General features: G+C 70.5%; 50 protein-coding genes (1 of these 50 only partly in view). 35 read left to right on the forward strand and 15 right to left on the reverse strand.

Features of this window, described 5'->3' with window-relative positions; genetic code table 11:
- The first annotated feature begins 313 nt into the window (after positions 1-313).
- Together ACZ7L1_RS14505 and ACZ7L1_RS14510 are read left to right on the forward strand one after the other, a co-directional pair.
- Complete coding sequence (locus ACZ7L1_RS14505; protein ID WP_471437192.1) at positions 314-1,918, forward strand: ABC transporter substrate-binding protein; 1,605 nt, start codon at positions 314-316, stop codon at positions 1,916-1,918.
- Positions 1,919-2,086: 168 nt separating this feature from the next.
- Complete coding sequence (locus tag ACZ7L1_RS14510; RefSeq protein ID WP_471437407.1) at positions 2,087-3,670, forward strand: ABC transporter substrate-binding protein; 1,584 nt, start codon at positions 2,087-2,089, stop codon at positions 3,668-3,670.
- Between the two features lie 64 nt (positions 3,671-3,734).
- Here the strand turns inward: ACZ7L1_RS14510 and ACZ7L1_RS14515 are convergent, their stop codons facing one another.
- Both ACZ7L1_RS14515 and ACZ7L1_RS14520 read right to left on the reverse strand, forming a co-directional pair.
- On the reverse strand, positions 3,735-4,406 hold the full coding sequence (locus ACZ7L1_RS14515; protein WP_058926326.1) for a response regulator: 672 nt from the start codon (positions 4,404-4,406) through the stop codon (positions 3,735-3,737).
- Positions 4,407-4,420: 14 nt separating this feature from the next.
- Positions 4,421-5,407: a RecB family exonuclease gene (locus ACZ7L1_RS14520; RefSeq protein ID WP_471437194.1), complete on the reverse strand. Its 987-nt coding sequence runs from the start codon at positions 5,405-5,407 to the stop codon at positions 4,421-4,423.
- 206 nt (positions 5,408-5,613) lie between these two features.
- Here ACZ7L1_RS14520 and ACZ7L1_RS14525 point away from each other — a divergent pair, with 206 nt between their 5' ends.
- From ACZ7L1_RS14525 to ACZ7L1_RS14535, 3 genes are all read left to right on the forward strand, one after another.
- Complete coding sequence (locus ACZ7L1_RS14525) at positions 5,614-7,320, forward strand: site-2 protease family protein (protein ID WP_471437196.1); 1,707 nt, start codon at positions 5,614-5,616, stop codon at positions 7,318-7,320.
- Positions 7,321-7,358: 38 nt separating this feature from the next.
- Complete coding sequence (locus ACZ7L1_RS14530; protein ID WP_103839091.1) at positions 7,359-8,261, forward strand: tRNA (adenine-N1)-methyltransferase; 903 nt, start codon at positions 7,359-7,361, stop codon at positions 8,259-8,261.
- Between the two features lie 298 nt (positions 8,262-8,559).
- Positions 8,560-9,135, forward strand: coding sequence for a hypothetical protein (locus ACZ7L1_RS14535; protein ID WP_471437197.1), 576 nt, complete (start codon positions 8,560-8,562; stop codon positions 9,133-9,135).
- Positions 9,136-9,213: 78 nt separating this feature from the next.
- Here ACZ7L1_RS14535 and ACZ7L1_RS14540 read toward each other — a convergent pair whose 3' ends face one another.
- A complete protein-coding gene (locus tag ACZ7L1_RS14540) occupies positions 9,214-9,519 on the reverse strand; it encodes a ferredoxin (protein WP_103839089.1) in 306 nt (101 codons plus the stop codon).
- 243 nt (positions 9,520-9,762) lie between these two features.
- On the opposite strand from ACZ7L1_RS14540, the gene arc reads away from it, so the two are divergent.
- From arc to prcA, 6 genes are all read left to right on the forward strand, one after another.
- A complete protein-coding gene (gene arc, locus ACZ7L1_RS14545) occupies positions 9,763-11,529 on the forward strand; it encodes a proteasome ATPase (protein ID WP_471437199.1) in 1,767 nt (588 codons plus the stop codon).
- 234 nt (positions 11,530-11,763) lie between these two features.
- The gene (gene dop, locus ACZ7L1_RS14550) at positions 11,764-13,275 is read left to right on the forward strand and encodes a depupylase/deamidase Dop (RefSeq protein WP_471437202.1); all 1,512 of its coding nucleotides are present in this window, start codon (positions 11,764-11,766) and stop codon (positions 13,273-13,275) included.
- A 188-nt stretch (positions 13,276-13,463) separates the two neighbouring features.
- Positions 13,464-13,682, forward strand: coding sequence for a ubiquitin-like protein Pup (locus tag ACZ7L1_RS14555; RefSeq protein WP_263229040.1), 219 nt, complete (start codon positions 13,464-13,466; stop codon positions 13,680-13,682).
- A gap of 45 nt (positions 13,683-13,727) precedes the next feature.
- Positions 13,728-14,333: an endonuclease VII domain-containing protein gene (locus ACZ7L1_RS14560; RefSeq protein WP_471437204.1), complete on the forward strand. Its 606-nt coding sequence runs from the start codon at positions 13,728-13,730 to the stop codon at positions 14,331-14,333.
- Positions 14,285-15,130 carry a proteasome subunit beta gene (gene prcB / locus ACZ7L1_RS14565; RefSeq protein ID WP_471437206.1) on the forward strand — a complete coding sequence of 282 codons (846 nt, stop codon included), beginning with the start codon at positions 14,285-14,287 and terminating at the stop codon, positions 15,128-15,130. The genes ACZ7L1_RS14560 and prcB overlap by 49 nt, the downstream gene beginning before the upstream one ends.
- Positions 15,131-15,191: 61 nt before the next feature.
- Positions 15,192-15,953: a proteasome subunit alpha gene (prcA, locus tag ACZ7L1_RS14570; RefSeq protein ID WP_471437208.1), complete on the forward strand. Its 762-nt coding sequence runs from the start codon at positions 15,192-15,194 to the stop codon at positions 15,951-15,953.
- Between the two features lie 82 nt (positions 15,954-16,035).
- Here the strand turns inward: prcA and ACZ7L1_RS14575 are convergent, their stop codons facing one another.
- A complete protein-coding gene (locus tag ACZ7L1_RS14575) occupies positions 16,036-17,049 on the reverse strand; it encodes a LacI family DNA-binding transcriptional regulator (protein ID WP_471437210.1) in 1,014 nt (337 codons plus the stop codon).
- Positions 17,050-17,197: 148 nt separating this feature from the next.
- Here ACZ7L1_RS14575 and ACZ7L1_RS14580 point away from each other — a divergent pair, with 148 nt between their 5' ends.
- The 11 genes from ACZ7L1_RS14580 (at position 17,198) to ACZ7L1_RS14630 (ending at position 28,972) form a co-directional block, all read left to right on the forward strand.
- Entirely contained in the window at positions 17,198-18,457 is a 1,260-nt protein-coding gene (locus tag ACZ7L1_RS14580) for an MFS transporter (RefSeq protein WP_471437212.1), read from the forward strand.
- A 9-nt stretch (positions 18,458-18,466) separates the two neighbouring features.
- A complete protein-coding gene (gene pafA, locus ACZ7L1_RS14585) occupies positions 18,467-19,828 on the forward strand; it encodes a Pup--protein ligase (RefSeq protein ID WP_093722625.1) in 1,362 nt (453 codons plus the stop codon).
- A 140-nt stretch (positions 19,829-19,968) separates the two neighbouring features.
- Positions 19,969-20,973, forward strand: a complete 1,005-nt coding sequence (locus tag ACZ7L1_RS14590; protein WP_471437214.1) for an FKBP-type peptidyl-prolyl cis-trans isomerase — start codon at positions 19,969-19,971, stop codon at positions 20,971-20,973.
- A 70-nt stretch (positions 20,974-21,043) separates the two neighbouring features.
- Complete coding sequence (locus ACZ7L1_RS14595) at positions 21,044-21,415, forward strand: FKBP-type peptidyl-prolyl cis-trans isomerase (protein WP_103839080.1); 372 nt, start codon at positions 21,044-21,046, stop codon at positions 21,413-21,415.
- A gap of 358 nt (positions 21,416-21,773) precedes the next feature.
- The gene (locus ACZ7L1_RS14600) at positions 21,774-22,727 is read left to right on the forward strand and encodes a helix-turn-helix transcriptional regulator (RefSeq protein ID WP_471437216.1); all 954 of its coding nucleotides are present in this window, start codon (positions 21,774-21,776) and stop codon (positions 22,725-22,727) included.
- An 18-nt stretch (positions 22,728-22,745) separates the two neighbouring features.
- Positions 22,746-23,774, forward strand: a complete 1,029-nt coding sequence (locus tag ACZ7L1_RS14605) for a helix-turn-helix transcriptional regulator (RefSeq protein ID WP_103839078.1) — start codon at positions 22,746-22,748, stop codon at positions 23,772-23,774.
- A 77-nt stretch (positions 23,775-23,851) separates the two neighbouring features.
- Positions 23,852-24,112, forward strand: a complete 261-nt coding sequence (locus ACZ7L1_RS14610; RefSeq protein WP_236041782.1) for a CpXC domain-containing protein — start codon at positions 23,852-23,854, stop codon at positions 24,110-24,112.
- 11 nt (positions 24,113-24,123) lie between these two features.
- Positions 24,124-24,318: a hypothetical protein gene (locus tag ACZ7L1_RS14615; RefSeq protein WP_200421328.1), complete on the forward strand. Its 195-nt coding sequence runs from the start codon at positions 24,124-24,126 to the stop codon at positions 24,316-24,318.
- A gap of 410 nt (positions 24,319-24,728) precedes the next feature.
- On the forward strand, positions 24,729-25,010 hold the full coding sequence (tatA, locus tag ACZ7L1_RS14620) for a Sec-independent protein translocase subunit TatA (protein WP_103839075.1): 282 nt from the start codon (positions 24,729-24,731) through the stop codon (positions 25,008-25,010).
- A 47-nt stretch (positions 25,011-25,057) separates the two neighbouring features.
- Positions 25,058-26,008 (forward strand): twin-arginine translocase subunit TatC, encoded by a 951-nt coding sequence (gene tatC / locus ACZ7L1_RS14625; RefSeq protein ID WP_471437218.1) that lies wholly within the window; start codon positions 25,058-25,060, stop codon positions 26,006-26,008.
- Between the two features lie 111 nt (positions 26,009-26,119).
- Positions 26,120-28,972, forward strand: coding sequence for a DEAD/DEAH box helicase (locus ACZ7L1_RS14630; RefSeq protein ID WP_471437220.1), 2,853 nt, complete (start codon positions 26,120-26,122; stop codon positions 28,970-28,972).
- Between the two features lie 95 nt (positions 28,973-29,067).
- On the opposite strand, the gene atzF is transcribed toward ACZ7L1_RS14630, so the two are convergent.
- The 4 genes from atzF to ACZ7L1_RS14650 form a co-directional block, all read right to left on the reverse strand.
- Positions 29,068-30,720 (reverse strand): allophanate hydrolase, encoded by a 1,653-nt coding sequence (gene atzF, locus ACZ7L1_RS14635; protein WP_471437222.1) that lies wholly within the window; start codon positions 30,718-30,720, stop codon positions 29,068-29,070.
- Between the two features lie 70 nt (positions 30,721-30,790).
- Positions 30,791-34,312 (reverse strand): 5-oxoprolinase/urea amidolyase family protein, encoded by a 3,522-nt coding sequence (locus ACZ7L1_RS14640; RefSeq protein ID WP_471437224.1) that lies wholly within the window; start codon positions 34,310-34,312, stop codon positions 30,791-30,793.
- Positions 34,309-34,926 carry an urea amidolyase associated protein UAAP2 gene (locus tag ACZ7L1_RS14645; RefSeq protein WP_471437226.1) on the reverse strand — a complete coding sequence of 206 codons (618 nt, stop codon included), beginning with the start codon at positions 34,924-34,926 and terminating at the stop codon, positions 34,309-34,311. The genes ACZ7L1_RS14640 and ACZ7L1_RS14645 overlap by 4 nt, the downstream gene beginning before the upstream one ends.
- Positions 34,923-35,744 (reverse strand): urea amidolyase associated protein UAAP1, encoded by an 822-nt coding sequence (locus tag ACZ7L1_RS14650; protein WP_471437228.1) that lies wholly within the window; start codon positions 35,742-35,744, stop codon positions 34,923-34,925. Before ACZ7L1_RS14650 ends, ACZ7L1_RS14645 begins: the two co-directional genes overlap by 4 nt.
- Before the next feature lie 190 nt (positions 35,745-35,934).
- Between ACZ7L1_RS14650 and ACZ7L1_RS14655 the strand changes: the two genes are divergently transcribed.
- The 6 genes from ACZ7L1_RS14655 (at position 35,935) to ACZ7L1_RS14680 (ending at position 41,766) form a co-directional block, all read left to right on the forward strand.
- Positions 35,935-36,561, forward strand: a complete 627-nt coding sequence (locus ACZ7L1_RS14655) for a TetR/AcrR family transcriptional regulator (protein WP_103839068.1) — start codon at positions 35,935-35,937, stop codon at positions 36,559-36,561.
- A 398-nt stretch (positions 36,562-36,959) separates the two neighbouring features.
- Positions 36,960-38,585: a sensor histidine kinase gene (locus ACZ7L1_RS14660; RefSeq protein WP_471437230.1), complete on the forward strand. Its 1,626-nt coding sequence runs from the start codon at positions 36,960-36,962 to the stop codon at positions 38,583-38,585.
- Positions 38,582-38,989 (forward strand): roadblock/LC7 domain-containing protein, encoded by a 408-nt coding sequence (locus ACZ7L1_RS14665; protein WP_388999019.1) that lies wholly within the window; start codon positions 38,582-38,584, stop codon positions 38,987-38,989. Before ACZ7L1_RS14660 ends, ACZ7L1_RS14665 begins: the two co-directional genes overlap by 4 nt.
- Complete coding sequence (locus ACZ7L1_RS14670) at positions 38,986-39,402, forward strand: DUF742 domain-containing protein (protein ID WP_471437232.1); 417 nt, start codon at positions 38,986-38,988, stop codon at positions 39,400-39,402. Before ACZ7L1_RS14665 ends, ACZ7L1_RS14670 begins: the two co-directional genes overlap by 4 nt.
- On the forward strand, positions 39,383-40,003 hold the full coding sequence (locus ACZ7L1_RS14675; RefSeq protein WP_471437234.1) for a GTP-binding protein: 621 nt from the start codon (positions 39,383-39,385) through the stop codon (positions 40,001-40,003). Before ACZ7L1_RS14670 ends, ACZ7L1_RS14675 begins: the two co-directional genes overlap by 20 nt.
- Before the next feature lie 230 nt (positions 40,004-40,233).
- Positions 40,234-41,766, forward strand: a complete 1,533-nt coding sequence (locus ACZ7L1_RS14680; protein ID WP_471437236.1) for a cytochrome P450 — start codon at positions 40,234-40,236, stop codon at positions 41,764-41,766.
- A 4-nt stretch (positions 41,767-41,770) separates the two neighbouring features.
- Here ACZ7L1_RS14680 and ACZ7L1_RS14685 read toward each other — a convergent pair whose 3' ends face one another.
- The 4 genes from ACZ7L1_RS14685 to ACZ7L1_RS14700 all read right to left on the reverse strand — a co-directional run bounded on the left by ACZ7L1_RS14685 (position 41,771) and on the right by ACZ7L1_RS14700 (position 46,429).
- Entirely contained in the window at positions 41,771-42,712 is a 942-nt protein-coding gene (locus tag ACZ7L1_RS14685) for an RluA family pseudouridine synthase (protein ID WP_471437238.1), read from the reverse strand.
- 42 nt (positions 42,713-42,754) lie between these two features.
- Entirely contained in the window at positions 42,755-44,311 is a 1,557-nt protein-coding gene (locus ACZ7L1_RS14690; RefSeq protein ID WP_471437239.1) for an amino acid permease, read from the reverse strand.
- Between the two features lie 221 nt (positions 44,312-44,532).
- Positions 44,533-45,378 (reverse strand): siderophore-interacting protein, encoded by an 846-nt coding sequence (locus tag ACZ7L1_RS14695; protein WP_471437241.1) that lies wholly within the window; start codon positions 45,376-45,378, stop codon positions 44,533-44,535.
- A 112-nt stretch (positions 45,379-45,490) separates the two neighbouring features.
- Positions 45,491-46,429, reverse strand: a complete 939-nt coding sequence (locus ACZ7L1_RS14700; protein WP_471437408.1) for a 5'-3' exonuclease — start codon at positions 46,427-46,429, stop codon at positions 45,491-45,493.
- Between the two features lie 191 nt (positions 46,430-46,620).
- Between ACZ7L1_RS14700 and ACZ7L1_RS14705 the strand changes: the two genes are divergently transcribed.
- The 4 genes from ACZ7L1_RS14705 (at position 46,621) to ACZ7L1_RS14720 (ending at position 52,085) form a co-directional block, all read left to right on the forward strand.
- On the forward strand, positions 46,621-47,709 hold the full coding sequence (locus ACZ7L1_RS14705; protein WP_471437243.1) for a quaternary amine ABC transporter ATP-binding protein: 1,089 nt from the start codon (positions 46,621-46,623) through the stop codon (positions 47,707-47,709).
- A complete protein-coding gene (locus tag ACZ7L1_RS14710) occupies positions 47,702-50,317 on the forward strand; it encodes an ABC transporter permease/substrate binding protein (protein ID WP_471437244.1) in 2,616 nt (871 codons plus the stop codon). Before ACZ7L1_RS14705 ends, ACZ7L1_RS14710 begins: the two co-directional genes overlap by 8 nt.
- Before the next feature lie 435 nt (positions 50,318-50,752).
- Positions 50,753-51,328 (forward strand): helix-turn-helix domain-containing protein, encoded by a 576-nt coding sequence (locus ACZ7L1_RS14715; protein WP_471437245.1) that lies wholly within the window; start codon positions 50,753-50,755, stop codon positions 51,326-51,328.
- Between the two features lie 37 nt (positions 51,329-51,365).
- Positions 51,366-52,085, forward strand: coding sequence for a helical backbone metal receptor (locus tag ACZ7L1_RS14720; RefSeq protein ID WP_471437247.1), 720 nt, complete (start codon positions 51,366-51,368; stop codon positions 52,083-52,085).
- Here the strand turns inward: ACZ7L1_RS14720 and ACZ7L1_RS14725 are convergent.
- A complete protein-coding gene (locus ACZ7L1_RS14725; RefSeq protein ID WP_471437249.1) occupies positions 52,012-53,208 on the reverse strand; it encodes a TDT family transporter in 1,197 nt (398 codons plus the stop codon). The two genes, ACZ7L1_RS14720 and ACZ7L1_RS14725, sit on opposite strands and share 74 nt — an antisense overlap.
- 70 nt (positions 53,209-53,278) lie before the next feature.
- Here ACZ7L1_RS14725 and ACZ7L1_RS14730 point away from each other — a divergent pair, with 70 nt between their 5' ends.
- Positions 53,279-54,214 (forward strand): LysR family transcriptional regulator, encoded by a 936-nt coding sequence (locus ACZ7L1_RS14730; RefSeq protein WP_471437251.1) that lies wholly within the window; start codon positions 53,279-53,281, stop codon positions 54,212-54,214.
- Positions 54,215-54,359: 145 nt separating this feature from the next.
- Here ACZ7L1_RS14730 and ACZ7L1_RS14735 read toward each other — a convergent pair whose 3' ends face one another.
- Both ACZ7L1_RS14735 and ACZ7L1_RS14740 read right to left on the reverse strand, forming a co-directional pair.
- The gene (locus ACZ7L1_RS14735) at positions 54,360-55,052 is read right to left on the reverse strand and encodes a gamma-glutamyl-gamma-aminobutyrate hydrolase family protein (protein ID WP_471437253.1); all 693 of its coding nucleotides are present in this window, start codon (positions 55,050-55,052) and stop codon (positions 54,360-54,362) included.
- 54 nt (positions 55,053-55,106) lie between these two features.
- Complete coding sequence (locus ACZ7L1_RS14740; RefSeq protein ID WP_471437255.1) at positions 55,107-55,853, reverse strand: FadR/GntR family transcriptional regulator; 747 nt, start codon at positions 55,851-55,853, stop codon at positions 55,107-55,109.
- A gap of 76 nt (positions 55,854-55,929) precedes the next feature.
- Between ACZ7L1_RS14740 and ACZ7L1_RS14745 the strand changes: the two genes are divergently transcribed.
- Together ACZ7L1_RS14745 and ACZ7L1_RS14750 are read left to right on the forward strand one after the other, a co-directional pair.
- On the forward strand, positions 55,930-57,300 hold the full coding sequence (locus ACZ7L1_RS14745) for a glutamine synthetase family protein (protein WP_471437257.1): 1,371 nt from the start codon (positions 55,930-55,932) through the stop codon (positions 57,298-57,300).
- Between the two features lie 23 nt (positions 57,301-57,323).
- On the forward strand, positions 57,324-57,671 hold the 5' portion of the coding sequence (locus ACZ7L1_RS14750; protein WP_471437410.1) for an aldehyde dehydrogenase family protein. 1,032 nt of this gene lie beyond the right edge of the window; 348 of the gene's 1,380 nt are visible here — the first part of the coding sequence; it begins with the start codon at positions 57,324-57,326; its stop codon lies beyond the right edge, outside the window.

A 57,671-nucleotide genomic window follows, 5' to 3' on the forward strand; every position in this document is an offset into this window, starting at 1 on the left:
AGTATGTGACGTTCCCCACGCTCGCAGGGGTCGACAGCGGACCCGACGTGTGCTGTTCCACCCCATTCTGACGGGCCGAACGCACCCTTGTGTCCCGATTGGTGAGATGCTGCACGAATCCTTCCCCCGACCGGTTTTCCGGTCCGTTCACAGCCGGTTTCACAGCGTGATGGGAACTCAACTCCGGTGGCTGTCAGCCCTCGTGCAGGTGCGGACTAATCTCAGCGCGAGAACATCACCACTTCCCCGTGATCCGCCGCACCACCCATGCATGCCGGATACACGGACCCAACAGCTCTGGAGAAACTCGAGCATGAACCGCAAGACTTTGGTGCTGCCGGCCGTCGCCGGTCTGCTCACCCCCGTCCTCGCTGCCTGCGGCGGGTCCAGCAGCGGGGGCAAGAGCGGTGACGCCATCGTCGTCGGCACCACCGACCGGTTCACCGCCTCCAGCGACGCCCCCGCGCCCGTGGATCCCGCGTACGCCTACGACGTCGGCACCTGGAACATCCTCCGGCAGACCGTGCAGACGCTGATGGTGCAGCCCCGCGGCGACGGCGAGCCGCAGCCCGAGGCCGCCGAGAGCTGCGGCTTCACCGACACCGGCAACGAGCGCTACGCCTGCAAGCTGCGCAAGGACCTGAAGTTCGCGAACGGCGACCCGGTGACCGCGGCCGACGTGAAGTACTCCATCGACCGCGCCCGCGCCATCAAGGCCGACAGCGGCGTCTTCGCCCTGCTGTCCACCATCGACACCGTCGAGACGCAGGGTGACAACGAAGTCATCTTCCACCTCAAGACCGCGGACGCCACCTTCCCGTTCAAGCTGTCGACGCCGGTCGCCGGCATCGTCAACCCCAAGGACTACGAGAAGAACAAGCTCCGCGAAGGCTTCGACATCGACGGCTCCGGGCCGTACACGTTGCAGGCCGAGGTCAAGAACAACGAGCTGGTCAAGGCCACCTTCACCAAGAACCCCAACTACCGGGGCCTGCTGACGCCGAAGAACGACAAGGTCGTCCTCGAGTCGTTCACCGACGCCGCCGCGATGGGCACCGCCCTCGACAAGGGCGACATCGACGTCATGACCCGCACGATGGACCCGGACCAGATCCGCAAGCTCCAGAACGACACCAGCGGCAAGGTCAACCTCGTTGAGATGCCGGGCCTCGAGATCCGCTACCTGGCCTTCAACACCGACGCCCCCACGGTGAAGAGCAAGGCCGTCCGCCAGGCCATGGCACAGGTCATCAACCGCGGCGAACTGGTCTCCAAGCTGTACGGCACCGAGGCCGAGCCCCTGTTCTCGCTCGTCCCCGCCACCATCACCGGCCACTCCAACTCGTTCTTCAACAAGTACGGCAACCCCAGCGTGGACAAGGCCCGCAGCCTGCTGTCCCGGGCGGGCATCACCACCCCGGTGAAGCTGACGCTGCACTACACGACCGACCACTACGGCCCGGCCACCGCCAAGGAGTTCGAGGTGCTCAAGCAGCAGCTCAACGCCAGCGGTCTGTTCGACGTCACCATCCAGGGCACCCCCTGGGAGAAGTTCCGCCCGGCCGAGAAGAAGGGCGAGTACGACGTCTACGGCATGGGCTGGTTCCCGGACTTCCCGGACGCCGACAACTACCTGGCGCCGTTCCTCGACAAGGACAACACCCTCGGATCCCCGTACGCCAACCCCGAGATCATCAACACCCTGATCCCGCAGTCCCGCCGCGAGGCCGACCGCCTCACCGCGTCGAAGAGCCTCGCCGACATGCAGGACATCGTCGCCGACGACGTGCCGATCCTGCCGCTGTGGCAGGGCAAGCAGTACGTCGCCACCCGCGACGACATCACCGGCAGCGAGTACGCGATGAACTCCTCCTCCACGCTGCAGCTGTGGGAGCTCGGCCGCGGCGTCGGCGGCTGACCGGTCAGCCGGCCGGTTGCGCACCGGCCATGTGACCAGCGGTTCTTCAGGCCCCCGGGCATACGCCCCGGGGGCTTGCCGCGTTCGCGGTACGATCCGGGAGCTTCCGCACGGCCCGGAACGCGCGGAGTCCGGGGCCAACGACAACCGTAGACAAGGCACATGCACGTGAACATGCGCACCCAGTGGCCGGTTCTGTCCATAGCGACGGGGCTGGCCGCCGGCCTGCTCACCGGATGCGGCACCTCGACCGACGATTCCTCGGGCACCGGCTCCTCCGTGGTGGTGGGGATGTCCGACGACGTCCTGGCCACCGACCCGGCCTCCGGCTACGACCCGGGGTCCTGGCTGCTGTTCAACAACGTCTTCCAGTCCCTGCTGGGCTTCCCCAAGGGCGGCACGGAACCGGAGCCGGAAGCCGCCAGGGAGTGCACGTTCACGGACACGCAGACCAAGGTCTACTCCTGCACCCTCAGGGACGGCCTGAAGTTCAGCAACGGTGACCCGCTCACCTCGAAGGACGTCAAGTTCTCCTTCGACCGCATGCTGAAGATCAACGATTCGGCCGGCCCCGCCATCATGTTCCCCATGCTCGGCTCGGTCGAGACACCGGACACCAAGACCGTCGTCTTCAAACTGAAGTACGCCGACGCTACCTTCCCCAGCAAGATAGCCTCCGGCGCCGGCTCCATCGTCGACCACAACGCCTACCCCGCGGACAAACTGCGCACGGACGGCAAGGCAGTCGGCTCCGGCCCCTACAAGCTCGACTCCTTCGGCAAGGACAAGGCCGTCTTCTCCGTCAACCCGCAGTACCAGGGGACCGCCAAGGTGCACAACTCCGGCATCACCCTGAAGCTCTTCCACGGCGACCAGTCCGCCCTGAAGAACGCCCTCCTGGACCGGAAGATCGACCTCGCCTACCGAGGCCTGGCCGCCGCCGACATCGCGGGCATCGACAAGGACACCTCCACCGGCAAGGGCATCGAGGTCGTCGAGGGCTCCAGCGCCGAAGTCCAGCACCTCGTCTTCAACATGGACGACCCGGTCGCCGGCAAGCTCGGCGTCCGCAAGGCCATCGCCTACCTCCTCGACCGCGACGCCCTCGTCAACAAGGTGTACAACGACACCGCGACGCCCCTGTACTCGATCATCCCGGCCGGCATCACCGGCCACGACACGTCCTTCTTCGACACCTACGGCGCCCGCCCCTCAAGGACCAAAGCGGCCGCCGCGCTGCGCGCCGAGGGCATCACCGGCAAGGTCACGCTCACCCTCTGGTCGACGCCCTCCCGCTACGGGCCCGCCACCGACGAGGAACTGAAGACGATCGCCCGGCAGCTGAACGACAGCGGACTGTTCGACGCGAGCGTCAAGTCCGTGCCCTTCGACCAGTACGAGAAGGACATCGCGGCAGGCAAGTACGGGGTCTACGTCAAGGGCTGGGTGCCCGACTACCCCGACCCCGACAACTTCACCGCGCCCTTCTTCGGCAAGGGCAACGTACTGGACAACCGCTACGTCAACAGCACCATCACGAGCGAACTGATCCCCAAGACGGCCGCCCAGAGCGACCGCTCCGCCACCGACGACGAATACCGCACGCTTCAGCGCATCGTCGCCGAGGACGTCCCGGTCATCCCCGTCTGGCAGGCCAAGCAGTACGCCGTCACACGGGAGGACGTCTACGGACTGGAGTACTGCCTCGACGCCTCCACGGTGTTCCGGTTCTGGGAGATCAGCAAGGGCTGAGCCGGGCCCCCACGCGCGAAGGGCGCCCCCGCGCAAGGGGCGCCCTCAGCGTCACAGCCCCTGCCTACTGGGCGCCGGGACGCACCAGCCCGCTCTCGTACGCGTACACCGCCGCCTGCACCCGGTCCCGCAGCCCCAGCTTCGTCAGGACATGCCCGACGTGCGTCTTGACCGTGGTCTCACTGACGAACAGATCGGCGGCGATCTCCGCGTTGGACAGTCCGCGCGCCACCAGCTTCAGCACCTCCACCTCACGCTCGGTCAGGGTGTGCAGGGTGTCCGGCACCGGCTCGTCCCCGGACGGCAGATGGGTGGCGTACTTGTCGAGCAGCCGCCTTGTGATGCTCGGCGCGAGCATCGCCTCGCCCGCCGCGACGACCCGGATCGCCTGCACCAGCTCGTTAGCGGGCGCGTCCTTCAGCAGGAACCCGCTCGCACCGGCACGCAACGCCTCCACCACGTACTCGTCCAGATCGAAGGTCGTCAGCACCAGCACCTTCGCCGGTCCGTCCCGCCCCGGCCCGGTGATCTGCCGGGTCGCCTCCACGCCGTCCATACGAGGCATGCGGATGTCCATCAGAACCACATCGGGCTGCAGGGCACGCACCTGGTCGAGCGCCTGGAGGCCGTCTCCGGCCTCGCCGACGACCGCGAGATCCTGCTCGGCCTCCAGAATCATCCGAAAGCCCGTACGCAGCAGCGGCTGGTCGTCGACCAGTAGGACGCGGATGGCCACGTAAGTCTCCTTCGCTAGTCCGGCCCCATTCTGCCCTGCGCGCCACCGCCCGATTCGGGCACCCTGACCGACGCGGACACCTCCGGGCCCGCAGCGCCGTCCCCCCGCTGAGCCGGCAGCGACTGCGCCGCCGCCGGGACACCGGCGGCCGGGCGGACCGGCAGCGGATACGGCGGGGGAGTGCCACCGAACTCCGGGCACACCGCCTGGTGGTCGCACCAGCCGCACAACTTGCTGCGGCGCGGCCGCCAGTCCCCCGTCTCCGTCGCCACCCGGATCGCCTCCCACAGCGCGAGCAGCTTGCGCTCCACACGCTCCAGATCGGCGAGGACCGGGTCATACGTCAGCACGTCCCCACTGCCCAGATACACCAGCTGCAGCCGCCGCGGGACGGTCCTCTTCAGCCGCCACACCACCAGGGCGTAGAACTTCATCTGGAACAGCGCGCCCTCGGCGTACTCCGGCCGGGGCGCCTTGCCCGTCTTGTAGTCGACGATCCGCACCTCACCCGTCGGCGCCACGTCGACGCGGTCGATGATCCCGCGCAGCCTCAGCCCCGACTCCAGCTCCGCCTCCACGAACAGCTCACGCTCGGCGGGCTCCAGACGCGTCGGATCCTCCAGCGTGAACCAGCGCTCGATCAGCCGCTCCGCCTCACCCAGCCAGCGCGCCAGCCGCTCACCGTCCGGATCGTCCGCGAACAGCTCCACGACCTCCGGTCTGCTCTCCCGCAGCCGGTCCCACTGGTCGGGCAGCAGCGCCTTGGCGCGCGGCGCGGTCCGCTCGGCGGCAGGCGCGTCGAACAGCCGCTCCAGCACGGCGTGGACCAGCGTGCCCCTGGTGGCCGCCTCACTCGGCTTCTCGGGCAGCTTGTCGATCACCCGGAACCGGTACAGCAGCGGGCACTGCATGAAATCGCCGGCGCGCGACGGCGACAGCGAAACCGGGGGCGCGGCGGCCACGGCGGACGGCACGGCGGCGCCGTCGGTGCTGGATTCCATGACCACAGACCATACGGCCCACCACTGACAGTGACCCAGCCACGGCCCGGCCCAAGCACCCACCGAGCAGCCGGGGAAGACCCGACCACCGGCAGAACAGAGGGGTGCCGGGGCGGAACACGACACGACTGCCGCATACCATCGACACCGGACCCTCCCACCCGGCACGACCGGGGCCGGGGAGACGCATCGATCGAGGGGAAAGCGTGGACGAGAGCGGCGGGAGCGCACAGCCGCGCCCCGGCAACAACGGGGCGCACCACGACACGCCCCGCGAAGAATCACCCAGTCCCGCACAGCCCCCCACCGAGCCCGCGGCACCCCCCGCCGCGCCCCCTGGGCCCGAAGACGAGCACCCGCCGTCCCCCCACGGGCCCACCGCACCCACCGCGGCCACAGGCACGCCCGGCGACGAGCACCCCACCCCCGCCGGACCGCCGAGCCCGCCCCCACCCGGCGGCGAAGCCACGACACCGGCCCCCACCCGGCCGCCCGCCACAGACCACCGCGGCACCCCGCAGCCCCCTGCGAGCGGCGCCCCCGACACCCCGGCGGACGACCTCCCCGCACCCACTCACTCCGACGGCCCAACCACCCCTCAGCCGCACACCGGCCACGGCCAGGCACCCACCAACCACGGCCAGGCGCCCCCCGCGGACACCCATCCCACTTCCCAGAACCCGAACAGCCCCGCCCCCACCCGAACCAGCGCCCACTCCGGCACCCCCGGCCAAGGACGCCCCCCGCGGCGCCCCAAGGACCCCGGCGGCGGCATCCTCATGGGACGGCCCTTCGGCGTCCCCGTCTACGTCGCCCCCAGCTGGTTCCTGGTCGCCGCCCTGATCACCTGGGTCTTCGGCGGACAGCTCGACCGCGTGCTCCCCGAACTCGGCGCCGCACGCTACCTCGTCTCCCTCTTCTTCGCCGTCGCCTTCTACGCCTCCGTCCTCGTCCACGAACTCGCCCACACCGTCGCCGCCCTCCGCTTCAAACTCCCGGTACGCCGCATCCAGCTCCAGTTCTTCGGCGGCGCGTCGGAGATCGAGAAAGAGGCCGAGACCCCCGGCCGCGAATTCGTCCTCGCATTCGTCGGCCCACTGCTCTCCCTCGCCCTCGCCGCGATCTTCTACCTCGCCCTCCAGCCCGTCGAACCCGGCACCGTCCCCGGCGTCCTCCTCGCCGGCCTCATGATCTCCAACCTCATCGTCGCCGCCTTCAACCTGCTCCCCGGCCTCCCCCTCGACGGCGGCCGCATGCTCCGCGCCGTCGTCTGGAAGATCACCGGCCGCCCCATGAGCGGCACCATCGCCGCCGCCTGGGTCGGCCGCGCCCTCGCCATCGCCGTCCTCATCGGACTGCCCCTGCTCACCCAGTCCGGCGCCCTCGGCTCCACCGCCGAGGACAACGTCGGCATGGACACCGTCACCGACGCCCTGCTCGCCGCCATCCTCGCCGCGATCATCTGGACCGGCGCCGGAAACAGCCTGCGCATGGCCCGCCTGCGCGAACACCTCCCCGAACTTCGCGCCCGCACCCTCACCCGCCGCGCCGTCCCCGTCGAGACCCACACCCCCCTCTCCGAGGCCCTGCGCCGCGCCAACGAAGTCGGCGCCCGCGCCCTCGTCGTCGTAGACGCCCACGGCCAGCCCCTCTCCCTCGTCCGCGAGGCCGCCATCGTCGGCGTACCCGAACACCGCCGCCCCTGGGTCCCCGTCAGCGGCCTCGCCCAGGACATCACCGACGGCATGCGCGTCTCCGCCGAACTCGCCGGAGAAGACCTCCTCGACGCCCTGCGCGCCACCCCCGCCACCGAATACCTCGTCGTCGAGGAGACCGGAGAGATCTACGGCGTCCTCTCCGCCGCCGACGTCGAACGCGCCTTCGTCAAAGCCATGGCCCGCCCCACGTCCTAGTGGTCGGCGGCCCCCTCAGGTGCCGGTAGGCTGGTCACATGTCCGAACCGACCGGTGCCGCCCGCCGTCGCGGGCCCTTCAAGGTCGGGGACCAGGTACAGCTGACCGACCCCAAGGGCCGCCACTACACGTTCACACTCGAAGCGGGAAAGAACTTCCACACCCACAAGGGCTCCTTCCCGCACGACGAACTGATCGGCGCACCCGAGGGCAGCGTTGTCCGCACCACCGGGAACGTCGCCTACCTCGCGCTGCGCCCCCTGCTCCCCGACTACGTCCTGTCCATGCCCCGCGGGGCAGCCGTCGTCTACCCCAAGGACGCGGGGCAGATCCTCGCCTTCGCCGACATCTTCCCCGGCGCCCGCGTCGTGGAAGCCGGCGTCGGCTCCGGCTCGCTCAGCACCTTCCTGCTGCGCGCCATCGGCGACCAGGGCATGCTGCACAGCTACGAGCGCCGCGCCGACTTCGCCGAGATCGCCCAGGCCAACGTGGAACGCTACTTCGGCGGCCCCCACCCCGCCTGGCAGCTCACCGTCGGCGACCTCCAGGACAACCTGTCCGACACCGACGTCGACCGCGTCATCCTCGACATGCTCGCCCCCTGGGAATGCCTCGAGGCCGTCTCCAAGGCACTCGTCCCCGGCGGCATCGTCTGCTGCTACGTCGCCACCACCACCCAGCTCGCCCGGACCGTCGAGTCCATCCGCGAAATCGGCTGCTTCAACGAGCCGACCGCCTGGGAAACCATGATCCGCAACTGGCACATCGAGGGCCTCGCCGTCCGCCCCGACCATCGCATGATCGGCCACACCGGCTTCCTCCTCACCGCCCGCCGCCTCGCCGACGGCGTCGAGCCGCCCATGCGCCGCCGCCGCCCCGCCAAGGGCGCCTACGGCGAGGACTACACGGGCCCCAACGCCGACGGAGGCACCGGCCGCTGAGCCCGGCCGCCACGCGGCTCCCAACACACCAGCGCCGTGGTCGAGTTCCCGCACACCTCGCGGAACTCGACCACGGCGCTGACGCGTTCAAGCACACACACCCACACAACCCCACCCGCCGAAGCACACACACGCGCACACGCCCACCCACCAGTGCGCCCATCCCTCTCCACCCCCGGCGCGCACGGAAACTGACGCGCCACCAGCAGTGCCCACCCCGCCATTCCCCCGCACTGTGACGTGTGGCACGATGCGGGGCACCCCCACCGGCACAGCCCTCACAGGAGACACCTCCCCAGTGCAGCACTCCGCCGTCCCGGAACTGGCTCACACCACCACCCGGCCCATTCACTGGGTCGCCACCGCCACCGCAGTCTCCGGCGTGATCGCCCTGTCCTCCGTGCTGCAGCCCGGCGCCGCAACGGCAGCCCAACCCCAGAACGAGACCAAGGCCGCCCCCGTCGCCGCCGCGCCCCCTGACCCCGCCAAGGCCGACTTCCCCCTCGACTGCGGCCCCACCAAGCTCCTCGTCGTGAAGAAGGCCACCGGCGACCTCGACGGCGACGGCCGCCCCGAGACCGTCGTCGTCGTCCACTGCGACGCCGGCATGGGCACCCCACCCGACGGCCTCTACGTCCTCACCCAGGCGGCGGGCACCACCACACCCCGCGTCGTCGCCACCCTCGTCGACCCCAAGGACCGCACCACCGTCACCGACTTCGCCGTCCGCGACGCCGCCGTCACCGCGACCCTCCTCGGCTACTCCTCGCCCGACGTACCGAGTTGCTGCCCCGACGTCAAAGACAACGCCAAGTGGCAGTGGAAGCACGGCGCATTCCTCCGCACCACAGGCGGCGACAGCCGCGAGGCCTGACCCACGGCCCGGACACGGTGACGCACAGCCCCAAGGGTGTGAGAAAAGAGACACGGCTGACCTGAGGTGGCCGTGTGATCACGCAGCGTCCGGGCCGTACACCTCCACCCTGTCCGAAACCCGACGCACATGGATGCACTCGCCCGGGCACTCCCTCGCCGAATCCACCACGTCCCCCACCAGCGGCAACGGCACCCGCGTCGCAGCCCCCCTGACCTGCAGAAGCTCCTCGTCCGGCCCCTTCACATAAGCCAGACCATCGATGTCCAGCTCGAAGACCTCCGGCGCGTACTGGGCACAGATACCGTCACCGGTACACAAGTCCTGGTCGATCCAGACCTCCAGCTCCTCGCCGCCGACACCGGCCTCCTGCTGCACGGTCATCTCCCCTGCCGTCTACTGCACAGAGCGCCGGGAATCCGGCCAGCTCTGACGGGTGTTGAACACCTCGACCCTACCTTCGGCCGCTTCCCAATCATGTTCGGTGGGTATTCCCCTGGCGTGAGGGAGAGCGCAAGGGTGAAGATCGGACACACCCCGACAGTCTTTGTGATCTAGGGGTTTCAATCGACACCCACCCAGGTAGGGTCTGGAAGCGTCCAGCTCCCCTTGGAGGAGGTGAGGACCGTGGCAGCCCACGACGACGACATGAACCGCGGCATCCGCCCGGGACGAGGGTCCGACGACCCTGCCGGGCAGATCGCCTACCTTGAGCAGGAGATCGCCGTCCTGCGACGCAAGCTCGCCGACTCTCCGCGACACACGAGAATTCTCGAAGAGCGGATCGTCGAGCTGCAGACCAACCTGGCCGGCGTGTCCGCGCAGAACGAGCGGCTCGCCAACACGCTCCGTGAGGCCCGCGACCAGATCGTGGCCCTCAAGGAAGAAGTCGACCGGCTCGCGCAGCCACCGGCCGGCTTCGGTGTCTTCCTGCAGGCGAACGAGGACGGCACCGCCGACATCTTCACCGGAGGCCGCAAACTCCGCGTGAACGTCAGCCCCAGCGTGGACCTCGACGAGCTCCGCCGAGGCCAGGAAATAATGCTCAACGAAGCGCTCAACGTGGTCGAAGCCATGGAGTTCGAGCGCGTCGGGGACATCGTCACCCTCAAGGAAATCCTCGAGGACGGCGAGCGCGCCCTGGTGCTCGGGCACACCGACGAGGAACGGGTGGTACGGCTCGCCGAGCCGCTGCTGGACGTCACCATCCGCCCCGGCGACGCCCTCCTGCTCGAACCCCGCTCCGGCTACGTCTACGAGGTCGTCCCCAAGAGCGAGGTCGAAGAACTCGTCCTCGAAGAGGTACCCGACATCGGCTACGAGGCGATCGGCGGACTCGCCGGCCAGATCGAAGCCATCCGCGACGCGGTCGAGCTCCCGTACCTCTACCCCGACCTCTTCAAGGAGCACGAGCTGCGCCCGCCCAAGGGAGTCCTCCTCTACGGACCCCCCGGATGCGGCAAGACCCTCATCGCCAAGGCCGTGGCGAACTCCCTCGCCAAAAAGGTCGCCGAAGTGACCGGCCAGGCCGCCGGCAAGAGCTTCTTCCTCAACATCAAGGGCCCCGAGCTCCTGAACAAGTACGTCGGCGAAACCGAACGACAGATCCGCCTCGTCTTCCAGCGAGCCCGCGAAAAGGCCAGCGAGGGCACCCCCGTCATCGTCTTCTTCGACGAGATGGAATCCCTCTTCCGCACCCGCGGCTCCGGCGTCAGCTCGGACGTGGAGAACACCATCGTCCCCCAGCTCCTCGCCGAGATCGACGGTGTGGAAGGCCTGCAGAACGTCGTGGTCATCGGCGCCTCCAACCGCGAGGACATGATCGACCCCGCCATCCTGCGCCCCGGCCGCCTCGACGTGAAGATCAAGATCGAGCGTCCGGACGCCGAAGCAGCCAAGGACATCTTCGGAAAGTACCTCACCGAAAACCTCCCCCTGCACGCCGACGACGTCAGCGAACACGGAGGCGACAAGGGTGCCACTGTCCAGGCCATGATCCAGACCGCCGTGGAACAGATGTACGCCGAGTCCGACGAGAACCGCTTCCTGGAGGTCACCTACGCCAATGGCGACAAGGAAGTCCTCTACTTCAAGGACTTCAACTCCGGCGCCATGATCGAAAACATTGTCGGCCGCGCCAAGAAGATGGCGATCAAGGACTTCCTCGAACACAACCAGAAAGGCCTCCGCGTCTCCCACCTCCTCCAGGCGTGCGTGGACGAGTTCAAGGAGAACGAGGACCTGCCCAACACCACCAACCCGGACGACTGGGCTCGAATCTCCGGAAAGAAGGGCGAACGGATCGTCTACATCCGCACCCTCATCACCGGAAAGCAAGGCGCAGACACCGGACGCTCCATCGACACGGTGGCAAACACCGGTCAGTACCTGTAAAAGCAAGGGTGGCTGCGGGTGCCCCCACCGGGTACCCGCAGCCCACTGCTTTTCGGGCCACGGCTGGAGCACAGCAATGACGCAAATGATCTCCCCACCAGCGCAAAGGCGTTCTAGGCTCTTTGTTACCGCCGCGTCGCGCCGTGCGGGGACGGGCACCGCACGCGCACCGGAGCACCAGCGGTATCTGAGCGCCGCCCCCGACCGAGGGCGCCGCCGGGCAAGGAGGGCCGCATGACCGTACGGCGAGTAATGGGCATCGAGACGGAGTACGGCATCTCCGTCCCCGGCCACCCCAACGCCAATGCCATGCTCACCTCGTCCCAGATCGTCAACGCGTACGCGGCAGCGATGCACCGGGCCCGCCGGGCCCGCTGGGACTTCGAGGAAGAAAACCCGCTGCGGGACGCGCGAGGCTTCGACCTCGCCCGCGAGGCCGCCGACGCCAGCCAGCTCACCGACGAGGACATCGGCCTCGCCAACGTCATCCTCACCAACGGCGCACGGCTCTACGTCGACCACGCACACCCCGAATACAGCGCCCCCGAGGTGACCAACCCCCGCGACGCCGTCCTCTGGGACAAAGCCGGCGAACGCATCATGGCAGAAGCCGCAGAACGAGCCGCCCAGCTCCCCGGCGCCCAGCCCATCCACCTCTACAAGAACAACACCGACAACAAGGGCGCCAGCTACGGCACGCACGAGAACTACCTGATGAAGCGGGAGACCCCCTTCTCCGACATCGTGCGCCATCTCACCCCCTTCTTCGTCTCCCGCCAGGTCATCGCCGGCGCAGGCCGCGTCGGCATCGGCCAGGACGGCCACGAGCACGGCTTCCAGCTCAGCCAGCGCGCCGACTACTTCGAAGTCGAGGTCGGCCTCGAGACCACACTCAAGCGCCCGATCATCAACACCCGGGACGAACCCCACGCGGACGCGGAGAAATACCGCCGCCTCCACGTGATCATCGGCGACGCGAACCTGTCGGAGATCTCCACCTACCTCAAGCTCGGCACGACGGCCCTGGTCCTGTCCATGATCGAGGACGGCTTCATCGCCGTGGACCTCGCGGTCGACCAGCCCGTACGGACGCTGCACCAGGTCTCCCACGATCCGTCGCTCCAGCGCCTGGTCACCCTGCGCAGCGGCCGCACACTCACCGCGGTCCAGCTCCAGATGGAGTACTACGAGCTCTCCCGCAAGTACGTCGAGGAACGCTACGGCGCCGACGCGGACGACCAGACCAAGGACGTCCTCGCCCGCTGGGAGGACACCCTCAACCGCCTTGAGCACGATCCGATGAGCCTGGCCGGCGAGCTGGACTGGGTCGCCAAACGAGAGCTCATGGAGGGTTACCGGCGCCGTGACGGCCTCGACTGGGACGCCGCCAAGCTCCACCTCCTCGACCTCCAGTACGCCGACGTACGCGCCGAGAAGGGTCTGTACAACCGCCTGGCGGCCCGCGGCCGCATGAAGCGCCTCCTGGACGAGGCTGACGTCGAACGGGCCCGTACGAAGCCACCGGAGGACACCCGCGCCTACTTCCGCGGCCGCTGCCTCGAGCAGTACGCGGACGACGTCGCCGCCGCCTCCTGGGACTCGGTCATCTTCGACCTCCCCGGACGGGACTCCCTCCAACGCGTTCCAACCCTGGAACCGCTACGCGGAACGCGTAATCACGTCAAGGAGCTCCTGGACCGCTGCCGCACGGCCGAGGACCTGGTCAGGGTCCTGTCAGGCGGCTGAGGGGTACTCGGACGAGCCCGGCCGCCCGGGGTGTAAATCCCGGCGGCCGGGAATCATCGAGGTGGTCCCCGCACGTTGGAGTAACTGCGGGGCCGTTGTCGGACCCGGCTAGTAGGGTCTGATCACCACCGATCGGCAGGAAAGCCGACCTGTCGACCATGTCGGGCGAACTGAGCGGGGTGAGGGTTATGGCGACCAAGGACACCGGCGGCGGCCAGCAGAAGGCCACGCGTTCCACCGAGGAGATCGAGGAGCAGGAGCAGGAGGCTCAGGCTTCGGGGGATCTCAAGGAGCGGCACGAGAAGCTGAGCGACGATGTGGACTCCGTCCTGGACGAAATCGATGACGTACTCGAGGAGAACGCCGAGGATTTCGTGCGGTCCTTCGTGCAAAAAGGCGGACAGTGAGGGGCGGTAGGCCGCTTTCTCCTTCGAATTGAAGGTAGGGGTGGGGTGGTCGGAGAGCTCTCCACGAAGCGATGCACGGGCTGCAAGTGGGATCTGGCCCTCACTGCCTTCGCGCGAGACAGGAATCGGAGCGACGGTCTTCAGGTGCGGTGCCGGGAGTGCGTGGCGGAGTACAGCGCCGCTCACTACCGGCGCCGCCGGGAGGCAATGGGCAAGTCGGTGCGCGAGAAGGTGGACGTTCCGCCAGGGCGCAAGCTTTGCCGCACGTGTGGTGAGGTCAAGCCCCACAGTGAGTGGCATCGCAACGCGACCGCATCCGACGGGCTGTCCACGCGCTGCAAAGCGTGCCGGGCAGCCCGTGGGCGGCAAGACCATCTGAAGCGCCAGTACGGCATCACCGAAGCCGAACGTGACGAGTTGATCGCCTCGCAAGCAGGCGTCTGTTGCATATGTCTATCGGCCCCGGCAGCGCATGTGGATCACTGCCACCAGACGGGTAGGGTCCGTGGCGTACTGTGCTTCAGCTGCAATGCCGCACTGGGGCAGTTCAAGGATCAGCCCGACGTCATAAGGCGGGCTGCGACATACGTGGAAGGAAACGCGTGGAAGCCAATCCTCGTAGCACCGGGCGTCTACCAGCTGCCTTCCTGACGCCTGGCTCGTCGTCCTTCATGGACTTCCTGTCGGAGCACCAGCCCGAGCTGCTGCCCGGCAAGCGGCAGCTGCCGCCCACCCAGGGCGTGATCGAGGCTCCGCACGGCACGACCATCGTGGCCACGGCGTTCCCGGGGGGCGTCGTGCTCGCGGGTGACCGCCGGGCGACCATGGGCAATGTGATCGCGCAGCGGGACATCGAGAAGGTGTTCCCGGCGGACGAGTACTCGGCCGTGGGCATCGCCGGCACGGCGGGTCTCGCCGTCGAGATGGTGAAGCTGTTCCAGCTGGAGCTGGAGCACTTCGAGAAGGTCGAGGGTGCGCAGCTGTCCCTTGAGGGCAAGGCGAACCGTCTGTCGACCATGATCCGCTCCAATCTGGGCATGGCCCTGCAGGGCCTTGCGGTGGTCCCCCTTTTCGCCGGCTATGACGTGGACCGCGGCAAGGGCCGCATCTTCTCCTACGACGTGACGGGTGGCCGTTCCGAGGAGCACGGCTTCGCGGCCACGGGTTCCGGCTCGATCTTCGCGCGCGGTGCCATGAAGAAGCTCTACCGTGAGGATCTGAGCGAGGAGGAGGCCACGACCCTGGTGGTCCAGGCCCTCTACGACGCGGCGGACGACGACTCGGCGACCGGTGGCCCCGATGTCGCTCGCCGGATTTATCCGATCGTCACCGTGATCACCGAGGACGGCTTCCGCCGACTGACCGAGGACGAGTCGTCCGAGATCGCCCGTTCCGTCCTGGATCGGCGTCTGCAGCAGCCCGACGGTCCGCGGGCCGCGCTGCTCTGACGGCGGGGCCGGTTGTTATCAGGGTGATCGTGTGACTTCGACAGAAAGGGACGGATAACCGGTGTCGACGCCGTTCTATGTCTCCCCCCAGCAGGCCATGGCCGACCGGGCGGAGTACGCCCGCAAGGGCATCGCGCGCGGCCGCAGTCTGGTCGTGATGCAGTACGCCGACGGCATCGTGTTCGTCGGTGAGAACCCGTCCCGTGCGCTGCACAAGTTCAGTGAGATCTACGACCGGATCGGTTTCGCGGCGGCCGGCAAGTACAACGAGTACGAGAACCTGCGGATCGGTGGTGTGCGCTACGCCGACCTCCGTGGCTACACGTACGACCGTGATGACGTGACCGCCCGTGGTCTGGCGAACGTGTACGCGCAGACGCTGGGCACGATCTTCTCGAGTGCGGCGGAGAAGCCGTACGAGGTGGAGCTGGTGGTCGCCGAGGTGGGGGAGACCCCGGAGGGTGATCAGATCTACCGTCTGCCGCATGACGGGTCGATCGTGGATGAGCACGGTTCGGTGGCGGTCGGTGGCAACGCCGAGCAGATCAGCAGTTTTCTCGATCAGCGTCATCGTGACGGGATGACGCTGGCGGAGGCGTTGAAGCTGGCTGTGCAGGCGCTGTCGCGGGATACGAACGGCAGTGAGCGGGAGATTCCGGCGGAGCGTCTGGAGGTGGCCGTGCTGGATCGTATGCGGCCGCAGAAGCGCAAGTTCAGGCGGATCACCGGCCGTCAGTTGTCGCGCCTGTTGCAGGCGGACGGTGCGTCGACGGCGGCGGAGGCGGAGGCAGAGGCCGACGCGGACGCCGAGTCGGAGGAGTAGGCCGCCTCACTCGTATGGCCGTATGACGCCGCGCGCCCCGCCCGTTCAGGGTCGGGGCGCGCGGCGTTGTGCTGCCGCGGGGTCAGTGGGGCGGTGGTGCGGTGGAGCCCCGTACGACCAGTTCCACGGGGATGTCGCCCTGTTGGGGTGTGCGGTCTTCCAGGACGGCCAGGAGGGCCTGCATGCCGCGTTCTCCGAACAGTTCGGCGTCCAGTCGTACGGTCGTCAGTTCGGGGTCGATGGCGGTGGCGAGGGCGAGGTCGTCGACGCCGGTGACGGAGAGGTCGTCGGGGATGCGCAGACCGAGGCGGCGGGCGGCTTTGTAGGCGCCGGCGGCGAGTTTGTCGTCGTCGCAGACGAGGGCGGTGGGGCGGGGGCCGGGGGCAGCGAGGGCCGTTTCGGCGGCGGTGAGGGCGCCTTCGATGGAGATGGGGGCGTGGGTGGTGCGGAGGGTGGTGCCGGGTGTGGTGCCGACGCGTGCTGCGAGCTCCTGTGCGCGTATGTGAAAGGTCCAGGAGGGGACGTCGGCGGCGAGGTGGAGGAAATGCCGGTGGCCGAGGCCGAGGAGGTGTTCGGCTACTTGGTGTACGCCGTCGGTGATGTCGAGGTTGACGGTTGCGGCGCCGGGGCTGCCTTCGGGGTCGCTGTCGAGCATGACGAGGGGGAGTTGGTCGCCGTGGATGGCGGTGAGGGCGTCGGCGGCCATGGAGGAGGCGATGACGCCGTCGAGGGCGGCTTGTGCGGAGTGGAAGGGGTCTTTGGCGGGGCCGACGCCTTCGGGTGAGGGGTAGAGGACGACGCCGAAGCCGTGGTCGGCGGCGATGCGGGCGGCGCCGGTGTAGACGCCGGCGAAGAATTCGGTGGTGAGGGCGGGTACCACCAGCAGGACGGTGCGGGTGCGGCCGAGGCGGAGGTTGCGTGCTGCGAGGTTGGGCCGGTAGCCGAGTTCCCGGGCCGCTTGGCGGACTCGCTCGGCGACGGGTTGGGAGACGCGTCCGCGCCATTTGTCGCCGAGGACGAGGGAGACGGCTGCCTGGGAGACACCGGCGGCCTGGGCGACATCGCGGCTGGTGGGTCGCGTGCTACCTGGTGGCACGGTGGGCGTGCTCCTTCGTGCGGGCTGGTGGGGCGTCGTGTGGACTGCCGGTCAGCGCTCATGGTACGTATGGCAGGCGAGGTTATACGTAAAACTTCACCCGTCGCGGGTACGGAGAAGCGGGGTGGGGCCGGGAGAAGGGATGCGCATGGCCGCGGGGTACATGGAGATCCTCAGGGCGAGGCATGCGGCCCGCCTGCTGGTGGGGACGCTGGTGGGCCGGTTGCCGAACGCGGTGGCCGCGATCGCGGTGGTGCTGTTCGTGCGGGCCGAGGGCGGCACGTACAGCCTCGCGGGGGCGCTCGCCGCGGTGTACGGCGTGGCCAACGCGGTGGGGCAGCCGGTGCTGGGGCGGCTGGTCGATCTGCACGGGCAGCCGAGGGTGCAGCTTCCGGCGGCGGTGGTGTCCGCCGCCGCCATGACGGTGTTCGCGCGGACGGGGCTGGATCCGATCGCCGTGGCGTATGCCGCGATGGTGGTCGCGGGGCTGTTCACGCCGCCGCTGGAGGGCGGTCTGCGGGCGCTGTGGCCGGTGGTGCTGCGCCGGGAGGAGCAGGTGCACACGGCGTACGCGATGGACGCGGTGGCGCAGGAGGTGATGTTCACCGTCGGCCCGCTGCTGTTGACTCTGTGCGCGGCCCTGTGGTCCGCGTGGGTCGCACTCGTGGTGCTGAACGTCGTAGGCGTGCTGGGCGCGCTCTCCGTGGTGCTCTCGCCGCCGTCGCGTGCGTGGCGGTCGGCGCCGCGTGAGGCGCACTGGCTGGGGGCGTTGCGCTCGCCCGGGTTGCTGGTGTTGCTCGGTGCGTTTCTGTTCGTGGGGATGGCGCTGGGTTCGATCACGGTGGCGGCCGTGTCGTACGCCGATGGTCACGGGGGCGACGGGGTGTACGGCTGGCTGATGGCGGCGATCGGGTTGGGTGCTCTGGTCGGGGGTTCGGTGTACGGGGCGCGGCGGTGGCCCGGTGCGCCGGAGCGGCGGCTGCGTGTGCTGGTGGGGCTTTTGGCGCTGTGTTATCTGCCGCTGACGCTGATGCCGGGTGTGGTGGCGATGGTGGTGCTGACCGCGGTGGCGGGGGTGTTCCTGGCGCCGTGTATCGCGTGTGCGTTCGTGCTGGTGGACCGGCATGCGCCGAGCGGTACGGTGACGGAGGCGTTCTCGTGGCTGGTGACGACGTTCACGGTGGGTGCGTCGGTCGGGACGGGCGTCGCGGGGCCGGTGGTGCAGGCGGGTGGCACCCTGTGGGGTTTCGCGGTGCCGGGGGCCGCGGGGGCCGTGTCGTTGCTGGTCCTGGTGGTCGCGGGGCGGGTCCTCGCAGCTCCCGCCGGGGGCGGGGTGGTTGCGGGTTCACCGGAAAATGATCCAAACCGTGCTGTCGAACCCCGTTTCAGCTCGGGGGATCGGGCGTAATGTTCAGTCATGGACCGCCGCATTTTCGGGCTGGAGAACGAGTACGGCGTCACGTGCACGTTCAGGGGACAGCGCCGTCTGTCGCCTGACGAGGTGGCGCGGTACCTCTTCCGCCGTGTCGTGTCATGGGGCCGCAGCAGCAATGTGTTTCTGCGCAACGGGGCCCGTCTCTATCTCGACGTGGGCTCGCATCCGGAATACGCGACACCCGAATGTGACAACGTGACCGAACTGGTCACCCACGACAAGGCCGGCGAGCGCATTCTGGAGGGGCTGCTGGTCGACGCCGAACGCCGCCTGCACGAGGAGGGAATCGCGGGCGACGTCTACCTCTTCAAGAACAACACGGACTCGGCGGGCAACTCCTACGGTTGTCACGAGAACTACCTGGTGGCGCGGCACGGAGAGTTCTCGCGGCTCGCGGACATCCTGATTCCGTTCCTGGTCACCAGGCAGTTGCTGTGCGGTGCCGGCAAGGTGCTGCAGACCCCGCGCGGGGCGGTGTACTGCGTGAGTCAGCGGGCGGAGCACATCTGGGAGGGTGTCAGCTCGGCGACGACCCGTTCCCGGCCGATCATCAACACGCGGGACGAGCCGCACGCGGACGCGGAGCGTTACCGCCGTCTGCACGTCATCGTCGGCGATTCGAACATGTCCGAGACGACGATGCTGCTGAAGGTCGGCGCGACCGATCTGGTGCTGCGCATGATCGAGGCGGGGACGGTGATGCGTGACCTGACCCTGGAGAACCCGATCCGGGCGATCCGCGAGGTCAGCCATGACATCACGGGCCGCCGCAAGGTGCGCCTGGCCAGCGGCCGGGAGGCCTCCGCGCTGGAGGTGCAGCGGGAGTACTACGAGAAGGCCGTGGACTTCTGCGAGCGTCGCGGTATCCGCACGGGCACGGTCGAGCAGGTGCTGGAGCTGTGGGGCCGTACGCTGGACGCGATCGAGTCGGAGGATCTCGACCGGATCGGTACCGAGATCGACTGGGTGATGAAGTACAAGCTCATCGAGCGGTACCGGGCCAAGCACAACATGACGATGTCGCATCCGCGGGTGGCGCAGATAGACCTCGCCTACCACGACATCCACCGTCGTCGTGGCCTGTACTACCTGCTGGAGAAGAAGGGCCAAGCAGCCCGGATCTGCAACGACTTGAAGATCTTCGAGGGCAAGTCGGTTCCGCCGCAGACCACTCGCGCGCGGTTGCGCGGTGACTTCATCCGGCGGGCCCAGGAACAGCGCCGTGATTTCACGGTCGACTGGGTGCATCTGAAGCTCAACGACCAGGCGCAGCGGACGGTGTTGTGCAAGGACCCGTTCCGTTCGGTGGACGACCGGGTGGAGAAGCTGATCGCCGGAATGTGAGACCGGAATCCGGGACTGCGCGTTTCGCGTGTGTCACCGCAACGCCACACGGGCGCCGTATGTTTGCCGTACGGCGCCCTTCTCACGCCGTAGAGTTGCGCGCACGCCATCCATCAAGATCGACCGATTGAGGCCCCATCGTGCGCCGACGCTCTCTTCTTCTCGCCGCTGTGCCCGCCGGGCTGGCGACCGTCTCCGGATGCGGTGACGACAAGTCCGGCAAGGGTGCGAGCGGTACCAGTTCGTCCCCCGCGCCCTCGGCGACGTCGGCCGTCCCGCCGCCGAAGATCGTCGAGGGGCCGTTGCCGGCGATCACCGCCGGCACCAGGTTCGACCAGAAGCCGACCGTGGCCAAGGGGCCCGGCTCCCCGTCGAAGGACCTGGCCGTGAAGACGGTGATCGCGGGCGGTGGGCAGACGGTAGCGGAGAACGACTACGTCCAGGCGAACTACCTGGGGCAGATCTGGGACACCGCCAAGGTCTTCGACAACTCCTACGACCGCAAGACGCCACTGGTGATCCAGCTCGCCGAGGGCGGCATCATCGACGGCTGGCGGTATGCGCTGGCGGGGAAGAAGGTCGGCAGCCGGGTGCTGATGGCCGTGCCCCCGACCTGGGGGTACGGCACGCAGGGCAACCCCCAGGCGGGCATCAAGGGCACCGACACGCTCGTGTTCGTGGTGGACGTGCAGAACACGTTCAACGCGAAGAGCTCCGCCAAGGGCAAGACGGTGGCGCAGAGCGACTCCGACCTGCCGAAGGTGGGCACGAACACCGACGGCAAGGCGCCGTCCATCGACGTGCCGAAGGCGAAGCCGCCGACGGGGCTGGTCGCGAAGTACGTCATCGAGGGCGACGGCGACGAGGTCAAGGCGGACAACACCGTTCTGGTGCAGTACAAGGGCGTGCTGTGGGACACCGGCAAGGAGTTCGACTCCACGTACGGCCGTGGCCAGCTTGCGTCGTTCTCGCTCCAGCAGGTCGTCAAGGGCTGGGCGCAGGGGCTGACCGGGAAGAAGGTGGGCAGCCGCGTGCTCGTCGTCATCCCGCCGAAGCTGGGCTACGGGGACAACCCGCCGAGCGGCAGCAGCATCAAGAAGGACTCCACGCTGGTGTTCGTGGTCGACATCCTGGCGAAGATGTAAGCCCTGCGGGGATGTGAGAGTGTCGGTGGTGCCGCAATGGCCTCAACACGAAACAGCAGGAGCTTTTGACGTGAGCATCGAGAAGCCCGAGATCGACTTCCCGGGTGGCGAGCCCCCGGCCGACCTCGAGATCAAGGACATCTGGGAGGGTGACGGCCCGGAGGCCAAGGCGGGCGACACCGTCTCCGTCCACTACGTGGGCGTGGCCTTCTCCACCGGTGAGGAGTTCGACGCGTCCTGGAACCGCGGTACGCCGCTGAAGTTCCAGCTGGGTGTCGGTCAGGTCATCAAGGGCTGGGACCAGGGCGTCCAGGGCATGAAGGTCGGCGGCCGCCGCCAGCTGACGATTCCCCCGCACCTGGCCTACGGCGACCGTGGCGCGGGCGCCCGGATCAAGCCGGGCGAGACGCTGATCTTCGTCTGCGACCTGGTCGCGGTCTGACCGAGGTACTAGCCACCGACCGCCGCCGGGCCGGAGCCCGGCGGCGGAGCCCCTGTCGGCCGCCGGGGGCCGTCCGGCAGCCGCTGTGCGGGCCCGCGGAAGCGGGCACCCGGCGGCTGCGCAGGTGATCCGGCCGTGAAGCCGCCCCCGGCGGGGCGGCTTCACGGAGTGCCTCCGGCAGGCTCCCGGGCAGCCGAGGCCGGGCCGGCCACCGACGACGCGGGCGGCTGCCTGGAGGCGACCGGAAACGACCAGCTGGGTCCATGCCTGCGCGGGCATGGACCCTCGGCTTTTGCCGGGGTGCTCGCGGGCGGTACGGTCGTCGGTCGTAAGCACCATGGGGAGGCGAAGGGCGTCGATGGCCATTGCCAAGGCCGAGCGGCTGATGAATCTGGCGCTGTGTCTGCTCGGGACGCGGCGGCCGCTCAGCAAGCGTGAGCTGCGCGAGTCCATCGAGGCCTATCTGGAAGCCGGGTCCGACGACTCCTTCAACCGCATGTTCGAGCGGGACAAGGACGACCTGCGTGAGCTCGGGCTCGTGATCGAGACCGTGGAGAACCTCGAGGGCGAGGTCGGCTACCTGGCGCGCCGCGACAGCAACCGCCTTCCGCCCATCACTCTGGACGCCGAGGAGGCCGCCGCGCTCGGTCTGGCCGCCAAGGTGTGGCAGCAGGCCCGGCTCGCCGGTGCAGCGAGCGGCGCCCTGCAGAAGCTGCGCGCCGCGGGCCTGCCCGAGGACGTCGACCCGTACGAGGTCCACGGCGCCCTGGAACCCCGCATCCCCGTCCACGAGGCCGCGTTCGAGCCGCTGATGTTGGCCTGCCGGGACCGCCGCCCCGTGGTCTTCGACTACCGCAAGGCCACCGCCGCCCATCCCGAACAGCGCCATGTCGAACCCTGGGCGCTGGAGTGCTGGCGCGGCCACTGGTACCTGGCGGGCTGGGACCGCGACCGGGGCGCCGAGCGGGTCTTCCGGCTCTCCAGGATCACCGGCAAGGTGCGCAGCCGCGGCGGCGCCTTCACCGCCCCGGTGCCCGACGTGGTCACCGTCCGTGAGACCGTGGCGAGCTGGGCGGGGGAGACCGCCGACCGTTCGGCGCGGATCCGGCTGCGCAAGGACGCGGGGTACCCCCTTCGGGCGAAGGCCACGTCCGTGCGGGAACTCGGTGACGGCTGGGACGAGTTGGAGATTCCGTACGGGCACGGCCTCGACGCGTGGCTGGTGGAGTTCGGGCCCGACGTGGTGGTCCTGGAGCCGACGGAGCTGAGGGCCGACGTGGTCGATCGGCTGCGTGCCGTGGCCAAGGGCTGAGGGGGGAGACGTACGAACGTGGCAGGCAAACCGGCCAGGCCGGCGAACGCCATCGACCAGACCCGGCGGATGCTGTCCCTGGTGACGTATCTGCGGGAGCGCCCCGGCGCGCGCGTCGAGGACGTCGCCCGGGCGTTCGGGATCACCGAGGAGGAGCTGGTCTCGGACCTCGACGTGCTGCCCATGTGCGGCACCAGCTTCCGCGGCGGCGACCTCCTCGACATCGACACCGACGGCGAGCGCATCTGGTGGCACAACCCGGCCGCCCTGGGTGCGGAGGCGGCCGAGCCCCTGCGGCTGGCGGCGGACGAGGCGACCGCGCTGCTGGTGGCCGCGCGGGCCGTGGCCACCCTGCCGGGACTGCGGGAGAGCGACCGGCAAGCGCTGCTGCGCGCCACCGCCAAAGTGGAGACCGCCGCCGGCGAGGCAGCGGGCGCCAGCTCCCGGCTGTCGGTGACGTTCGAGTCCGAGGGTGGCGTCTTCGCGGATGTCGACCGGGCCATCTCCGAGCGTCGCCGCCTGTGGATCCGCTACTACTCGCCGGCCCGCGACGAGGTCACCGAGCGTGAGATCGACCCGATCCGCCTGGTCAGCGTCGGCCACACGTATGTGGAGGCGTGGTGCCGCCGCTCCGAGGCGCGCCGCACCTTCCGGCTCGACCGGGTCGCCGAGATCAAGATCCTCGACGAGCCGTCGGCGCCCCCGGAGGTCGAGCTGCGGGACCTGTCGGAGGGGCTGGTCCAACCCGCCGCCGAGGATCCCGAGGTGGTCGTCGAGGTCGGACCGGGTGGCCGTTGGGTCGCCGAGTACTACCCGCACGACAGCGCGGATGAGCTGCCGGACGGCGGGCTGCGTATCACCTTGCGGACCCCCGACCCGGCGTCGCTCAGACGGCTGGCGCTGCGGCTCGGACGGGACGGCCGGATCGTGTCGCCGCAGGATCTCGCGGACAGCGCCCGACGGGCGGCCCGCGAGGCGCTCGCGGCGTACGACGGGCCGGATCCGGTTCAGGACGGGCTGTACGACAGGCAGGAGCAGCAGCTGTGAGCACGTCGGCGATGTCTGGTGCGTCGGAGCAGTCGGAAGCGTCGGCCGGTGTGCCGCAGGCGCCAGGGGCCGCTGAGATGTCGGTGCGGACGGCGTTCGCCGGGATGAGGCGCGTCGCCGACGTGGTGTTCCGGGCCGGCTGCCCGGACTGCCGGGCCCGTTTCGAGCTGGGGGCGAGCGCCCTGCGGCTGGCCATCGGCGCCACCAGCAAGACCACGTTCTACTCCTTCACGTGTCCAGAGTGCGGCGCGTCCGTCCGCAAGCCGGCCGGGGAGCGCATCGTCGAACTGCTCACCGGCGGCGGGGTGCGGACCCTGCGGCTGCACTCGACCCTCTAGGCTCTTACGTCATGTTCTGGCCGATGCTCGCGATCGCTCTGGGGTTCCTGGGGCTCGCCGTTCTGGGTGTGTTCGCCGTCCGGGTCTTCCTGGAGGCCCAGCGCCTCGGGCGGCAGGTCGCCGACTCGGCGCGCCGGATCAACCGTGCCGCGGAGGACCTGGAGCGGGCGGCCGTGGGCGCGGCGCGGGCCGCGGACCGGATATGAAATCCGCCGTAGCGCGGCAATCCGGCCACAGCACTAGGCAATCCCGCCGCAGCTCGGTAACGCCTCACGCCGGTCCTACGCCTCACGTCGGCAACCGGCCTCACGCCGCTACCTCCGGCGCATGCCCTTCTGCACCACACGCCGTACCGCGACGGTGTTCCGTGGATCCGGTAAGAAGGGCCGCAAGAGGCGCAATGAGTCACTTCGCCCTGTCTACTTCCCACCGCGTACAGGTACGCTGCTGGTCGCGGCCCGGAGAACGAGGCGCGGTCCGCAGACCGGGAGTACGCACAGGGATTGCCTCACGTTCACCCCTGAGCGTTACGATCGCTGCACGGTTGTCGGACATTTGTCCGACTGATCGAACAGCACCCCCACCCAATGCCGCCTCGGTGAGAAGGTAAAGACTTATGTTCGGAAGGCTCGGAGCCCCCGAGATCATTCTCATCCTCGTCGTCATCATCCTGCTGTTCGGCGCGAAGAAGCTTCCGGACATGGCGCGCTCCCTCGGCAAGTCCGCGCGCATCCTGAAGAGCGAGGCAAAGGCGATGAAGGAGGAGGGCAAGCCCTCCGCGCCGGCCGGCCCGCCGAACGACGAGCAGCCCCCGGCCCAGCGCACCATCCAGGCCGCTCCCGGCGACGTGACGAGCGCCCGCCCGGTCAACGAGCCGACGGACACGACCCAGCGCTGACGGGAGGACCGGAGCTCCCGGTCCACTGCACGAGATGAGGATGTGGGTTGCTCAAGTCTGCCCGCAAACAGGAGAAGGACCCCGAGGGGCGGATGCCCCTCGCGGAGCACCTGCGTGAACTGCGCAACCGGCTCGCCAAGGCCATGCTGGCCATCATCGTGGTCACGGTCGTCGCCGCCTTCTTCTACAACGACATCATCAACTTCCTCACCCAGCCGATCCTCGACTCGGTCGGGTGCGGGAAGAGCTTCGAGGAGCTGGCGAGGTCCTCGAGCCACAACCAGCAGTGTGCGCGTATCACCATCAACGGTCTGCTCGCCCCCTTCACCCTGGCCCTGCAGGTCTCGCTGATGGCCGGCGTGGTGTTCGCCTCGCCGGTCTGGCTCTACCAGCTGTGGGCGTTCGTCGCGCCGGGGCTGCACCGGCACGAGAAGAAGTACGCCTACGGGTTCGTCTGCACCGGTGTCCCGCTCTTCCTCGGCGGCGGGTTCTTCGCCTACAAGGTGCTGCCCACCACCGCGAAGGTGCTGATCGACTTCACGCCGTCCGGCGTCGACAACCTGCTGCCGCTGGACGACCTGCTGCAGCTCGTCACGCGCATGGTGGTCGTCTTCGGGCTGTCCTTCGAGCTGCCCCTGCTGCTGATCATGCTCAATCTCACCGGGGTGCTCAGCGGCACGCGCATGCTCGGCTGGTGGCGCGCCATGATCCTGGGCATCACGGTCTTCGCGGCCGTCGCCACCCCCAGCACCGACCCCCTCTCCATGCTGGCGCTGGCCGGGCCGATCTGCGTGCTGTACTTCGGCGCGGTCGCCTTCTCGCTGCTCAACGACCGGCGCAAGCAGCGGCGCGAGGCCGAGGGACCCGCCGACGACGAGGCCTCCGAACTGGATCTCACGCCCGAGGACATCGGCGAGGTCGAGGGTGTCACCGCGAGCCGGGCACTGCCCCAGGCGCCGAGCACGGACCAGGTCAACGGGTATGACGACGTGACGTGACCGCCGGGAAGCGGCATGTGAGGTGCTGACCGACGGCCGTGGGGCCCCGCCGAGGACATCGGCGGGGCCCCACGGCCGTCCGCGTCTCGGCCGGCGTCCGCGATCCTCATAATGATCGTCCTGTTGTCAGTGGCTCCCGGTACGCTCGAAAGCACGATGACAGAGGAACTCTCCCCGGCCGAGCGGTACGCGGCAGCACGTAGACGCGCTGCCGAGCAGGCCACCGCGCTCGCCTCCTTCCGCGAGATGTACGACTTCGGCCTCGACCCCTTCCAGACCGAGGCCTGTGAGTCACTCGAGGCCGGCAAGGGCGTGCTGGTGGCCGCGCCCACCGGTTCCGGCAAGACGATCGTCGGCGAGTTCGCCGTCCACCTCGCCCTCGAACAGGGCAAGAAGTGCTTCTACACGACACCCATCAAGGCGCTGTCGAACCAGAAGTACAACGACCTGTGCCGCCGCTACGGCACACAGAAGGTCGGCCTCCTGACCGGCGACAACAGCGTCAACTCCGATGCGCCGATCGTCGTGATGACCACCGAGGTCCTGCGGAACATGCTGTACGCGGGCTCGCAGACCCTCCTCGGCCTCGGCTATGTCGTCATGGACGAGGTGCACTACCTCTCCGACCGCTTCCGCGGCGCCGTCTGGGAGGAAGTGATCATCCACCTCCCCGAGTCGGTGACGCTGGTGTCGCTGTCGGCGACCGTGTCCAACGCGGAGGAGTTCGGCGACTGGCTGGACACCGTCCGCGGCGACACCGAGGTGATCGTCTCCGAGCACCGGCCCGTGCCGCTGTTCCAGCACGTGCTGGCCGGCCGCCGGATGTACGACCTGTTCGAGGAGGGCGAGGGCCACAGGAAGGCCGTCAACCCCGACCTCATGCGCCTGGCCCGCATGGAGGCCAGCCGCCCCATGTTCCAGGACCGCAGGCGGGGCCGCGCCATGCGCGAGGCCGACCGCGAGCGGGAGCGCAGACAGCGCGCCCGGGTGTGGACACCGAGCCGGCCCGAGGTCATCGAGCGGCTCGACGCCGAGGGCCTGCTGCCCGCGATCACGTTCATCTTCAGCCGCGCCGCCTGCGAGGCCGCCGTCCAGCAGTGCCTCTACGCCGGCCTCAGGCTCAACGACGAGGAATCGCGGGAACAGGTGCGCGCCCTCGTCGAGGAGCGCACGGCCTCCATCCCTTCCGAGGACCTGCACGTCCTCGGCTACTACGAGTGGCTGGAAGGCCTCGAGCGCGGCATAGCGGCCCACCACGCGGGCATGCTGCCGACGTTCAAGGAGGTCGTCGAGGAACTGTTCGTCCGCGGCTTGGTGAAGGCCGTGTTCGCGACCGAGACCCTCGCGCTCGGCATCAACATGCCCGCCCGCTCCGTGGTGCTGGAAAAGCTCGTCAAGTGGAACGGCGAACAGCACGCCGACATCACCCCCGGCGAGTACACCCAGCTCACCGGCCGCGCCGGCCGCCGCGGCATCGACGTCGAGGGCCACGCGGTGGTGCTGTGGCAGCGCGGCATGAGCCCCGAGCACCTCGCGGGCCTCGCCGGGACGCGCACCTACCCGCTGCGCTCCAGCTTCAAGCCGTCGTACAACATGGCCGTCAACCTGGTCGAGCAGTTCGGCCGGCACCGCTCCCGCGAACTCCTCGAGACCTCCTTCGCGCAGTTCCAGGCCGACAAGTCGGTCGTCGGCATCTCCCGCCAGGTGCAGCGCAACGAAGAGGGCCTCGAGGGCTACAAGGAGGCCATGACCTGCCACCTCGGCGACTTCGAGGAGTACGCCCGGCTGCGCTGCCAACTCAAGGACCGCGAGACCGAACTGGCCCGGCAGGGCGCCTCCCAGCGCCGCGCCGAGGCCGCCGTCGCCCTGGAGAAGCTCAAGCCCGGCGACGTCATCCACGTCCCCACCGGCAAGTACGCGGGCCTGGCCCTGGTCCTCGACCCCGGCCTGCCCGCCGGTCGTGTAGGCGGCCACCGGGGCCTGGAGTACCAGGACGGCCCGCGCCCGCTGGTCCTCACCGCCGAACGGCAGGTCAAACGGCTGGCCACGATGGACTTCCCGGTGCCCGTCGAACCGCTGGAGCGGATGCGGATCCCGAAGTCCTTCAACCCCCGCTCTCCGCAGTCCCGCCGGGACCTCGCCTCCGCGCTGCGCACCAAGGCCGGGCACATCCCGCCGGAGCGGCAGCGCAAGCGGCGTTCGCAGGCGGCCGACGACCGTGAGATCGCCCGGCTGCGCGCCGCGCTCCGCGCCCACCCCTGCCATGGGTGCAACGACCGCGAGGACCATGCCCGCTGGGCCGAGCGCTACCACCGGCTGCTGCGCGACACCAAGCAGTTGGAGCACCGTATCGAGGGCCGGACGAACACGATCGCGCGTACCTTTGACCGCATCGTGGCGTTGCTCACCGAACTGGACTACCTGCGCGGCAACGAGGTGACCGAGCACGGCAAGCGGCTCGCCCGGCTCTACGGCGAACTCGACCTGCTCGCCAGCGAGTGCCTGCGCGAGCGCGTCTGGGAGGGGCTCGCCCCCGCCGAACTCGCCGCCTGCGTCTCCGCGTTGGTGTACGAGGCCCGGGTCGGCGACGACGCGATGGCGCCGAAGCTGCCCTCAGGCAAGGCCAAGGCCGCGCTCGGTGAGATGGTGCGGATCTGGGGACGTCTGGACGCCCTGGAGGAGGAGTTCCGCATCAGCCAGACCGAGGGCGTCGGCCAGCGCGAACCCGACCTCGGGTTCGCCTGGGCCGCGTACATGTGGGCCAGTGGGAAGGGGCTGGACGAAGTCCTGAACGAGGCGGAGATGCCGGCCGGTGACTTCGTGCGGTGGTGCAAGCAGGTGATCGATGTGCTCGGGCAGATCGCGGCGGCTTCTCCTGTGGAGGGCTCGACCGTGGGCAAGGCCGCGCGCAAGGCGGTTGACCAGTTGCTGCGGGGTGTTGTCGCCTACTCGTCGGTGGGGTGAGAGTCGTCGGGCGGGTGCGGGTTGTCTGTGGCTGGTCGCGCCCACGCGGCGGAGCCGCATGTCGACTCACCCCCGCGCCCCTTGAGCTCGTCGCTCTACCCCCGATTCACATACGACCGCCAGCTGCCGTACGACGTGATGTCCCGTGCGTCCGTCAGGGCGCCGGGCTCGCACAGGAAACCCGCTACGCGCGTTCCGTCCGCCAGTTCCACGCTGCCCAGCGTCATCGGGCGGGGCAGAGCGGTGAGCAGGTGGCCCAGGCCCTCCGCGGGCAGGCGCCACACCTCCGTCTCGATCGCCGCGCCGTCTTCCCCGACGTGCACCAGCCCCGGCTTCGGCGGGTCCGTGCACAGGGCGTGCAGGCGGTAGAGCGGGGCCGTGGTCGTCGTACGGTCCAGCCGGGCGCCCAGTGCCAGGAGCTGGGGGTTCAGGGGCTGGTCCGACAGGTGTGCGCCCACCACGGCCACACATGTCTCCGGTTCCAGCACTCGGGCGATCCGGGCCAGCCGTTCGTCCGTGAACGCCGGGCCGATCAGCATCACGCCGAACGGCAGCCCGCTCACCTCGCCCGCCGGGACGGCCACCGCCGCAAGGTCGAACAGATTCGTCGAGTTGGTGAAGCGGCCCAGACGGGCGTTGGCGCCCAGTGGGTCCGCGGCGACCTCGGCGAGGGTCGGGTGCCCCGGGGCGGTGGGCAGCAACAGGGCGTCCGCGTCGGCCAGTTCCGTCAGGGCGCGGGCCCGCAGGGCGGCCAGACGGGCCTGGTCGTCGAAGAGCTGGGGGGCCGGGATGCCGCGGGCGCGGGTGATGATGCCGGCGACCGTCGGGTCCAGACCCTCCCCGCCCTCGGCGATCAACTTGTCGACAAAACTTCCGACCGCCGCGTAACGCTCCGCCACGAACGCGCCCTCGTACAGCATCGCGGCCGCCTCCGTGAACGGCGCGAGGTCGATGCTTCGCACCTCGACCCCGGCGTCGGCGAGCCGGCCTACCGCGACGGTGTAGGCCTGCGCCCAGCCCTCGTCCAGTTCGCCGAGGTCGGCGAGCGGTGGGACCGCGATGCGCCACGGGCCCGGAGCCCGCTGGGGGAGTGGCGGGAGCACGCGGTCGGGCGGTGCGGACATGTGGGCCAGGGCCTGCTCGGCCTCCGGGAGCGTACGGGCGAACACGGTCACACAGTCGATCGAGGCGCAGGCGGGCACGACACCGGTGGTGGGGACGAGGCCGCGGGTGGGCTTGAGGCCGACGATGCCGTTGAAGGCGGCCGGGACGCGGCCCGAGCCCGCGGTGTCGGTGCCCAGGGCGAAGTCGACGATGCCCAGCGCTACCGCTACGGCTGAGCCGGAGCTGGAGCCGCCGCTGATCCTTGCTGGATCGTAGGCATGGGGGACAGCGCCGTAGGGGGAGCGCGTTCCCACCAGACCGGTTGCGAACTGGTCCAGGTTCGTTGTGCCGATCACCATGGCGCCGGCTTCCCGCAGGCGTGCCACGGCCGGGGCGTCCGCTTCGGGTACGTACGCGTAGGCCGGGCAGCCTGCTGTGGTGGGCAGGCCCCTGACATCGATGTTGCCCTTCGCCGCGAAGAGCCGGCCGGCCAAGGGCAGGTGTTCGCCTGCGGCCACTCGGGCGTCCATGGCGCTTGCTTCGGCTTCCACGTCTTCCTGGGGGCGGAGGTCGATCCAGATTTCGGGACGGTCGACGGCTTGGATGCGGGCGTATGCCTGGCGGACTCGGGTCAGGGTGGACATCTGTGCTCCCGGGCTGGTGCGGGTTCGTCGGCTTGTCGCCGGTGGGCACACACCACCCACCGGGTCGCTTTCACGTTGCCGTCGGCTGCGGGGGGCCGAGGACCACCAGGGGGGTTCCCGCTTCCACCTGGGCTCCCGGCTTCGTGAGGATCTCTGTCACCACGCCCGGCACCGGCGCGTGCACCCTCGACTCCATCTTCATGGCCTCCAGGGCCAACAGGGGCTGTCCTGCCGTCACCTCGTCGCCCGGCTCCACGTTCACCTGCCACACGGACGCGGCGAAGTCGGCCTCCACGAGCCGGCCACCCGGCGGAACCGTCACCTCGGAGGGCGCCGCAGGCGCGGTCGCCGTCTCCGCTCGGGCGAACTCGCCCGACGCCTCCCAGGCGGCGCGTTCCGCGGCGAAGGCGGCCTGCTGACGGGACCTGAACTCGGCGATCGCCGAGGCGTTCCCGGTGAGGAACGCCTCGTACTCCGCCAGGGAGAACACGCCCTCCTCGATCCGCGGCACGAAGCGGCCCGAGACGATGTCCGCGCGGAGTTCGAGCAGTTCGTCCGCGCTCACCGGGTACCACTTGATGCGGTCGAAGAAGCGGAGCAGCCACGGGAAGCCCGGCTCGAAGGCGCCCCGCTGCTGCCATCCCGACCAGACCTGTGTCGTCCGGCCCACGAACTGGTAGCCGCCGGGGCCCTCCATGCCGTAGACGCACAGGTAGGCGCCGCCGATGCCGACCGAGTTCTCGGCGGTCCAGGTGCGGGCCGGGTTGTACTTGGTGGTCACCAGGCGGTGGCGCGGATCCAGCGGTGTGGCCACCGGAGCGCCCAGGTAGACGTCGCCCAGGCCCAGGACCAGGTACTCGGCGTCGAAGACCGTGCGGTACACGTCCTCCACCGAGTCCAGGCCGTTGACGCGGCGGATGAACTCGATGTTCCACGGGCACCAGGGCGCGTCGTCGCGGACGCCCGCCATGTAGCGGGCGATCGCCTCACGGGTGGCCGGGTCGTCCCAGGACAGGGGGAGGTGGACCGTGCGGGACGGGACGACCAGCTCGCCGGTGGGAGGCAGGGCCGCGACCATCTCCCTCACCAACGCGAGCAGTTCGGGCTGGGCGAGCCTGCGCGGGTCGGTCTGGATCTGGAGGGAGCGGATGCCGGGGGTGAGATCGGTGACTCCGTCCAGGCACGCCCGCGACACCGCCTCCATCAGCGCGTGCACCCGCATCCGCAGCGCCAGGTCCAGGTGCATCGGGCCGAACTCGACCAGCAGGTTGTCGTCGCCGCTGCGCCGGTACGTCACGTCGCCGTCGCGGGCCAGTACGCCGCCGTCCACGATGGCGGGCCGGGGCGTGCCGTCGTCGGCCAGCGGTGCGAAGCGGACGGTGTCGCCCGGGCGCAGCTGGCCGAGCTTCCAGCGTTCCCCGGTGGGCACCGTCGCCGGGCAGACGAAACCGCCGAGCGACGGGCCGTCCGGGCCGAGCAGGACCGGCATGTCGCCCGTGTAGTCGACGGCGCCGACCGAGTACGGCGTGTCGTGGATGTTGGACGGGTGCAGACCCGCCTCGCCGCCGTCCGGGCGCGCCCAGCGCGGCTTGGGGCCGACCAGGCGTACTCCGGTGCGGGCCGAGTTGAAGTGGACCTTCCACTCGGCGGCGTAGAAGTCGTGGATGTCGTCCTCGGTGAAGAACTCCGGTGCCGCGTGGGGGCCTTCCAGGGCTCCCAGCAGCCACGAGGAGGTGAGGGCCGGGCGGTCGGCGGCCGGCACCGGGGTGCCCGTCGTCACCGTGCCGCCGTGCAGGACGTCTCCCGTGCGCAGCGCCCGGCCGCCGTGGCCGCCGAACCGGCCCGGCGTGAAGGTGGCCGCGCTGTCGAGGAAGGCGGGCACGTCCAGGCCGCCGCCCGCGAACAGGACGTACGTCCGCAGCCCGTGTCCGGAGGGCGCCCCGATCTCCAGGACCGCTCCCGCCGGCACCGTCACCGGCTCCCACTGCGCGACCGGCGCACCGTCCAGCGTGACCGGTGCGGGGGCGCCCGTGACGCACACGGTGGTGGCGTGCGTGAAGCGCAGTGTCGGGCCCTGCAGCGTGCACTCCAGGCCGGGCGCGCCCTCCGGGTTGCCGAGCGCCCGGTTGCCGAGCCGGAAGGACAGGTCGTCCATCGGGCCGCACGGGGGCACTCCGACCTGCCAGTAGCCGGTGCGGCCCGGCCAGTCCTGCACGGTGGTGAGGGTTCCGGCCGCCACGACCTCGATACGCGGGGTGGGGTCCGTGACGGTGGCGAGGGTCGCCGTGGAGTGCGTGGCGGACCGGAAGGCGTCGGCCGCGAGAGCTGCCCGGATGTGGCCCAGGTTCGTCTCGATGCCGTCGACCCGGGTGCGGGACAGGGCCTCGTCCAGCCGCCGCAGCGCGTGCTCCCGGTCCGGACCGTAGGCGATGACCTTGGCGAGCAGGGGGTCGTAGGAGGTGGTGACCTCCGTGCCCGTCTCGATCCAGCCGTCCACGCGCACGCCCTGGGGGAACTCGACCCGGGTGAGCAGTCCGGCGCCGGGCCGGTGGTCGCGGGAGGGGTCCTCGGCGTAGAGGCGGGCCTCGACGGCGTGGCCGCGGGGCGGGCCCGGGTCCCGTACGACGGCGTGGTCGCCGCGCGCCAGGCGCAGCATCCAGGCGACCAGGTCGACGCCGTACGTCTCCTCGGTGACCGGGTGCTCCACCTGGAGGCGGGTGTTGACCTCCAGGAAGTACGCCTCCTCGCGAACCGCGTCGTACACGAACTCGACGGTGCCGGCGGACCGGTAGCCGACGGAGGCGCACAGGTCGCGGGCGGAGTCGGCCAGGTGCCGCCGCATGTGGGGCGGGAGTCCCGGGGTCGGTGCCTCCTCCACGACCTTCTGGTTGCGGCGCTGGAGGGAGCAGTCGCGGTCGCCGAAGGTGACGACCTTCCCCGCGCCGTCGCCGAAGATCTGCACCTCCACATGGCGGGCGTGCTCGACGAGCCGCTCCAGGAAGACACCGGCCGTGGAGAAGGAGGCGGCGGCGACCCGCTGCACCCGCTCCCATGCCTCGGTCAGTTCGGCGGCGGATCGACAAGCCGACATGCCGATGCCGCCGCCACCGCCCGTCGCCTTGAGCATCACCGGATAGCCGATCACCTCGGCCTGGTCCAGCGCGTCCGCCAGGGAGGCGAGCAGGCCTGTGCCCGGGGCCAGCGGTACTCCCGCCGCCCGGGCCGCCGTCCGCGCGGTGTGCTTGGTGCCGAACAGCTCCAGCTGTTCGGGGGTCGGGCCCACGAACACGATCCCGGCGTCCTCGCAGCGGCGCGCGAACGCCGCGTCCTCGGACAGGAATCCGTAGCCGGGGTGGATCGCCCCCGCGCCCGTGTCCTTGGCGGCCTTCAGCACCAGGTCCGGATCGAGGTAGGACTCCTTCGCGGGCGCCGGGCCCAGCCGTACCGCCTGGTCGGCGAGACGGACGTGGGGTGCCGAGCGGTCCGCGTCGGAGTAGACCGCGACCGTGCGCAGGCCGAGCTCGCGGGCCGTGCGCAGGATGCGGACGGCGATCTCGCCCCGGTTGGCGACCAGCAGCGTGTCGAAGCTCATGCGGTGTCCCCCCGGCCGGCTCCGATGGTCATCGCCACCGCCGTCGGCTCGAAGCCGTTGCACGGGTTGTTGATCTGGGGGCAGTTGGAGACGAGTACGAGGACGTCCCGCTCTGCCCGCAGGGTCAGCGAGAGGCCGGGGGCCGAGATGCCGTCGACGATGCCGAGGGTGCCGTCCTTTTCGACGGGAACGTTCATGTACCAGTTGATGTTGGACACCAGGTCGCGCTTGCCGAGGCCGTACTTGGCGCCCTCCGCGAGGAAGTTGTCCACGCAGGCGTGCTGCGACCAGGTGTGGTGGCCGTACCGGAGCGTGTTCGACTCCTTGGAGCAGGCGCCGCCGACCGTGTCGTGCCGGCCCACGTCGTCCGCGACGACCGTCATCAGCGGGGTGTGCTCGTTGGACAGCAGCACGCTGCCCGTGGTCAGGAAGATGGTGCCCTGTGCGTGGATCGTGTCGGGGGCGCTGTAGCGCACGGACGTGTCGTGTGCGTCGTAGACGAGGAAGTCGACGGCCTGGTTGCCGCACAGGTCGGTGACGGTCAGCGTCTCGCCGGTGCGTACGACGGACGACCAGGCGGCACGGGCCGGAACGACGGTCTTCACGGTCTTCATGCGAGCCCCCTGGCGGCGAGGAATTCGACGGTGTTCAGGAAGGCGCGGCGGCCCTCGGGGGTGGCCTCCCACAGCTGGTCGCCGGGGCGGGTCGCCTCCGAGCGCCAGGCGAGGACCTCCAGTGGGGTGCACACGTAGTCCGGGCGCGGGTCGACCGGGTGGGGGACGTTGGCGATGAGCACCGTGGCGTCCTGCTCGGCGCGGAGGGTGACGCTGCCGCCGGGGCCGACGGAGCCCGTGAAGTCGAGGGCGCCGTCCTCGCGGACCTCCACGCCCTGGAAGAACGACAGCGACGGCGGCAGGTCGCGCGGCTGAAGCCCGTTCTTCGCGGCGGCCAGCTTGAACAGCTCGCGCCCTGCGGGGGAGGCGGACTGCGGGGTGCCGTCCCCGTAGCGCTCGGTGTTGCGGGCGAGCGCGGAGGTGCCGCACAGGGCGTCGTGCCGCCCGGAGGTGTCGGCGACGACCGATGCGAGGACGCGGCCCTGGTCGGACAGGAGCAGCCGTCCCTCACCGAGGTACGCGTTCCACTGCACCTTGACCGTGTCGGCCACGTTCAGCCGCTCCCACGGGCGGTCGGCGAACAGCAACAGATGGGCACAGGCATCGCCGCGCAGATCCGTCAGGCGCATCTCGGTGCCGCGGGCCAGCACCCGGTGCGTGTAGTTGCCGCCCGCCACGGTCTCCGCCCATACCATGTGGCCGGCCTCGCAGGGCGGCGCGGGCCAGGCGCTCGCCGGCACGACGGGCATGGCTTCGGCACGGGCGCCCTCCTGTGCCCGGGCGTGGTCGCGTGCTCCGTAGGTGGTCGCTGTCGCCATCGCGGGACCTCCGGGGGTCGGGTGACTACGGTTATTTCTGTCGCTCGACAGAAATTAGGCGGGGAGCGGGTCGCCGCCGTGTCCCGGGCGTTGCCGGTCGGTTTCCGGTCCCTCACCGCGGGCGCCGGGCGGGGCCGTCGTCGCACAGCGCCGAGATCGTCGTACCGCGTCATGTGCGAGGATCGACCGCATGGGAACCGGTGGTGGGCGGCGGGTCGGCAGGCCGCGGGCGGAGCGGCGGCCCGACAGCGGACTGTCGCCGCGCGACGAGCTCCTCACGGCCGCCGCCGAGTTGTTCACCACCCACGGATATGCCGCGACCACCACGCGCGCCGTCGCCGAGCGGGCCGGGATGCGGCAGGCGTCCATGTACCACTACGTGTCCGGCAAGGAGGAACTGCTCGCCGAACTGCTGGAGTCCACCGTCACGCCCTCGCTGTCCTGTGCGCGCGACCTGCTCGCCGACGACACCGCCCCGGCCGAGGACCGGTTGTGGGAGCTGTGCCGCACCGACGTCGAGCTGCTCTGCGGCGGCCCGCACAACCTGGGCGGTCTCTACCTGCTGCCCGAGGTGCGCTCCGAGCGGTTCGCCGGCTTCCATGCCGTGCGCGCCGAACTCAAGGACGCCTACCGGCAGTTGATCGCCGCCACCCGCGCGGGCTCCGGCCTCGCCAAGGGTGAGCTGGATCTGCGGACGGATCTGGTCTTCGGGCTGATCGAGGGCGTCATCCTGGTCCACCGCTCCGACCCGGACCGCCCGGTGTCCGTCTTCGCGGAGGCCACGGCGGACGCGGCGCTGCGCATCGCCGGAGTCTGAGGCTTTCTCGGAGCCTCGGAGCCTCGGAGCCTCAGGGGCTCCGGGACTCGAGGTCGCAGGTCATCAGGTCCACTGCCTCGCAGGCGAATTCCCCTGTGCGGGGGACCGATCTCGACTGCTCGTACGCCGTGACGGTGTGTGTTCGAATGGCGGCGCACCGTAGGAAAAATGCCGAGCGTACTCCTGACGCGATGGGCATTTCAGGTGCTTGCCGAATATGACATGGCGATGATCCGGTCGGACTAAGCTCGCCCGCGGCGCACCGAGTTGAGGTGTATTCGTGCGCCTGTTCCCAAACATACCGAAGATCCAGTTGTCACCCCGTTTCGATCCGGTACCTACCCGTCTTTTCCCGCAAGCACCCCCCGATCCAGCCGATTCAGTCTCAGAGGGCATACATGGTGAGTGTTCAATCGCCTCCTGGTGGCCGTGAACTTCCCTACGCACGCGTGCTGTTGGCGCCGTTCATACTGATGTGCGCGGCGACGGGGGCCGCGGTCGCCGTGCTCACCGGGCCGGCCCGGACCGCCGTCGGCTGGTGCGGGGCCATCGCCACGGTCCTGGTGACCGCCGTCGCTGCCGTGGCGGTCCACCGTGAGCGCGCCTTGCGTGCGCTGCGCGCCGAGTGTGCGCAGCGCACCGCCTTTCTGGAACGGCGGATCGCCTCCCAGAACGACGACCTCGACTACCTGCGCACCGAGATCGTGCCCAGGGCGGTCGCCAAGCTGCGCGAAGCCATCTCGCCCGGACAGGTGCTCACCCAGCTCGTCGACGGCACCCCGGAGTTCCGCGGGATCCCCGACGCGCAGCGCCGGTTGCTGAAAACCGTGCTGCAGGTCATCGATCGTGAGATCGCGCGGCGCGACTCCGCCCTGCGTGCCTTCGTCCACATCGCCCGCCGCGTCCAGGCCATCGTCCACCAGCAGGCCAACGAACTGCGGGAGATGGAGGAGGACCACGGCCTGACCCCCGAGGTCTTCGACGACCTGCTGCGCCTCGACCACGGCAACGCGCTCATCGGCCGCCTCGCCGACTCCATCGCCGTCATCGGCGGCGGCCGTCCGGGCCGCAAGTGGCCCCAGCCCGTGCCGCTGTACAGCTGTCTGCGCGGCGCGATGAGCCGCATCCTGGAGTACCGCCGCATCGAGCTGCACTCCATCGCCAAGGTGAACATCAGGGGCGAGTCGGTCGAGCCGATCATCCACGCCGCCGCCGAACTCCTCGACAACGCCACGCGGTACTCGCCGCCCAACACCAAGGTGCACGTCACCGCCACCGAGGTGCAGACCGGTGTCTGCGTCGAGATCGAGGACGGCGGAGTCAGCCTGAGCGGCGAGAACCGCGCCAAGGTCGAGAGGATGCTCGCCGAGGCCCAGGCCGGCGTGGACGTCCAGCAGCTCGGTGAGGCCCCCCGCCTGGGCCTGGCCGTCGTCGGGCGCCTGTCGTCGATGTTCAACATGGAGGTCTCGCTGCGGAAATCGGCCTACGGCGGCGTCCGCGCGATCCTCGTCGTCCCGAACGACATGACGACCACCGACCCCGCCCCCGGGCAGGCCCACGGCGTCGGCATCACCTCCATTCCGACCCTGGACAACGACGGCGTGGAGGGGCCCAAGCGCAAGGACAAGCCCCGCCGCCCCACCACCGGGCCTCGGGTCAGGGAGCGGCTGTCCCTGGAGGACGACGTCCCCGTGGTCACCGAGTGGACGGCGGGCGGCCTGCCGCAGCGCCGCAGCAGGGTGAAGATCCCGCTGAGCCAGCAGATCGCCGAGGCGGCCGCCGCGGAAGCCGCCGCCCAGGCCATCCAGGCCAGGAGCCACGCGCCCGTCAGGCCGGAGCGCGAACGCAAGAAGAAGGACGAGCCGCCGCCCGGCATGTGGGTGGAGGCGTTCTTCGCCGGGCTCAAGGCCGACCCGGACCCGAACGCCTTCTCCTGCGGGCCACCGGACGACGACGCGCACGCAACCACCAGCACCGACGAGCCGGCCGCTGCCCAGGCCGACGACGAGGGGGACCCGAAGTGATCCAGCAGCGAGGCAACCTGGACTGGTTGCTGAAGGAACTCGCCGACGGCGTGCCGGGCATCCACCAGATCGTGGTGCTCTCCGCCGACGGACTGCGCATCGCCCGCTACGGCGGCGACCCGGACGCCGCCGACCGCGTCGCCGCGGCCTGCGCCGGACTGCAGAGCCTGGCCGGGGCGGTCGCGGCCGAGATGCCGGACAGCGACGGCCGGATGCGCATGGTCATCATCGAGATCGACGGCGGCTACTTCTACATGATGGAGGCCGGTCCGAACGCCTACCTGGCGGTGCTCTCCGACGTGGTGGCCGAAGCCGGCCTGATGAGCAACCGCATGCGCGATCTCGTCATCCGTATCGGCGACCACCTGACGAGTCCGCCGCGACGGACCGGGCAGACCGTATGACTCCTCCGCAACGGCGCCGGCGCCATCCCCAGGAACAGCCTCCCCCGGAGCCTGTCACCGAAGGCGGCGCGGCGGAAGGCGAGGGGAAGCAGCCCGAGCGGCTGTACATCCTCGCCGGCGCGGCCGACGGGGGCGAACGGGCCCCCATCGACCTGGTCACCCTGATCGTGACCAGCGCCGACCCGCCGCCCGCCGCCACGCCGGAGCAGTCGGCGCTGCTCCGGCTCTGCCAGGCCCCCCTGTCCGTGGCCGAGATCTCGGCCTACCTCAGTCTGCCGTTCAGTGTGGTGACCATGCTGATCACCGACCTGCTGGCGGCCGAACTGGTTCAGGCACGCGCCCCGATCGTCCGGCAGGCGGTGCCCGACCGTTCTCTCCTCGAAGCGGTGATGCATGGACTTCAAAAGCTCTGACACCGTCCCGGGACCGTCCCCCGAGGATCACCTGCCGCACACCACGCAGGCCGCGGTCAAGATCGTCATCGTGGGCGGGTTCGGGGTCGGCAAGACCACCATGGTCGGTTCCGTCAGCGAGATCAGGCCGCTGACGACCGAGGAGACCATGACCCAGGCGGGCATCGGAGTCGACGACAACTACGGCTCCGACAGCAAGACGGCCACCACCGTGGCCATGGACTTCGGCCGGATCAGCATCACCGAGCAGCTGGTGCTGTACCTGTTCGGCACCCCGGGCCAGGAACGCTTCTGGTTCCTGTGGAACGGCCTGTTCGAGGGCGCGCTCGGAGCCGTCGTCCTGCTCGACACCCGCCGCCTCGAGGTCAGCTTCGACGTCATCGGCCGGCTGGAGGAGCGCGGCGTGCCCTTCGTGGTCGCCGTCAACTCCTTTCCGGACGCGCCTCGTCACCCCATCGAGGAGCTGCGCGGGGCACTCGATCTGCCCGCCGAAATCCCGATCACGGAGTGTGACGCCCGGCGCCGGGCCTCCAGCCGTGAGGTCCTGATGACGCTGATGCGCTTCCTGCACTCCCTGGCGATGCGCCGCGCCCCCGTGTGAGGGCCCCGCCCCTGCGTAATGGCGCTCGTGCCCCCGCGTAATGGCGCTCGTGCCCCCGGGTAATGGCGCTCGTGCCCCCGCGTGAAGTGCTCGTGCCCCCGTAGTGAAGGCGATCGCGACCGCCTGAGAGCGCCCGCGTTGCCGTCCCCGTGTTTCGTGCACATTCCCATACCCATCCCGAATCCCCACCCCTAGACACAGGTTCGACCTGACGTTCCGGAGCGACCATCGTGACGCCTGAATCCCCCTCCCTCACCGGAAGCGACCACACCGGCAGCGACCACACCGGCACGGACGCCTCCCCGGCCGTCCCGCCGCCCGGCTGTCCGGCCCACGGCCTCGGCCCCGGCGGCGTGCGCCGGCTCTACGGTCCCGAGGCGGAGGACCTGGGAGCCCTGTACGAGAAACTCCGTGCCGAACACGGCCCCGTGGCGCCCGCGCTGCTCCACGACGACGTGCCGATCTGGGTGGTGCTGGGGCACGCGGAGAACCTGCACATGGTGCGCAGCCCCGCGCACTTCACCCGTGACAGCCGCATCTGGGCTCCGCTGGTGAGCGGCGAGGTCAAGCCCGACCACCCGCTGACGCCGCACTTCGCCTGGCAGCCCATCTGCTCGCACGCCGAGGGCGACGAGCACCTGCGGCTGCGCGGGGCGGTCACCGGCGCCATGTCGACCATCGACTACCGGGGCCTGCGCCGGTTCATCAACCGCGCGACGCAGTACCTCGTCAACCGCTTCTGCGAACAGGGCCGGGCCGACCTCGTCGGCCAGTTCGCCGACCACCTCCCGATGGCGGTGATGTGCGAGGTGCTCGGCATGGGCGAGGAGTACAACGACCGGATCGTGCACGCCGCCCGCGACATGCTCAAGGGCACCGAGACCGCGATCGCCAGCAACCAGTACATCGTGGACGCCCTCGGCCGGCTCGTCGCCCGCCGCCGGACCGATCCCGACGACGACTTCACCACCCACCTCATCAACCACCCCGCCCGGCTCACCGACGACGAGATCAGGGAGCACCTGCGGGTGGTCCTGATCGCCGCCTACGAGGCCACCGCCAACCTCCTCGCCAACGTGCTGCGGATGATCCTCACCGATCCGCGGTTCCGGGCGCAGCTCAGGGGCGGGCAGATGACGGTGCCCGAGGCGGTCGAGCAGTCCCTGTGGGACGAGCCGCCGTTCAGCAGCATCCTCGGCTACTTCGCCAAGCAGGACACGGAACTGGGCGGGCAGCGCATCCGCAAGGGCGACGGACTCCTCTTCGCCATCGCACCCGGCAACGTGGATCCCCGGGTGCGGCCCGACCTCTCGGCCAACATGCAGGGCAACCGCTCCCACCTCGCCTTCGGCGGCGGCCCGCACGAGTGCCCCGGCCAGGACATCGGGCGTGCCATCGCCGACACCGGCATCGACGCCCTGCTGACGCGGTTGCCCGACCTCGAACTCGACTGCGGCGAGGACGAGTTGCGTTGGACCGCGTCCATCGCGTCACGGCACCTGGTGCAGCTGCCGGTGCGGTTCCAGCCGAAGCCGCCGCAGGACGTGACGCAGCAGCCGTCGCTGCGGCCGGCGCCCGCGCAGCGCAGCGACTGGGAGATCACGACGGCCTCCGCCGCCGGGAGCGCCACTGCCGCCCCGGAGCCGCTGCCGGCTCCGCTCCCGCCGCCTGCCGCCGTGCCGACGCCCTCGGAACCGGCCGCCGAGCCGCGGCCCCGGCCCGGGCTGTGGCGCCGGATGCTGCGACGGTGGCTGGGCCGCTGAGCCGCTACCCCTCCCACGCCTCGTACGCCGACCAGGCCTTGAGCACCCGCTCGCTGACGAAGCGGTGCGCGCGCCCCGTGACCGGATCGGTGAACTCCAGCACCCGCGCCAGCAGTTGCAGCGGGCGCCGGAAGTCACCGGCCGGCACGGGGTCGGCCACCACCGGGTACAGCGGGTCCCCGAGGATCGGCAGGCCCAGCGCGTTCATGTGCACGCGCAGCTGATGGGTCTGCCCGGTGTACGGCAGCAGCCGGTAGCGTCCGAGCCCGGCGCGGTGCTCCAGCGGCTCGATCCGGCTGACCGCGTTGGGCTCGCCCGGCACCTCCCGGGCCGTCATCACCCCGCGCTCCTTCACGATCCGGCTGCGCACGGTGCGGGGCAGGGCGGCCTCGGGGTCGTACGGGGCGACGGCCTCGTACTCCTTGGTGACGCGCCGGTCCCGGAACAGCGACTGATAGGTGCCGCGCTCCTCGGGCCGCACGGTGAACAGCACCAACCCGGCGGTGAGCCGGTCCAGCCGGTGCGCGGCGGTCAGCGCCGGGATGCCCAGGTCGCGCCGGAGCCGGGCGAGCGCGGTCTCGGCGACATGGCTGCCGCGCGGCGTGGTGGCCAGGAAGTGCGGCTTGTCGGCGACGACGATGTGCTCGTCCCGGTACACCACGTCGACGGGATACGGCACCCGCGGCTCGTCGGGCAACGCACGGTGGAACCACACGTACATGCCCGGCACATACGCCGCGTCCGGGGCGACGGGCCGCCCGTCCGCCCCGACGACCAGCCCCGCCTCGAGCATCCCGTCGATCACCCCGTCCCCGGCCGCGAGCCGCGCCACGAGATGCTCCCGCACGGTGGCCCATCCCCCGTCGAACGGCAACCGCACCCGCACCGGATCGACCCCGCTGCGCTGCGGCAGGGGAGAGGGCGGGGTACGGGGTCGGCGGCTCATGGGGCTCCAGCGTACGAGGCGGCCGGAGCGGGGCGCGAAAGCCTAGGCGGTCGCCTCCTGCACCGCCGCCTCCGGTACGGGGGCAGAAGCGGGGGTCTGCCTCCGGTAGACCCGGTAGGCGGCGCCGACTGCGACCGTCACCGTGAGGAACAGCAGCGTGAACCACCGGAAGTACCAGTGTCCGCCCGTGGGGTCGTACACGGCGGCTCGGGGCCAGGCCAGGTTGACGGTCATCAGGAGGCCGTAGAGGAGGGCGAGGGCGTTGACCGGGATGCCCCAGCGGCCCAGCGAGAACAGCGGGGCGCCCACCTCGTCCGTGCCGCCGGCCGGGAAGCCGCCGCGCAGGCGTCGGAGCAGCAGAGGGCCCGTCACCATCGCGTAGGCCAGGTACAGCATCACGATGCAGGTGGTGCCGATCGCCAGGAAGGCGTCCGGCGAGGCGAAGTTGAGCAGCAGGAGGGCGGCGGCGAGGACGCCGACCACCAGGGCGGGCGCGCTCGGCATGCCCGTGCGAGGGTTGACCCGTGCGAGCCGCCGCGCGAACGGCAGCCGGCCGTCGCGGGCCATCGAGAACAGCATCCGGCAGGCCGCCGTCTGGATCGCCAGCGTCGCCACCGCGATCGCCACCACCACGTCGGCGAGCAGCACCCGGCCCACCCCGTCGCCGAGGCTGCTGGTCAGGACATAGCTTAGACCGTCGGTGCCGAGCCGGCCGTCCGTCAGGCTCGGGGCGGCGAGAATGCCGCCGAGGACGATGAGCCCGCCGAGCAGGCCCGCCGCGCCGAGCGCGGTCAGGATGGTGCGCGGCGCGGTGCGGCGCGGGTTGTGGGTCTCCTCGCTCATCTCACCGGCGCTGTCGAACCCGATCATCACGTACGCCGCCGTGAACGACCCGACGAGCAGCGCCCCGAACAGCCCGCCCGAGCCGGAGCCGGTGTGGAAGGTGATGCCGGGGGAGCGCCGGGAATGGGTGAGCAGCAGCACGACGATCAGGCAGGCGCCGATGATCTCGGCGGTGACCCCGATGCGGTTGACCGCGGACATCACCCGGTTGTCGACGACGTTCACGAGCGTGGTGAGCACCAGCAGGATGACCCCGAGGACCGCCGCGTTCGCCGCGCCCGTGGGCGAGGTGGGTGACGGGTCGCCGCCCACCAGCTGGAAGCCCGACCACAACGGCGGCATCACCATCTGCAGCGCCAGCGCCGCCGCGGCGACCACGACCATCTGCCCGATGACCATGATCCAGCCGGCGAACCAGCCGAAGCCGGCGTTCGACAGGCGCGAGGACCACTGGTAAATGGCGCCGGAGATCGGATAACGGGCGGCGAGCTCGGCGAAGCACGCGGCCACCAGCACCTGGCCCGCCATCACCACCGGCCAGGTCCAGAAGAAGACGGGCCCGCCGAACGCGTACCCGAACGCGAAGAACTGGAAGACGGTCGTCAGGACGGAGATGAAGGAGAACCCGGCCGCGAAGGAGGCGTACCGGCCCAGGCTGCGGTGCAGTTCCTGGCGGTAGCCGAAGCGCGCCAGATCGGCGGCTCCCTCGGGGCCCGGAGGGTCGGGGCGGACGTCGGCGGGGGCGGTGCTCGTCATGGCGGCAACCTGCTTTCGCACTGCGCGCGAGAGTTCCTGTCGAGCGACAGAAATTGCTGTCGGGCGACCGAACGTAGGGAGCACCTGTTTCACCGGCGTCACGCCGGGGTGTCGGGGTCGGACCCAAGTCCTCACGCCCTCGCGAGAGCACCGCACGACAAGGCGGCGGCACCCCGGGCATCCCCGGAGTGCCGCCGCCCTGGGTGGCCGGCCGCGGTGCCCTATGCGGCGGACGCGCCCTCCTGCTCCGCCTCTATACGCGCGTTCCACTCCCGCTTGGACGCCTGCCAGCCGTCCTCGTTGTGCCCGAGGCGCCAGTAGCCGGAGATGGAGAGGTCCTCGCGCGCAATCCGGCGCTCGACGCGCAGCAGCCGGCGCAGTTCCTTCACGAAACCGGCCTCGCCGTGCACGAACGCGTGCACCCGGCCCTCGGGGAACTCAAGCGCCCGAACGGTCTCGATCAGCGCCTCGCCGACCGGCCGGTCCCCACGGTGCAACCAGACCACCTCCACGTCGGAGTCGATCTTCTGCTCCTCCTCGGGGCCGGTGACCTCCACGAACGCGTGCGCCCGGGCGCCGTCCGGCAACGCCTCCAGGGCCGCCGCGATCGCGGGCAGCGCGCTCTCGTCACCGGCGAGCAGATGCCAGTCGGCGCTCGCGTCCGGGGCGTAGGCGCCGCCCGGCCCCATGAACCGCACGCTCTCGCCCGGCTGCACCCGCAACGCCCACGGTCCGGCGAGCCCCTCGTCGCCGTGGATCACGAAGTCCAGGGTCAGCTCGCGGTGCTCCGGATCCCAGGCACGCACGGTGTAGGTCCGGGTCACGGGCCACTGCTCGCGCGGCAACTCCTCGCGGATGCGCTGCAGATCGAAGGGTTCCGGATAGGCGACGCCCTCGGCAGGGGGGAAGAGCAGCTTCACGTAGTGGTCGGTGCAGCCGCCCGCCGCGAAGCCGGCGAGCCCCTCACCGCCGAGCACCACCCGCTGCATGTGCGGGGTCAGCCGCTGCGTGCGGACGACCTGCGCGGTGTGGGCCCTGCGCGCCTTGCCTGCGGGGCGCTCTGCCATGACGGCCTCCCGGTTCCCTGAGTTAGGTTCACCTAAGTTAGCATCTCCTGCCAGTCAACACCTCTTTCCCGACTCTCCCCCGAGAACGGGATGACACTTCCTCCCGGAACCGTCACGCCCCGAGCGTGGTGAGCAGGCGGCGCAGTGAGCCGCCCAGACCCCAGCGGGCCTGTAGGGCGTCCAGTGCGGCCGGGTCGCGCGGCGTGCGCGGCAGCGCCGTGTCGACCTCCGGCAGCGGTACGTCCTCGGCGACCCGGACGACCGAGGGCGCGACTGCGACATACGGGCCTGCCTCGGCGAGCCGCTTGCGCTGGGCCGGTGTGAGCTTCGACGCCGGGTCGTCGACCGCGGCCATGATCCCGGCCAGGTCGCCGAACTCGGCGAGCAGCTTCGCGGCCGTCTTCTCGCCGATGCCCGCCACGCCCGGCAGCCCGTCGCTGGGATCGCCCCGCAGCAGCGCCAGGTCCGCGTAGCCCCGCCCGTCCACGCCGTACTTCTCGCGCAGTGCCGCCTCGTCGGTGAGCTGCAACGTGCCGACGCCCTTGACCGGGTACAGCACCCGCACCCCGCGCGCGTCGTCGACCAGCTGGTACAGGTCGCGGTCACCGGTGACGATGTCGACCGGACCCTTGGCGCGCGCCGTGAAGGTGCCGATCACATCGTCCGCCTCGTACCCCGCGACGCCGACGCGTGCGATGCCCAGCGCGTCCAGGACCTCCTCGATCACCGGCACCTGCGGGGTCAGCGTGTCCGGTACCTCCTCCACGTCCGGTCCCGCCTCGTGGGCCTCGGCCACGCGGTGCGCCTTGTAGGAGGGGATCAGCTCCACCCGCCAGTGCGGGCGCCAGTCCGCGTCCATGCAGGCCACCAGGCCGTCGGGGCGGTGGTCCTTCACCAGGCGGTCGATGAAGTCGAGCAGCCCGCGCACGGCGTTCACGGGCGTGCCGTCGGGGGCCTTCACGGACTCCGGCACGCCGTAGTAGGCGCGGAAGTACAGCGAGGCGGTGTCGAGGAGCATGAGCCGTCGAGTTCTCTGCGTCACGTTCCGCATCATGCCGTACGGCGCCGACAGTGCCCCGTCCGTGGGTGTGGCGTGCACATGCGTGGCAGAAGTAAACGCCTTGTGAACTGGGCCACCCCTGCGTTTGGCCTTGGCGACCGGGGGCAGGGGCGCCTCGAAGCGATGCCAGTTGCAGTTTCAACGTTTGCAGCGGCTCGGAGGCTTCGAGACGAGAGGTACCTGTGTCTTCCAGGCTTGAGACCGAGCACCTGTACAAGGTGTTCGGCAGACGACCGGATCGGGCGGTGGAACGGCTCCGGCAGGGGGCCGACCGTGAGGAACTACGCGCCGACGGGGCCACCGCGGCTGTGATCGACGCGTCCTTCACGGTGGAGCCCGGCCAGATCTTCGTCGTCATGGGCCTGTCCGGATCCGGCAAGTCCACGCTGCTGCGCATGCTCAACGGTCTGCTCGAGCCCACCGCCGGACACGTGCGCTTCGACGGTCAGGACCTCACCGCCCTCGGTCCCCGTGAGCTGCGCGAGGTCCGCGCACGGAAGATCAGCATGGTCTTCCAGCACTTCGCGCTCTTCCCGCACCGCAGCGTCCGCGAGAACGCCGCCTACGGCCTGGAAGTGCAGGGCGTGCCCCGCGCCGAGCGCCTGAAGCGCGCCGACGAGGCGCTCGCCCTGTGTGGCCTGGCCGGCTGGGAGAAGTCCTGGCCCGACGAGCTGTCGGGCGGTATGCAGCAGCGCGTGGGCCTGGCCCGGGCGCTCGCCACGGACGCCGACCTGCTGCTGATGGACGAGTCGTTCAGCGCGCTCGACCCGCTGATCCGCCGCGACATGCAGGACCAGCTGCTGCAACTGCAGCAGAAGCTGAAGAAGACCATCGTCTTCATCACCCACGACCTCAACGAGGCCATGCGCCTGGGCGACCGCATCGCCGTGATGCGGGACGGCCGCATCGTGCAGATCGGCACCGCCGAGGACATCCTGGTCCGGCCCGCCGACGACTACGTCGCCTCCTTCACCCAGGACGTCGACCGGTCCCGGGTGCTCACCGCCGGCGCGGTCATGGACACCACGGTCACCGGCGACGACCCGGGCTGCGGCTGCGAGACCGCGACCCCCGACACGCCGTTCGCCGAGCTGTGCGCGATCAGCGCCCGGCTCTCCCATCCCGTCGGCGTGGTCGACGAGGGCAACCGGCTCATCGGTGTCGTACCGCGGGAGCGGCTGGTGGGCTTCATGGGCAACGAGGCCGCCGGCCCCGCCCCCTGCGACAACCGGCGCGACGCCCACGGCGGGAAGGTGGCCGCCCGTGCCTAGGATCCCGTTCGGCGACTGGGTCAACTCCCTGGTCGACTGGCTGCTGCACCACATGGCGTGGCTGTTCGACTTCTGCAAGACCGTCTTCCTGGGCGCCTTCGACGGCATCAACGCCGTCCTGCAGGCACCCGAGCCGCTGCTGCTCGCGGGCATCTTCGCCGTGATCGCGTTCTGGCTGCGCGGCACGGCCGCCGGTGTGCTCGCCTTCGCCGGTTTCGCCTTCATCGACTCCCTTCAGCTGTGGGACGACGCGATGGTGACCCTGTCGCTCGTCCTCGTGGCGACGCTGATCGCGCTCGTCGTCTCCGTGCCCGTCGGCATCTGGGCGGCCCGCTCCAGCCGGGTCGGCGGCCTTGTGCGGCCGGTGCTCGACTTCATGCAGACGCTGCCCGCGATGATCTACCTCATCCCGGCGATCCTGTTCTTCGGCACCGGTGCCCCCGCCGGCATCGTGGCCACCCTGATCTTCGCCCTCGCGCCCGGCGTCCGCATGACCGAGCTGGGCATCCGCCAGGTCGACAGGGAGCTGGTGGAGGCCGCGGAGGCGTTCGGGACCACTCCGCGTGACACGCTGCTGCGCGTCCAGCTGCCGCTCGCCCTGCCGACCGTCATGGCCGGCGTCAACCAGGTGATCATGCTGGGTCTGTCCATGGCGGCCATCGCCGGCATGGTCGGCACCGGCGGGCTCGGCGGCGACGTCAACGAGGCCATCGGCCAGCTCGACGTGGGCCTCGGCTCCGAGGCCGGTGTCGCCATCGTCATCCTGGCGATCTACCTGGACCGTATGACCAGCGCCCTCGGCACCCAGGTCTCCCCGCTGGGCCGCCGCGCCGCCGCCCGGCTGCGCGCCGCGCACGGCCTGAAGATCTGGTCCTACCGGCCCCGGCCCGCCGTGGCCGTGATCGGCGTGGTCGTGCTCGCGCTGGTCGCCGGCGGCACGGGCGTCTTCGCGGGCGGCGGCAAGTCCGCCACCGCGGCCGACGCGCAGAACGTCGGCCAGGGCAAGAAGATCACCATCGGCTACATCCCCTGGGACGAGGGCGTCGCCTCCACGTTCCTGTGGAAGGAGGTCCTGGAGCGGCGCGGCTTCCAGGTCGACGTCAAACAGTTCGACGCCGGTCCGCTCTACACCTCGCTCGCGCAGGGCGACATCGACTTCGAGACCGACTCCTGGCTGCCCACCACGCACCAGCAGTACTGGAAGAAGTACGGCAGCCGGCTCGACGACCTGGGCTCCTGGTACGGCCCCACGTCGCTGGAGCTGACCGTGCCCTCCTATATGAAGGGCGTCGACTCGCTGGAGGACCTCAAGGGCAAGGCGGCCACCTTCGGCGGGAAGATCACCGGCATCGAGTCCAGCGCCGGCGAGATGGGCCTGCTCAAGAGCACCGTCCTCAAGAAGTACGGCCTGGACAAGGAGTACCAGGTCGTCGACAGTTCCACGCCCGCGATGCTCGCCGAGCTCAAGCGCGCCTACGAGCAGAAGAAGCCGATCGTCGTCACGCTCTGGTCGCCGCACTGGGCGTACAACGACTACGCGCTGAAGAAGCTCAAGGACCCCAGGGGCGCCTGGGGCAAGGGCGACTCGGTGCACACGCTCGCCCGCAAGGGCTTCGCCCAGGACAACCCGGTCGTCGGGACCTGGCTGAAGAACTTCAGGATGGACGAGAAGCAGCTCACCAGCCTGGAAGCCGACATCAACAAGGCCGGCAAGGGCAGGCAGCAGGACGCCGTGCAGGCCTGGCTGAAGAACAACCCGGGCGTCGTCGACAAGCTCGCCCCGGTGCAGAAGTCCGCGGCCGGCAGCCCGGCCGAGGCGAAGCGCCCGCTGAACGTCGCCTGGTTCCCCTGGGACGAGGACGTCGCCGTCACCTACCTGTGGAAGAACGTCCTTGAGCGGCGCGGCTACCGGCTCGACCTGAAGCAGATGGACGTCGGCCCCGTCTACACGGGACTGGCGGGCGGCGACCTCGACCTCAACTTCGACGCCTGGCTGCCGTACGCCCAGAAGAACTACTGGGACAAGACGAAGGACAGGCTCACGGATCTGGGCACCTGGTACCAGCCGACCTCCCTGGAGATCGCCGTGCCCTCCTACGTCAAGGACGTGAAGTCCCTGGAGGACCTCAAGGGCAAGGCGAGCACCTTCGGCGGGAAGATCATCGGCATCGAGCCCGGCACCGGGGAGATGAACCTGCTCAAGACGAAGGTGCTGCCCGGCTACGGGCTGGACAAGGAGTACCAGGTCGTCGACGGTTCCACGCCCGCGATGCTAGCCGAGCTCAAGCGCGCCTACGAGCAGAAGAAGCCGGTCGCCGTCGTCCTGTGGTCGCCGCACTGGGCGTACAGCGAGTACAAGCTCACCAAGCTCGCGGACGACAGGAAACTGTTCGGCGAGGGCAACACGATCCGCACCATCGCCTCCCGGGCGTTCCCGGACCGGTATCCGCAGCTCACCAAGTGGATCAGGAACTTCAGGATGAGCGAGGCGGAGCTGGGCAGCCTGGAGAGCGAGATCAAGAACCGCGGCCAGGGCCATGAGGAGGCCGCCGTGGCCGCGTGGGTCCAGCGGCACCCGGACATCGTGCAGCGCATGACCCCGCAGTAACCCCGCCCGTGGTGCTCCGGGAGGACACCCGGAGCACTCCCAGGACCAACGAGCCGCCCGGCGCCCTCACCGCGCCGGGCGGCTCCGTACTCCCGTACGGGCGCCGTACGAGGCTGCACGAGACGAATCCGGACGACCCCGCAACGGCCCAATTCACCGATCGTGACCGTACGGCTCTCTTCCCTGACCGGTCCGCGACGCCTCCGGCACCTCGCGCGGGCCGCCCCGCGCCTCTGGTCAGCCGTTTCCTCGCAGGTGAACGCGGCGTGCGCGGGGAGGCGGGACGGCTCGTCCAGTGGCGCGAACCCTGACCTTCACCACTCTTGTATATGGCACCGATGTGACGGGCGCATGAAACGGTTTGCCGAACATGCGTAGGGTGCAGACAACTCAGAAAAAGCAGTGGACCGACGAGCGAGGGAGGGAGCCGGAGCGATGGGCGACCACAAAGAGCAGCCCCTTCGGGTCGGCGCGGCCGTACGGCGGCGGCGCCGCGCGCTGGAGCTCACCCTCGCCGTCGTGGCCGAGCGCAGCGGCCTGTCGGTGCCCTTCCTGAGCCAGGTGGAGAACGAGCGGGCGCGTCCCAGCCGGCCCTCCCTGGAGCGGATCGCCGACGCCCTGCGGACCACCGCCGTCGACCTGCTGGCCGCGGCCGACCCGGCGTGCAGTGTGGACGTACTGCGCGCCGACGACGAAGCGGTTCCGCCGGGGCAGGCCCGGGTGCGCCCGCTGGTGCGCGGGCACCACCAACTGCACGCGATGGAGTTCATCGGGGACCACGACGAGGGACGCGAATTCCAGCACCGCAACGACGAGTTGATGTACGTCGTCGAGGGCGCCGTCGAGATGGAGGCGGAGGGCCGGGCGCACCGGCTCGGGCGGGGGGACACGCTGTACCTGAGCGGGGGAGTGCGGCACCGCTGGCGGGCGACCGTGCCGGACACCCGCGTGGTGGTGGTCGCGGTCGCGGACCACATCGAGGCGGTCGAGGACCGGCCGCGCCGACGCTGACCTGCTTGCCGCTACCGTCGGGGCCCGAGGAGGCAGGATGCGGCTCGTCTCACTGGTGCCGTCGCTGACCGAGGCCGTGGCCGTCTCCGTGCCGGGCGCACTGGTCGGCGCCACCGACTGGTGCACCCACCCGGCCGGCCTCGACGTCGTCCGGATCGGCGGCACGAAGAACCCGAAGGTCGACCGGATCGTCGGGCTCGCCCCCGACCTGGTGCTCGCCAACGAGGAGGAGAACCGCGGACCGGACCTCGCCGCCCTGCGCGAGGCGGGCCTGAACGTCCTGGTCACCGAGGTGCGGAACGTGCCGCAGGCCTTCCGCGAGCTGGAGCGGGTGGTGGCGGCGTGCGGCGCGTCGGCCCGGCCCCGCTGGCTGGACGAGGCGGAGGCGGCGTGGTCACGGCTGCCGGAGCCGGGGACCCGGAGGACCGCCGTCGTCCCTGTCTGGCGCAGACCCTGGATGGTGCTGGGCCGGGACACCTTCGCCGGGGACGTCCTGGCCCGGCTCGGCGTCGGCAACCTGTACCGCACGCACCCGGAGCGCTATCCGAAGGTGCCCCTTCAGGAGCTGCGCGACGCCGCCCCCGACCTGGTGGTGCTGCCCGACGAGCCGTACCGCTTCAGCGCCGACGACGGTCCGGAGGCGTTCGAAGGGCTGCCGTGCGCACTGCTCAGCGGGCGCCACCTCACCTGGTACGGGCCCTCGTTGACCGAGGCGCCACACGTCCTCGCCCGGGCGCTGCGAGCAGCTCGCCGCTGACGACACCCCGCGCGGTCCGGACGGCGGCCACGGCCCACGCGGCGACGAGCAGCGCGTACAGGCCGACCGCGAGACCGTCGAAGCCGGCGAGCCCCGTGCGCCGGGCCAGCGCCTCCGCGCCGGTGGCACAGGTGCCGACCGGGAAGGTGAACGCCCACCAGGTCATGGCGAAGCCCATGCCCTGCCGCAGGGCCCGCACCACCAGCGCGGCCGCGAGCGCCAGCCACAGCAGGGCGAAGCCCATGACCGGGACGCCGTACAGCACGGCGAGGACGGCGAAGCCCTCGGCGTAAGGGGCGGGTACGGCGCCGCGTGCGACATCCGCGGCGGTGCCGACGGCGGTGGCGGACTGGCCGAGCGGGCCCAGCACCAGGAACAGGGCCGGTGTCAGGGGAAGTGGCAGCGGTCCGGCGGTGATGAGCCGGGTCAGGATCGGCGGCAGGGTCACGAGCGTGGCCAGCAGGCTCGACCCGAACAGGGCGAGACAGGCGAGCAGCAGCGTCTCGCGGGGCCGGCCGGCGGGCAGGTGCGGGACCAGCAGCGGACCCTGGGTCGCGGAGACCATGGGGACGACCAGGGGCAGCAGCCACACGGGGCTTGCCTGGTCCGGCTCGATGCGGTGCCGGGCGACCATCAGATAGGGCACGGCGACGGCGGCGACGAGACCGATGACAGTGCCCGCGGTGAACAGGACGGCGTCCACGGCCACGGCGGGGCCCGGCCCCGTCCAGTCCCGGCCGACTGCCAGGGTGGCGCCGCCCACGGCGAGCAGGGCCATGGCCAGGCAGCCGTAGAAGGGCGCCATGGCGGGGTCCAGGAGATGCGCGCGGGCCTGGTCGCGGTGGTGGACCCAGTGCAGGGCGCGGGCGACGAGCAGGGCCGCGAGCAGGGCCGACGCCAGCGCCCAGACGGCCGTGCAGACGGTCCGCAGCCCCGGCACGTGCGCGGCACCGGGCAGACCGGAGCCGGCGGTCGCCACGATCGCGGTGCCCATCACGGAGGCGTACCAGTTCGGTCCGAGGTGCCGGACGGCGTGAGCACGCCGGGGGCGGGTGGGCAGGGGGAGGGCGTCTCTCACGGATCTCGGTGAGAAGGACCCTGGAGGCTGGGCTGCGGTGACCATGGATGCACGGTCCCGCCGGATAGTGGCCGGCACCAGGGATCACGCTTCTATGTGGGCATAAGCTGTGTTTATGGCTGAGGCTGTTGAGGCGGGACTTCCGGGGGCGGGTCTGGCGCACCGGGTGCCGGATCTCGGGGCACTGGAGCTGCTGCTCGCCGTGGCCCGGCTGGGCAGCCTGGGGCGGGCCGCGCGGGAGCTGGGGATCACCCAGCCGGCGGCCAGCAGCCGGATCCGGTCGATGGAGCGGCAGCTCGGGGTGGCCCTGGTGGACCGTTCGCCCCGGGGGTCCCGGCTGACGGACGCGGGGGCGCTGGTCACCGACTGGGCGCGGCGGATCGTGGAGGCGGCGGAGGCGTTCGACGCGGGGGCACAGGCGCTCCGGGGCCGGCGGGACTCACGGTTGCGGGTGGCCGCAAGCATGACGATCGCGGAGTACCTGCTGCCCGGCTGGCTGATCGCCCTGCGCGCCCAGCGGCCCGACACGGCGGTGTCGCTGCTGGCCGGGAACTCGGCGGCGGTCGCGGAACGGCTGCTCGCGGACGAGGCCGACCTGGGCTTCGTGGAGGGGCTTTCCGTGCCGACGGGCCTGGACGCGGCGGTCGTGGCCCGGGACCGGCTCATCGTGGTGACGGCGCCGGGGCACCCGTGGGCGCGCCGCCGCGGGCCGCTCACGGCCGGGGAACTGGCCTCGACGCCGCTGATCCTCCGGGAGGAGGGCTCGGGTACCCGTCAGGTCCTGGCCGCGGCCCTGGGCGGCCTTGCCCGCCCCCTGCTCGAACTGTCGTCGACCACCGCGGTGAAGGCCTCGGCGGTGAGCGGCGCGGGCCCCGCGGTCCTCAGCGAACTCGCCGTGGGCGAGGAACTCTCGGCCCGCCGCCTGGTGAGCGTGCCGGTCGACGGCGTACGCCTGGACCGCGCGCTGCGAGCGGTTTGGCGCACCGGGCACCGTCCGACGGGTCCGGGACGGGATCTGCTGGGGCTGACGCGGCACAGCGGGCAGGGCTGACCGGCACAGAGGCCGGGGCTGACGCGGGGCGAGGCCAGGGCCGACGCGGGGACGGAGCCAGGGCCGAAGCGGGGACGAAGCCAGGGCCGAAGCGGGGATGAGGCCACGGCCGACGTGGAAGATGAGCGCAAGGATGGCGCGCGGCCTAGGCGCGGGCGGACGCCGCCTCGACCAGTGCCCGCATCACCCGGACGTCCTCGCCCATCTCCGGGTGCCACTGCACACCCAGCACCCAGGCGGCACCCGGCACTTCGACCGCCTCCGGCGTGCCGTCCTCCGCGTACGCCGAGATCACCAGTCCGTCCCCGAGGCGGTCCACGGCCTGGTGGTGGTAGGTCGGGACCGACGCCGACTCCGGCGCCAACTCCCCGTAGCGCGTGCCCGGCACCGGCTTGACCGTGTGCCCGCCGAATGTGCCGACCTGGACGACGTGCCCGTCGAGATGCTGCACGAGTGTGCCGCCCAGGGCGACGTTGAGCAGCTGCATCCCGCGGCAGATGCCGAGCAGCGGCGTGCCGGACGCCAGCGCCGCCCCGATCAGCGCAAGTTCCCAGGCGTCCCGCTCGGGCGCGGGCGGCCCGGTGCGCGGGGAGCGGTCAGCGCCGTAGCGGGCCGGGTCCACGTCCGGACCACCCGCGATCACCACACCGTCCAGCCGGGCCACCGTCGCCGCCGCCTGCGCCGGATCGTCCGGCGGGAGCATCGCGGCGAGCCCGCCGGCCCGCTGCACGAGCCGCGGATAACCCGCCGGCAGCAGCGCGGCCTCCAGCTCCCAGACGCCCCAGCGTGCCCCGGCCTCCAGATACGTGCTCACGCCGATCAGCGGCCGTCCGGTCATACGGGCCTCCCAGAGCTCCAATGGCCAACGGTAATACCATTACAAGGGCGGGGCTCAGGCCAGGAAGCCCCGCAGCAGCGCCGCCGTCCCCGCGCAGTGCTCCCGCATCATCTCCCGCGCGCCGTCGGCGTCCCCGTCCAGCACCGCCTCCACCAGCGCCTCGTGCTGCCGCTGCGAGTGCTCCAGGTTGCGGACCAGCAGCGGGATGCAGTCCAGCAGGTCGTTCACCGTGGCCCGTACGGCCGCGTACTGCGCCGTCAGTGACGGTGACCCGGCGAGTTCCGCCAGTGTGAGGTGCAGCAGCGTGTCCAGGCGCCGGTACTCCGTCAGCGGCGCCTCCTGGGTGCCGGCCAGGGCCTCCCGCAGCCGTGCCGCCTGCTCGTCCGTGAGGCCGTGCGTCGCGCACAGGCCCGCCGCCCCCACCTCCAGCACCTCGCGGAAGCGCAGCACGTCCTCGATGTCGACCTTGTCGATGCGCCGGCGCAGCTCGTCCTCACCGCCCGCGTCCACCCGTGGCAGGACGAACGTGCCGCCGTAGCGCCCGCGCCGCGACTCCACCAGGCCCTGGTCCTGGAGCACCTTCAGCACCTCGCGCAGCGTCACCCGGCTGATCCCCAGCCGCTCCGCCAGCTCCCGCTCCGCGGGCAGCCGCTCGCCGCCCGGCACCAGCCCCAGGCGGACCACCTGGAGGATCTGCTCCAGCGCCTCCTCGAAGCCGTTGCCCGCCCGCACCGGCCGCAGCACCGGCGTCAACCGGTCCCGCACGCCGGCGGCGAGGCCGTCGGGTTCCGCCTGCGACATCCGGCCGTGCCCCCTTCCCAAGCAATGGTTCTCGGAAATACCTTATGACTTCCGGCGGACCCGAAGGAGACCTCCCGTGGCAGACCGCACATCCCCGCTCGGGCTCGAGGAGTTGCACGCCCTCGTCGCGGGCGGCGAGATCGACACTGTCGTCCTGGCCTTCCCCGACATGCAAGGGCGCCTCCAGGGCAAGCGGTTCGCCGCGCGATTCTTCCTCGACGAGGTGCTGGAGCACGGCACGGAGGGCTGCAACTACCTCCTCGCCGTCGACACCGAGATGAACACGGTCGACGGTTACGTCATGTCCTCCTGGGACCGCGGCTACGGCGACTTCGCCCTCCGCCCGGACCTGAGCACCCTGCGCCGGGTGCCCTGGCACGAGGGCACGGCCATGGTCATCGCCGACCTCGCCTGGAACGACGGCTCACCCGTGCTCGCCGCGCCCCGCCAGATCCTGCGCCGCCAGCTGGAACGCCTGGCCGCCCTCGGCCACACCGCCCAGGTCGGCACCGAGCTGGAGTTCATCGTCTTCAAGGACACCTACGAACAGGCCTGGGACGCGAACTACCGGGGCCTGACCCCGGCCAACCAGTACAACATCGACTACTCCGTACTCGGCACGGGTCGCATCGAGCCCCTGCTGCGCCGCATCCGCAACGAAATGGCCGGCGCCGGGATGACCGTCGAGTCCGCCAAGGGCGAGTGCAACCCCGGCCAGCACGAGATCGCCTTCCGCTACGACGACGCCCTGGTGACCTGCGACCAGCACGCCATCTACAAGACCGGAGCCAAGGAGATCGCCGCCCAGGAAGGCGTCTCGATCACCTTCATGGCGAAGTACAACGAGCGTGAGGGCAACTCCTGCCACATCCACCTCTCGCTCGCCGACGAGCACGGCCACAACGCCATGTCCGGCCAGCCCGGCGACCCCGGCGGGATGTCACAGCTCATGCGGCACTTCCTCGCCGGCCAGCTGGCCGCCCTGCGCGACTTCTCGCTGCTGTACGCGCCGAACATCAACTCCTACAAGCGCTTCCAGCCGGGATCGTTCGCCCCGACCGCGGTCGCCTGGGGGTACGACAACCGCACCTGCGCCCTGAGGGTCGTCGGACACGGACGCTCCACGCGCTTCGAGAACCGGGTCCCCGGCGGCGACGTCAACCCGCACCTCGCCGTCGCGGGGATGGTCGCGGCCGGGCTGTACGGCATCGAGCAGAAGCTGGAACTGCCCGAGCCGTGCCCCGGCAACGCCTACACCGCCGAGTACGCGCACGTGCCCACGACCCTGCGCGAGGCCGCCGAACTCTGGGAGAACAGCGCTCTCGCCAAGGCCGCCTTCGGCGACGAGGTGGTCGGGCACTACAGCAACATGGCCCGCGTCGAACTGGCCGCCTTCGACGCCGCGGTGACCGACTGGGAGCTGCGCCGCTCCTTCGAACGCATGTGAGGGGTTCTTTCGTGCCGAACGTCGTGTCGAACGAGCTCGATCTGCAGGTACTGAATCCGGCCACCGAGGAGGTCGTCGCCACCGTCCCCGTCGCCACCGCGGCCGACGTGGACGCCGCCGTCGTAACGGCCGCGCGGGCGCAGTCCCGGTGGGCGGCGCTCGCGCCCGGCGACCGGGCCCGGCTGCTGCGCCGGTTCGCCCGGGCCGTCGACGAACACCTCGAGGAGCTGGCCGAGCTGGAGGTCCGCGAGGCGGGCCACACGATCGGCAACGCCCGCTGGGAGGCCGGCAACGTCCGTGACCTGCTCGACTACGCGGCCGGCGGAGTCGAGCGCCTGACCGGGCGCCAGATCCCCGTCCCGGGCGGCCTG

This window comes from Streptomyces sp. NPDC107546 (genome assembly GCF_055639175.1).

What these genes read in the sequence shown, in the direction of transcription:
- ACZ7L1_RS14505 (WP_471437192.1), top strand. Translation starts at nt 314, where the DNA reads ATGAACCGCAAGACTTTGGTGCTGCCGGCCGTCGCCGGTCTGCTCACC.
- ACZ7L1_RS14520 (WP_471437194.1), bottom strand. Translation starts at nt 5,407, where the DNA reads ATGGAATCCAGCACCGACGGCGCCGCCGTGCCGTCCGCCGTGGCCGCC.
- ACZ7L1_RS14530 (WP_103839091.1), top strand. Translation starts at nt 7,359, where the DNA reads ATGTCCGAACCGACCGGTGCCGCCCGCCGTCGCGGGCCCTTCAAGGTC.
- ACZ7L1_RS14540 (WP_103839089.1), bottom strand. Translation starts at nt 9,519, where the DNA reads ATGACCGTGCAGCAGGAGGCCGGTGTCGGCGGCGAGGAGCTGGAGGTC.
- dop (WP_471437202.1), top strand. Translation starts at nt 11,764, where the DNA reads ATGACCGTACGGCGAGTAATGGGCATCGAGACGGAGTACGGCATCTCC.
- ACZ7L1_RS14555 (WP_263229040.1), top strand. Translation starts at nt 13,464, where the DNA reads ATGGCGACCAAGGACACCGGCGGCGGCCAGCAGAAGGCCACGCGTTCC.
- ACZ7L1_RS14580 (WP_471437212.1), top strand. Translation starts at nt 17,198, where the DNA reads ATGGCCGCGGGGTACATGGAGATCCTCAGGGCGAGGCATGCGGCCCGC.
- pafA (WP_093722625.1), top strand. Translation starts at nt 18,467, where the DNA reads ATGGACCGCCGCATTTTCGGGCTGGAGAACGAGTACGGCGTCACGTGC.
- ACZ7L1_RS14600 (WP_471437216.1), top strand. Translation starts at nt 21,774, where the DNA reads ATGGCCATTGCCAAGGCCGAGCGGCTGATGAATCTGGCGCTGTGTCTG.
- ACZ7L1_RS14610 (WP_236041782.1), top strand. Translation starts at nt 23,852, where the DNA reads ATGTCGGTGCGGACGGCGTTCGCCGGGATGAGGCGCGTCGCCGACGTG.
- ACZ7L1_RS14615 (WP_200421328.1), top strand. Translation starts at nt 24,124, where the DNA reads ATGTTCTGGCCGATGCTCGCGATCGCTCTGGGGTTCCTGGGGCTCGCC.
- tatA (WP_103839075.1), top strand. Translation starts at nt 24,729, where the DNA reads ATGTTCGGAAGGCTCGGAGCCCCCGAGATCATTCTCATCCTCGTCGTC.
- ACZ7L1_RS14630 (WP_471437220.1), top strand. Translation starts at nt 26,120, where the DNA reads ATGATCGTCCTGTTGTCAGTGGCTCCCGGTACGCTCGAAAGCACGATG.
- atzF (WP_471437222.1), bottom strand. Translation starts at nt 30,720, where the DNA reads ATGTCCACCCTGACCCGAGTCCGCCAGGCATACGCCCGCATCCAAGCC.
- ACZ7L1_RS14640 (WP_471437224.1), bottom strand. Translation starts at nt 34,312, where the DNA reads ATGAGCTTCGACACGCTGCTGGTCGCCAACCGGGGCGAGATCGCCGTC.
- ACZ7L1_RS14645 (WP_471437226.1), bottom strand. Translation starts at nt 34,926, where the DNA reads ATGAAGACCGTGAAGACCGTCGTTCCGGCCCGTGCCGCCTGGTCGTCC.
- ACZ7L1_RS14650 (WP_471437228.1), bottom strand. Translation starts at nt 35,744, where the DNA reads ATGGCGACAGCGACCACCTACGGAGCACGCGACCACGCCCGGGCACAG.
- ACZ7L1_RS14655 (WP_103839068.1), top strand. Translation starts at nt 35,935, where the DNA reads ATGGGAACCGGTGGTGGGCGGCGGGTCGGCAGGCCGCGGGCGGAGCGG.
- ACZ7L1_RS14660 (WP_471437230.1), top strand. Translation starts at nt 36,960, where the DNA reads ATGGTGAGTGTTCAATCGCCTCCTGGTGGCCGTGAACTTCCCTACGCA.
- ACZ7L1_RS14670 (WP_471437232.1), top strand. Translation starts at nt 38,986, where the DNA reads ATGACTCCTCCGCAACGGCGCCGGCGCCATCCCCAGGAACAGCCTCCC.
- ACZ7L1_RS14675 (WP_471437234.1), top strand. Translation starts at nt 39,383, where the DNA reads ATGGACTTCAAAAGCTCTGACACCGTCCCGGGACCGTCCCCCGAGGAT.
- ACZ7L1_RS14685 (WP_471437238.1), bottom strand. Translation starts at nt 42,712, where the DNA reads ATGAGCCGCCGACCCCGTACCCCGCCCTCTCCCCTGCCGCAGCGCAGC.
- ACZ7L1_RS14690 (WP_471437239.1), bottom strand. Translation starts at nt 44,311, where the DNA reads ATGACGAGCACCGCCCCCGCCGACGTCCGCCCCGACCCTCCGGGCCCC.
- ACZ7L1_RS14695 (WP_471437241.1), bottom strand. Translation starts at nt 45,378, where the DNA reads ATGGCAGAGCGCCCCGCAGGCAAGGCGCGCAGGGCCCACACCGCGCAG.
- ACZ7L1_RS14700 (WP_471437408.1), bottom strand. Translation starts at nt 46,429, where the DNA reads ATGCGGAACGTGACGCAGAGAACTCGACGGCTCATGCTCCTCGACACC.
- ACZ7L1_RS14715 (WP_471437245.1), top strand. Translation starts at nt 50,753, where the DNA reads ATGGGCGACCACAAAGAGCAGCCCCTTCGGGTCGGCGCGGCCGTACGG.
- ACZ7L1_RS14720 (WP_471437247.1), top strand. Translation starts at nt 51,366, where the DNA reads ATGCGGCTCGTCTCACTGGTGCCGTCGCTGACCGAGGCCGTGGCCGTC.
- ACZ7L1_RS14725 (WP_471437249.1), bottom strand. Translation starts at nt 53,208, where the DNA reads ATGGTCACCGCAGCCCAGCCTCCAGGGTCCTTCTCACCGAGATCCGTG.
- ACZ7L1_RS14730 (WP_471437251.1), top strand. Translation starts at nt 53,279, where the DNA reads ATGGCTGAGGCTGTTGAGGCGGGACTTCCGGGGGCGGGTCTGGCGCAC.
- ACZ7L1_RS14735 (WP_471437253.1), bottom strand. Translation starts at nt 55,052, where the DNA reads ATGACCGGACGGCCGCTGATCGGCGTGAGCACGTATCTGGAGGCCGGG.
- ACZ7L1_RS14740 (WP_471437255.1), bottom strand. Translation starts at nt 55,853, where the DNA reads ATGTCGCAGGCGGAACCCGACGGCCTCGCCGCCGGCGTGCGGGACCGG.